This is a genomic window from Mesorhizobium sp. Cs1321R2N1 (genome assembly GCF_037179725.1).
Taxonomy (GTDB): Bacteria; Pseudomonadota; Alphaproteobacteria; order Rhizobiales; family Rhizobiaceae; genus Mesorhizobium; species Mesorhizobium salmacidum.
Genome location: NZ_JAPYKP010000026.1, coordinates 1 through 56733 on the forward strand (window position 1 = coordinate 1; position 56733 = coordinate 56733).

The 56733-nt window shown below is 62.5% G+C and carries 52 protein-coding genes and 2 pseudogenes (1 of these 54 only partly in view); 27 read left to right on the forward strand and 27 right to left on the reverse strand.

From position 1 onward, the window contains the following. Positions 1–159: 159 nt before the first annotated feature. Both O7A61_RS09770 and O7A61_RS09775 read left to right on the forward strand, forming a co-directional pair. Positions 160–372, forward strand: a pseudogene (locus O7A61_RS09770) (helix-turn-helix domain-containing protein); the annotation flags it as partial. Positions 373–494: 122 nt separating this feature from the next. Then, positions 495–914, forward strand: a complete 420-nt coding sequence (locus O7A61_RS09775; RefSeq protein WP_337129560.1) for a VOC family protein — start codon at positions 495–497, stop codon at positions 912–914. Positions 915–923: 9 nt separating this feature from the next. Here O7A61_RS09775 and O7A61_RS09780 read toward each other — a convergent pair whose 3' ends face one another. Together O7A61_RS09780 and O7A61_RS09785 are read right to left on the reverse strand one after the other, a co-directional pair. After that, on the reverse strand, positions 924–2399 hold the full coding sequence (locus O7A61_RS09780) for a cobyric acid synthase (protein ID WP_337129562.1): 1476 nt from the start codon (positions 2397–2399) through the stop codon (positions 924–926). After that, positions 2399–3016: a dimethylsulfonioproprionate lyase family protein gene (locus tag O7A61_RS09785; RefSeq protein ID WP_337129564.1), complete on the reverse strand. Its 618-nt coding sequence runs from the start codon at positions 3014–3016 to the stop codon at positions 2399–2401. Before O7A61_RS09785 ends, O7A61_RS09780 begins: the two co-directional genes overlap by 1 nt. A gap of 144 nt (positions 3017–3160) precedes the next feature. Between O7A61_RS09785 and O7A61_RS09790 the strand changes: the two genes are divergently transcribed. From O7A61_RS09790 to mmsB, 3 genes are all read left to right on the forward strand, one after another. Then, the gene (locus O7A61_RS09790; RefSeq protein ID WP_337129566.1) at positions 3161–4327 is read left to right on the forward strand and encodes an isobutyryl-CoA dehydrogenase; all 1167 of its coding nucleotides are present in this window, start codon (positions 3161–3163) and stop codon (positions 4325–4327) included. A gap of 34 nt (positions 4328–4361) precedes the next feature. After that, the gene (locus O7A61_RS09795; RefSeq protein WP_337129568.1) at positions 4362–4730 is read left to right on the forward strand and encodes a four helix bundle protein; all 369 of its coding nucleotides are present in this window, start codon (positions 4362–4364) and stop codon (positions 4728–4730) included. 66 nt (positions 4731–4796) lie between these two features. Then, positions 4797–5681 carry a 3-hydroxyisobutyrate dehydrogenase gene (gene mmsB, locus O7A61_RS09800; protein ID WP_337129570.1) on the forward strand — a complete coding sequence of 295 codons (885 nt, stop codon included), beginning with the start codon at positions 4797–4799 and terminating at the stop codon, positions 5679–5681. Between the two features lie 281 nt (positions 5682–5962). On the opposite strand, the gene O7A61_RS09805 is transcribed toward mmsB, so the two are convergent. The 4 genes from O7A61_RS09805 to O7A61_RS09820 form a co-directional block, all read right to left on the reverse strand. Then, on the reverse strand, positions 5963–6607 hold the full coding sequence (locus O7A61_RS09805) for a cytochrome c oxidase assembly factor Coa1 family protein (RefSeq protein ID WP_337129571.1): 645 nt from the start codon (positions 6605–6607) through the stop codon (positions 5963–5965). Between the two features lie 250 nt (positions 6608–6857). Beyond that, a complete protein-coding gene (locus O7A61_RS09810) occupies positions 6858–8237 on the reverse strand; it encodes an aspartate aminotransferase family protein (RefSeq protein WP_337129572.1) in 1380 nt (459 codons plus the stop codon). 245 nt (positions 8238–8482) lie between these two features. Further along, positions 8483–10552: a prolyl oligopeptidase family serine peptidase gene (locus O7A61_RS09815; protein ID WP_337129573.1), complete on the reverse strand. Its 2070-nt coding sequence runs from the start codon at positions 10550–10552 to the stop codon at positions 8483–8485. A gap of 100 nt (positions 10553–10652) precedes the next feature. Beyond that, positions 10653–11813, reverse strand: a complete 1161-nt coding sequence (locus tag O7A61_RS09820; protein WP_337129574.1) for an MFS transporter — start codon at positions 11811–11813, stop codon at positions 10653–10655. A gap of 408 nt (positions 11814–12221) precedes the next feature. On the opposite strand from O7A61_RS09820, the gene O7A61_RS09825 reads away from it, so the two are divergent. From O7A61_RS09825 to O7A61_RS09840, 4 genes are all read left to right on the forward strand, one after another. Further along, positions 12222–13799: a trimethylamine methyltransferase family protein gene (locus O7A61_RS09825; protein WP_337129575.1), complete on the forward strand. Its 1578-nt coding sequence runs from the start codon at positions 12222–12224 to the stop codon at positions 13797–13799. A 137-nt stretch (positions 13800–13936) separates the two neighbouring features. Beyond that, positions 13937–14422 carry an endonuclease domain-containing protein gene (locus O7A61_RS09830; RefSeq protein ID WP_337129576.1) on the forward strand — a complete coding sequence of 162 codons (486 nt, stop codon included), beginning with the start codon at positions 13937–13939 and terminating at the stop codon, positions 14420–14422. Continuing rightward, the gene (locus O7A61_RS09835; RefSeq protein ID WP_337129577.1) at positions 14419–16989 is read left to right on the forward strand and encodes a GcvT family protein; all 2571 of its coding nucleotides are present in this window, start codon (positions 14419–14421) and stop codon (positions 16987–16989) included. Before O7A61_RS09830 ends, O7A61_RS09835 begins: the two co-directional genes overlap by 4 nt. Before the next feature lie 9 nt (positions 16990–16998). After that, positions 16999–18354 (forward strand): M24 family metallopeptidase, encoded by a 1356-nt coding sequence (locus O7A61_RS09840; protein ID WP_337129579.1) that lies wholly within the window; start codon positions 16999–17001, stop codon positions 18352–18354. Here the strand turns inward: O7A61_RS09840 and O7A61_RS09845 are convergent. Continuing rightward, the gene (locus O7A61_RS09845; protein ID WP_337129581.1) at positions 18319–19146 is read right to left on the reverse strand and encodes a phosphate/phosphite/phosphonate ABC transporter substrate-binding protein; all 828 of its coding nucleotides are present in this window, start codon (positions 19144–19146) and stop codon (positions 18319–18321) included. The two genes, O7A61_RS09840 and O7A61_RS09845, sit on opposite strands and share 36 nt — an antisense overlap. A 94-nt stretch (positions 19147–19240) precedes the next feature. Then, the gene (locus O7A61_RS09850; RefSeq protein WP_337129583.1) at positions 19241–20251 is read right to left on the reverse strand and encodes a fatty acid desaturase; all 1011 of its coding nucleotides are present in this window, start codon (positions 20249–20251) and stop codon (positions 19241–19243) included. Between the two features lie 231 nt (positions 20252–20482). Between O7A61_RS09850 and O7A61_RS09855 the strand changes: the two genes are divergently transcribed. Both O7A61_RS09855 and bmt read left to right on the forward strand, forming a co-directional pair. Continuing rightward, positions 20483–21340, forward strand: coding sequence for a helix-turn-helix domain-containing protein (locus O7A61_RS09855; protein WP_337129585.1), 858 nt, complete (start codon positions 20483–20485; stop codon positions 21338–21340). A gap of 131 nt (positions 21341–21471) precedes the next feature. After that, a complete protein-coding gene (gene bmt / locus O7A61_RS09860; protein WP_337129631.1) occupies positions 21472–22494 on the forward strand; it encodes a betaine--homocysteine S-methyltransferase in 1023 nt (340 codons plus the stop codon). Between the two features lie 17 nt (positions 22495–22511). Here the strand turns inward: bmt and O7A61_RS09865 are convergent, their stop codons facing one another. The 7 genes from O7A61_RS09865 to O7A61_RS09895 form a co-directional block, all read right to left on the reverse strand. Continuing rightward, complete coding sequence (locus tag O7A61_RS09865; protein WP_337129587.1) at positions 22512–22781, reverse strand: hypothetical protein; 270 nt, start codon at positions 22779–22781, stop codon at positions 22512–22514. A gap of 351 nt (positions 22782–23132) precedes the next feature. After that, the gene (locus tag O7A61_RS09870; RefSeq protein WP_337129588.1) at positions 23133–25331 is read right to left on the reverse strand and encodes a YfbK domain-containing protein; all 2199 of its coding nucleotides are present in this window, start codon (positions 25329–25331) and stop codon (positions 23133–23135) included. Positions 25332–25333: 2 nt separating this feature from the next. Next, positions 25334–25894, reverse strand: coding sequence for an RNA polymerase sigma factor (locus O7A61_RS09875; RefSeq protein ID WP_337129590.1), 561 nt, complete (start codon positions 25892–25894; stop codon positions 25334–25336). Positions 25895–26016: 122 nt separating this feature from the next. Beyond that, the gene (locus tag O7A61_RS09880) at positions 26017–27195 is read right to left on the reverse strand and encodes an NAD(P)/FAD-dependent oxidoreductase (protein ID WP_337129592.1); all 1179 of its coding nucleotides are present in this window, start codon (positions 27193–27195) and stop codon (positions 26017–26019) included. Positions 27196–27300: 105 nt separating this feature from the next. Next, complete coding sequence (locus O7A61_RS09885) at positions 27301–28038, reverse strand: dienelactone hydrolase family protein (protein ID WP_337129594.1); 738 nt, start codon at positions 28036–28038, stop codon at positions 27301–27303. A gap of 105 nt (positions 28039–28143) precedes the next feature. Further along, a complete protein-coding gene (locus O7A61_RS09890) occupies positions 28144–28824 on the reverse strand; it encodes a 4Fe-4S dicluster domain-containing protein (protein WP_337129596.1) in 681 nt (226 codons plus the stop codon). 98 nt (positions 28825–28922) lie between these two features. Further along, positions 28923–30497: a trimethylamine methyltransferase family protein gene (locus tag O7A61_RS09895; RefSeq protein WP_140718107.1), complete on the reverse strand. Its 1575-nt coding sequence runs from the start codon at positions 30495–30497 to the stop codon at positions 28923–28925. Between the two features lie 288 nt (positions 30498–30785). Between O7A61_RS09895 and O7A61_RS09900 the strand changes: the two genes are divergently transcribed. Then, the gene (locus tag O7A61_RS09900; RefSeq protein WP_140502640.1) at positions 30786–31484 is read left to right on the forward strand and encodes a corrinoid protein; all 699 of its coding nucleotides are present in this window, start codon (positions 30786–30788) and stop codon (positions 31482–31484) included. A gap of 87 nt (positions 31485–31571) precedes the next feature. On the opposite strand, the gene O7A61_RS09905 is transcribed toward O7A61_RS09900, so the two are convergent. After that, entirely contained in the window at positions 31572–31712 is a 141-nt protein-coding gene (locus tag O7A61_RS09905; RefSeq protein WP_140502638.1) for an entericidin A/B family lipoprotein, read from the reverse strand. A 63-nt stretch (positions 31713–31775) separates the two neighbouring features. On the opposite strand from O7A61_RS09905, the gene O7A61_RS09910 reads away from it, so the two are divergent. Then, positions 31776–32405: a DUF1638 domain-containing protein gene (locus O7A61_RS09910; RefSeq protein WP_337129601.1), complete on the forward strand. Its 630-nt coding sequence runs from the start codon at positions 31776–31778 to the stop codon at positions 32403–32405. A gap of 4 nt (positions 32406–32409) precedes the next feature. On the opposite strand, the gene O7A61_RS09915 is transcribed toward O7A61_RS09910, so the two are convergent. Further along, positions 32410–33330, reverse strand: a complete 921-nt coding sequence (locus tag O7A61_RS09915) for an NAD-dependent epimerase/dehydratase family protein (protein WP_337129603.1) — start codon at positions 33328–33330, stop codon at positions 32410–32412. Positions 33331–33430: 100 nt separating this feature from the next. On the opposite strand from O7A61_RS09915, the gene O7A61_RS09920 reads away from it, so the two are divergent. The 6 genes from O7A61_RS09920 to O7A61_RS09945 all read left to right on the forward strand — a co-directional run bounded on the left by O7A61_RS09920 (position 33431) and on the right by O7A61_RS09945 (position 39533). Beyond that, positions 33431–34006, forward strand: a complete 576-nt coding sequence (locus tag O7A61_RS09920; protein WP_337129605.1) for a DUF4893 domain-containing protein — start codon at positions 33431–33433, stop codon at positions 34004–34006. A 410-nt stretch (positions 34007–34416) separates the two neighbouring features. Then, positions 34417–34719, forward strand: coding sequence for a virulence factor (locus O7A61_RS09925; protein WP_337129607.1), 303 nt, complete (start codon positions 34417–34419; stop codon positions 34717–34719). Next, positions 34712–35308, forward strand: coding sequence for a methylenetetrahydrofolate reductase C-terminal domain-containing protein (locus tag O7A61_RS09930; protein ID WP_140751864.1), 597 nt, complete (start codon positions 34712–34714; stop codon positions 35306–35308). Before O7A61_RS09925 ends, O7A61_RS09930 begins: the two co-directional genes overlap by 8 nt. After that, positions 35305–36396 carry a methylenetetrahydrofolate reductase gene (locus O7A61_RS09935; RefSeq protein WP_027145889.1) on the forward strand — a complete coding sequence of 364 codons (1092 nt, stop codon included), beginning with the start codon at positions 35305–35307 and terminating at the stop codon, positions 36394–36396. The genes O7A61_RS09930 and O7A61_RS09935 overlap by 4 nt, the downstream gene beginning before the upstream one ends. 82 nt (positions 36397–36478) lie before the next feature. Further along, a complete protein-coding gene (locus O7A61_RS09940; protein ID WP_027145888.1) occupies positions 36479–37453 on the forward strand; it encodes a methyltetrahydrofolate cobalamin methyltransferase in 975 nt (324 codons plus the stop codon). Then, positions 37404–39533 (forward strand): ASKHA domain-containing protein, encoded by a 2130-nt coding sequence (locus O7A61_RS09945; RefSeq protein ID WP_337129610.1) that lies wholly within the window; start codon positions 37404–37406, stop codon positions 39531–39533. The genes O7A61_RS09940 and O7A61_RS09945 overlap by 50 nt, the downstream gene beginning before the upstream one ends. A 29-nt stretch (positions 39534–39562) precedes the next feature. On the opposite strand, the gene O7A61_RS09950 is transcribed toward O7A61_RS09945, so the two are convergent. Beyond that, on the reverse strand, positions 39563–40624 hold the full coding sequence (locus O7A61_RS09950) for an acyltransferase family protein (RefSeq protein WP_337129612.1): 1062 nt from the start codon (positions 40622–40624) through the stop codon (positions 39563–39565). A 296-nt stretch (positions 40625–40920) separates the two neighbouring features. Between O7A61_RS09950 and O7A61_RS09955 the strand changes: the two genes are divergently transcribed. Both O7A61_RS09955 and O7A61_RS09960 read left to right on the forward strand, forming a co-directional pair. Beyond that, entirely contained in the window at positions 40921–41106 is a 186-nt protein-coding gene (locus tag O7A61_RS09955) for a hypothetical protein (protein ID WP_027145886.1), read from the forward strand. A 216-nt stretch (positions 41107–41322) separates the two neighbouring features. Continuing rightward, entirely contained in the window at positions 41323–42276 is a 954-nt protein-coding gene (locus tag O7A61_RS09960; protein WP_337129614.1) for an alpha/beta hydrolase, read from the forward strand. Here the strand turns inward: O7A61_RS09960 and O7A61_RS09965 are convergent, their stop codons facing one another. Continuing rightward, positions 42277–43176 (reverse strand): LysR substrate-binding domain-containing protein, encoded by a 900-nt coding sequence (locus tag O7A61_RS09965; protein ID WP_337129616.1) that lies wholly within the window; start codon positions 43174–43176, stop codon positions 42277–42279. Between the two features lie 209 nt (positions 43177–43385). On the opposite strand from O7A61_RS09965, the gene O7A61_RS09970 reads away from it, so the two are divergent. From O7A61_RS09970 to O7A61_RS09980, 3 genes are all read left to right on the forward strand, one after another. Next, positions 43386–43571, forward strand: a complete 186-nt coding sequence (locus O7A61_RS09970) for a hypothetical protein (protein ID WP_337106433.1) — start codon at positions 43386–43388, stop codon at positions 43569–43571. Positions 43572–43920: 349 nt separating this feature from the next. Continuing rightward, positions 43921–44055: a hypothetical protein gene (locus O7A61_RS09975; protein WP_013894968.1), complete on the forward strand. Its 135-nt coding sequence runs from the start codon at positions 43921–43923 to the stop codon at positions 44053–44055. A 264-nt stretch (positions 44056–44319) separates the two neighbouring features. After that, positions 44320–45333 (forward strand): GlxA family transcriptional regulator, encoded by a 1014-nt coding sequence (locus tag O7A61_RS09980; RefSeq protein ID WP_348625742.1) that lies wholly within the window; start codon positions 44320–44322, stop codon positions 45331–45333. Between the two features lie 38 nt (positions 45334–45371). Here O7A61_RS09980 and O7A61_RS09985 read toward each other — a convergent pair whose 3' ends face one another. From O7A61_RS09985 to O7A61_RS10020, 8 genes and pseudogenes are all read right to left on the reverse strand, one after another. Beyond that, complete coding sequence (locus O7A61_RS09985) at positions 45372–46157, reverse strand: ABC transporter ATP-binding protein (protein ID WP_337129620.1); 786 nt, start codon at positions 46155–46157, stop codon at positions 45372–45374. Beyond that, entirely contained in the window at positions 46154–46927 is a 774-nt protein-coding gene (locus tag O7A61_RS09990; RefSeq protein WP_140502780.1) for an ABC transporter permease, read from the reverse strand. The genes O7A61_RS09985 and O7A61_RS09990 overlap by 4 nt, the downstream gene beginning before the upstream one ends. A gap of 68 nt (positions 46928–46995) precedes the next feature. After that, positions 46996–47946: an ABC transporter substrate-binding protein gene (locus tag O7A61_RS09995; RefSeq protein ID WP_027145880.1), complete on the reverse strand. Its 951-nt coding sequence runs from the start codon at positions 47944–47946 to the stop codon at positions 46996–46998. 114 nt (positions 47947–48060) lie between these two features. Then, complete coding sequence (locus O7A61_RS10000) at positions 48061–48909, reverse strand: DUF1194 domain-containing protein (RefSeq protein WP_337129622.1); 849 nt, start codon at positions 48907–48909, stop codon at positions 48061–48063. A gap of 89 nt (positions 48910–48998) precedes the next feature. After that, complete coding sequence (locus O7A61_RS10005) at positions 48999–51560, reverse strand: GcvT family protein (RefSeq protein WP_337129624.1); 2562 nt, start codon at positions 51558–51560, stop codon at positions 48999–49001. A 151-nt stretch (positions 51561–51711) separates the two neighbouring features. Continuing rightward, positions 51712–51862, reverse strand: a pseudogene (locus O7A61_RS10010) (FkbM family methyltransferase); the annotation flags it as partial. Between the two features lie 104 nt (positions 51863–51966). Continuing rightward, positions 51967–52230: a hypothetical protein gene (locus O7A61_RS10015; RefSeq protein ID WP_027145877.1), complete on the reverse strand. Its 264-nt coding sequence runs from the start codon at positions 52228–52230 to the stop codon at positions 51967–51969. 153 nt (positions 52231–52383) lie between these two features. Further along, positions 52384–54873: a mechanosensitive ion channel family protein gene (locus O7A61_RS10020; RefSeq protein WP_337129626.1), complete on the reverse strand. Its 2490-nt coding sequence runs from the start codon at positions 54871–54873 to the stop codon at positions 52384–52386. 198 nt (positions 54874–55071) lie between these two features. On the opposite strand from O7A61_RS10020, the gene O7A61_RS10025 reads away from it, so the two are divergent. The 3 genes from O7A61_RS10025 to O7A61_RS10035 form a co-directional block, all read left to right on the forward strand. Further along, positions 55072–56331, forward strand: coding sequence for a sarcosine oxidase subunit beta (locus tag O7A61_RS10025; RefSeq protein WP_140718090.1), 1260 nt, complete (start codon positions 55072–55074; stop codon positions 56329–56331). Between the two features lie 9 nt (positions 56332–56340). After that, positions 56341–56637 carry a sarcosine oxidase subunit delta gene (locus O7A61_RS10030; protein ID WP_027145874.1) on the forward strand — a complete coding sequence of 99 codons (297 nt, stop codon included), beginning with the start codon at positions 56341–56343 and terminating at the stop codon, positions 56635–56637. Continuing rightward, the coding region annotated (locus O7A61_RS10035) for a 2Fe-2S iron-sulfur cluster-binding protein (RefSeq protein WP_337129629.1) crosses the window boundary (this coding region is incomplete at its 3' end): on the forward strand, positions 56634–56733 show 100 of its 1294 nt. The annotated region continues 1194 nt past the right edge of the window. The genes O7A61_RS10030 and O7A61_RS10035, both read left to right, overlap by 4 nt.

Below are 56733 nucleotides of genomic sequence, written 5' to 3' on the forward strand. Positions count from 1 at the left end.
AAGACGGCCTTCAATAATCGACAGCGCCATCTCCTCTCGACGCAGCGGCGTCAGACGGGCATTCTTGTGGATGTTCATTCGGACCCTCCGATCTGTACTGAAGCCTGGTAACTCCAGTCTCCTCGGTTCGGTCCGAATGGACAACCTCCCGAAAGCTCACACCTAGTCGACAAATTCTCCGACGCGACCGGCATTGGCCCCAAGACGCTGTCGCGAATCGTCCGCTTCAACCGGGCGCTCGGCCTCTCGAGGCAGCCGACCGCCGACTGGGCCGATATCGCCGCCGATTGCGGCTATGCCGACCAGGCGCATCTTGTGCGCGAATTTCGCGAGTTTGCAGGCGAGACGCCAACGGCACTTTCGGTCAGGTAACATTTCTTCAAGACGCTGGAACCGCCTTCGAACAGAGTGATGCATGTCGCCCAAATTTGCGCAGCAGTTTGGGACAACGACATGCACAAACAAGGATTTATCGATCAACGAAGGAGGTTCCCATGCCCGCCATCACTGAAGCACCCCGGCTCTATCCTGCTTTGCGCTACAAGAATGCGGCAAGGATGATCGACTGGCTGGGCGAAGCCTTCGGCTTCAGCGTCCGTGCCCGCTACGGCGAAGGCGATGTCGTGCATCATGCCGAACTGGTCTTCGGCTCTTCGATGATCATGCTGGGCACGGTGCGCGACGACGACTACGGCAAGATGGTCGGCGAACCCGGTTCAGGCGGCGGTAAGTCGATCTATATCGCCGTCGACGATGCCGACGCCGCTTACGCCAAGGCCAGGAAGGCCGGCGCGACGATCATCCAGGAACTGACGAACCGCGATTATGGCAGCCGCGAATTCATCTGCCGCGATCCCGAAGGCAATGTCTGGTCGTTCGGCACCTACTGGCCGAAAGCAGATGAAAAGGCCTGATTTGGACCTTCAACGTGCCAGCGCGAAAATCGCATCGCAGTCGAGATGGTTTTCCAGCTCGGCCGCGACGTCGTCCAGCGCCCGCTCGACCTCGGCGCGGTAGTCGATGCCGCCGCCCCTGATGCCGAGGCTTTCGAGGAATTTTCCCCGAAAGGCATCGGCGCCGAACAGGCCATGCATGTAAGTGCCGATCACCTTGCCGTCGGCGGAGATCGCACCATCCTCGATGCCGTTGATGATCGCCGACGGCCGCACGGTGTCCGGGCCGGTGGTGCGGCCGAGATGGATCTCGTAGCCCTCGAGCGGCAAGTCAAACGGCACAGAGCGGGCACTGACATTGCGCACCGTCTTTTCCGGCTCCATCACCGTTTCGATATCAAGCAAGCCCAGCCCTTCGGCATCGGTGACGCTGCCTTCGATGCCGTTGGGGTCGCGCACCGTGCGGCCTAGCATCTGGAAACCGCCGCAAATGCCGACGACATGGCCGCCGCGCTTGCGGTGCGCCGCCAAATCCCGGTCCCAGCCATTCTCGCGAAACTTCAGGAGATCGCCGATCGTCGACTTGGAGCCGGGAATGACCACCAGCCCGGCATCGGCCGGCAGCTTCTTCCCCGGCGGCACGAACACCACCTCGACCTGCGGTTCGGCCTTGAGCGGGTCGAGATCGTCGAAATTGGCGATGCGGCCAAGCATCGGCACCGCCACTTTCAACGCACGCGCCTCACCGGACGCCAGCCGCTCCAGCACCACGGAATCCTCCGATGGCAGCCGCGCCGCCGCCTTCAGCCACGGCACGACGCCAAAACAGCGCCACCCGGTGAATTTCTCGATCGCCTTCAGGCCATCATCGAACAGCGAAACATCGCCCCGGAACTTGTTGATGAGGTAGCCGACGATCATGCGCCTGTCCTCTTCCGACAGGATCAGATGCGTACCGGCGACCGAGGCGATGACGCCGCCGCGATCGATGTCTCCGACCAGCACCACCGGCACGTCGGCGCGCGTGGCAAAGCCCATATTGGCGATGTCGCGGCTTCTGAGGTTGATTTCGGCCGGCGAGCCGGCGCCCTCGACGATGACGAGGTCGGCGCCCACGCCGACCTTGCCCCAGGAATCCAGCACCGCATCCATCAGCCGGCCCTTCAGCGCCTGATAGTCGCGCGCCCGCGCTTCGCCGAACACCTTGCCCTGGACGATGACCTGGGTGCCGACATCGGTCTGCGGCTTGAGCAGCACCGGGTTCATATGGACCGACGGCGCAACCCCGCACGCGATCGCCTGCAGCCATTGCGCACGGCCGATCTCGCCGCCGCCATGGTTGTTGTCACCGGGAATATCGGCAACGGCAGCGTTGTTCGACATGTTCTGCGGCTTGAACGGCCGCACCTTCAGGCCGCGATTCCTGGCGACGCGGCACAGCCCGGCGACCAGCACCGTCTTGCCGACATCCGAGCCCGTACCTTGCAGCATGATCGCTTTGGCCATCAGCTCCGGCCCTGCGTTGCGGTTCCGGTGACCGTGGACTTCTGCGCCAGGGGCGGCCCGCCGCGCCAGATATAGAGCGCCAGCAGCGGTTCCTTGCCAGTCCGCATGGCGTGGTTGACATTGGAGGCGTGATGGACGACCTCGCCGGCTTCACGCGTGCGAAAAACGCCCTCGCCCATGCGCCATTCCGTACCGCCGGTCAACGGAATGTAGATCTCCTCGGCGACGTGATGATGGTCGGGATAGACGATCCCGGGCCCAAGGATCAGCAGCCCGGCCGCAACCTCGTCATTGGCGAAATGGCCGCGCGTGCCGAACATTTCCAGCCAGCCATAATTGTCGATGAAATCTTTCCCGAGATCCGCTTCGCCGTAAGTCTGCCCCCAATGGAGGTCGTTGCGCCGCCGTGCCAGCAATTGCACCAGGGGTTTCGCGGCCATCGGCGCCAGCTCAGCCGCGCGATCGAGATGGCGCAGGCAACCAAGCGCATACGGCTCCAGATCGCGGGCCGGCATGTCCCAGCCTATGCGCGCCACGGCCTCGCGCACCAGGGCGTCGTCGACGGAAGCAAGGTAGGCGTGGAACTGTTCCAGCAGTTCGTCGAATTTTGTCGTCACATCTTGCTCCGGCCATGCATTGGTGCACAGCCGCTCCGCGGCGGGTCGGGTTGCGCGGCGGCATCATTGGTCTAGATTGGTGCGCGCGCAAAGCCAAAAACGACAGGCCAGCGGGCTAGCTGGCCAACATATAGGGAGCACGCCATGGACGCCGCGGTCGATGCGAGCACCAGCCAGTTCGAACTCAACGAGGAACAGCGCGCCATCCAGGAGATGGCGCAGGCCTTCGCCGCCGATCGCGTTGCGCCGAATGCACTCGACTGGGACCGCAGGAAACACTTCCCCGCCGACGTGATCCGGGAAACCGGACCGCTCGGCCTCGGCGGCATCTATATCAAGGACGACGTCGGCGGTTCCGCACTCGGCCGACTCGACGCGGTGCTGATCTTCGAGGCGCTGTCACATGCCGATCCGGCCTTTTCGTCCTTCATCTCGATCCACAACATGGTGGCCTCGATGATCGACCGTTTCGGCAATGAAGAACAGCGCCGGCGTTTCCTGCCGAAGCTCACCTCCATGGAATGGCTGGCGAGCTATTGCCTGACCGAGCCGGGTTCCGGCTCCGATGCCGCTGCATTGAAGACCCGCGCGGTGAAGAGCGGCGGCGACTATGTTCTCAACGGCGCCAAGCAGTTCATTTCCGGCGCCGGCGACAGCGATGTCTACGCCGTCATGGTGCGCACCGGCGCCGACGGCCCGAAAGGCATCTCCACCATTGTCGTGCCCAAGGATGCGCCCGGCCTCTCCTTCGGCGCCAATGAGCACAAGATGGGCTGGCACATGCAATCGACCCGCCAGGTCATCTTCGAGGATTGCAAGGTGCCAGCGGAGAACCTCCTGTCGGGCGAAGGAGCAGGTTTCGGCATTGCCATGGCCGGGCTCGACGGCGGCCGGCTGAACATCGCCGCCTGTTCGCTGGGCGGCGCGCAGTCGGCGCTCGACAAGGCACTGGCCTACACGGCCGAACGCAAGGCCTTCGGCTCGAAGATCAACCAGTTCCAGGCGCTGCAGTTCAGGCTTGCCGACATGGAGACAGAGTTGCAGGCCGCGCGCATCTTTCTCTATGCGGCGGCCTCGAAGCTCGACCGCAAGGCGCCGGACGCCGGCAAATGGTCGGCGATGGCCAAGCGCTTCGTCACCGACACCGGCTTCGACGTCGCCAACGATGCGCTGCAATTGCTCGGCGGCTACGGATATCTGCACGACTACGGCATCGAGAAGCTGGTGCGCGATCTGCGCGTGCACCAGATTCTGGAAGGCACCAACGAGATCATGCGCGTGATCATCGCGCGCGCGCTGATCGGACAGTAAAGGCAGTAGGCAGTAGGCAGTAGGCAGTAGGCAGATGACCGGCACGATCAATTCGTACAAGGATCTTATCGTATGGCAGCAGGCGATGGATCTGGCCGTCGCGACATACGCCTTGACTAAAGCGTGGCCTAAAGAGGAATTGTATGGCCTGACCAGCCAAATCCGCCGCTCTGCAACCTCTATTCCTGCGAACATTGCAGAAGGCTATGGCCGGGACAATCGAGGCTCATATCAGCAATTTCTCAGGATCGCCCAAGGCTCGCTGAAGGAGTTGGAAACCCACCTCCAGATCGCTGAGCGCATCGGTCTTGCCACGCATGATCAAGCTGACCGCATGCTGTTAGCAACCGAGGGCATCGGAAAAATGCTTCGCCAACTCATCAGCAAACTTGCGCCGCAATAGTTTGCCTACTGCCTACTGCCTACTGCCTACCGCCTACTGCCGCTTATCCAATCACGGAGCGCCACTATGACCACCATCGCCTTCATCGGCCTCGGCAATATGGGCAATCCGATGGCCGCAAACCTGGTCAAGGCGGGCCATACGGTGCATGGCTTCGATCTGATGCCGGAAAACCTCACCATCGCGCGCGAGCATGGTGTCGTCGTCATGGCCAACGCGGCCGCAGCGACAAAGGATGCCGACGTGGTCATCACCATGCTGCCCGCCGGCAAGCATGTTTTGTCGGTCTATGAGGATATCGCTCCCAAGGCGAAGAAAAATGCCTTGTTCATCGATTCCTCGACCATCGACGTGGACTCGGCACGCAAGGCGCATGCGATTGCCGCGAAGCATGGCCTGCTGTCGATCGATGCGCCGGTTTCGGGGGGCACCGGTGGCGCCACGGCCGGTACATTGACCTTCATGGCCGGGGGATCCGATGGTGCCTTCGCCGCCGCCGAGCCGATCTTGAACCCGATGGCCGGGCGCATCGTCCATTGCGGCAGCGACGGCGCCGGCCAGGCCGCCAAGATCTGCAACAACATGATCCTCGGCATTTCGATGATCGGCGTCGCCGAGGCCTTCGTGCTGGCGGAGAAACTCGGCCTGTCGCATCAGGCGCTGTTCGACGTCGCCTCGACGTCGTCAGGCCAGTGCTGGTCGCTGACCACCTATTGCCCGGTGCCCGGCCCGGTTCCCACTTCGCCCGCCAACAAGGATTACAAGCCGGGATTTGCTGCGGCTCTTATGCTGAAGGACCTGAAATTGTCCCAGGAAGCAGCGCTTGGCGCCGGCGCGGTGACGCCGCTCGGCGCCGAAGCGGCGCAGCTCTATGCCTTGTTCAACGCCCAGGGACATGGCGGCGCGGATTTCTCCGGCATAATTAATTTTCTGCGCGGCAATTCAGCGTAAGTGGCGGATTCGATAGAGCTTTTTCGGATATTCCCAGGGAAAGAGCGGCAAATTTAGATTTGCTTAAGCTCTCGATAACTCCGCGGTAACGATGTCCCTATAAAACGGATTGCGAGGCGGATATATCGCATCCGCCCGGCGCTCCGGATCAGGTCTCGCGTACCGGAGCCCGTAAGTTTCGCAAGTGTCTTCGTAGCGAAACGCCATGCGTATCTGGCAAAGCCGCGTTCCCGATGGGGCGCGGTTTTTGCGTTTCCGACCCTTTATTATCGACGATCCGTTTATATTCCGATCGCCGCGCCCGGGATCGGCACGTGATCTTCATTGGTCAGGACGATCGGTGCATCGACCCCTTCGACCCTGACGACGAGCAGGCGCATGCTCCATTTGCCTGCCGTACGAACGGCATGCGAATATGCCGTGCCTCTTCCCTTGGTACCATGGACCGGAATGCTGAACTGGGCATCACCCGAGCCATTCGCATTGATGAAGACATTGCCGCCAATCCAGAAATTGTCGGCCAGATCCTCGCCAATCGCTGTCTTCACCCGATCATCGGCACGAATGGCATCCATGGTCATGTGATAGGCGTCGCCGCCTTTCAGGAGGTAAGGAATGGTAACGAACATGGCTGCAACGCCGCCCATCCCGACCACCCAGACGGCAAGGCCGGCAATCGCCCAATTGCGCTGCGTCTTGCGGAACTGCTCGGCGTCGCGCCAGGCACGGTTCCGCCAGGCCCAGCGGCTGCCGCGCGCGCCGAGCACGAAGATCATGATGAGGTTGACGACGGGGATCAGCGCCAGCAGCGCGATGAAAGTGCTGTTGCCGATGCCCCAAATCCAGTTGAGGAAGAAGGCGCCCCAGTTCCAGCGATCGAGTTCGGCTGGAATTTCAGCCGGCTGGTTGAGCGGTTGTCCGGCCATGTTGTCCCCCATCGATGCGTATGCCGATCGGTTCTAGCGCATGACTTCGACGATGCGCAAAGAAGTTCCGCGACGCCCGCTTCAACCCTTTGTCGAAAGCCGGCGAAAATTTGCCTTCACGGCGCGGCCGGCCGGCATCAGCGCGGCACTGATCGACCGTTCGGCCACGACGAAATTCGTTCCCTGCCATGACGCATATTTCCGGGGGATTGGGCGTTTCTTCGTGGAAACGCCCAATCGAGGTTTGCTCCTATCGCCTGCGCAGGTCGGCCTGCGCTAGGTCGAGCGCCTTGCCGATGCGCTCACAGGCCATGTCGATGGTGTCGCGGGTCCAGATCAGCGGCGGCGACAGGATCATCGTGTCGCCGGTGGCGCGCAGCATCATGCCATTGGCGATTGAATGATCGCGCACCGTCACCGTGGCACTTCCCGACGGCAGGAAGCGTTCCTTCGTCGCCTTGTCCTTGACGATCTCGATCGCACCCATCAGGCCGATCGAACGCACCTCCCCGACCAGATCATGCCCGGCGATACGCTCCTGCAAAGCCCTGGCGAAATACGGTCCGGTGTCGTTCCTGACGCGATCGACCAGGCCTTCCTGTTCGATAATCTCGAGGTTCTTCAGCGCCACGGCGCAGGCCACTGGGTGCCCCGAATAGGTGTAGCCGTGGTTGAACTCGCCGCCCTTCTCGACCAGCGTCGAGGCAATGCGATCGCCGACCAGCAGCGCCGAGAGCGGCTGATAGCCCGATGTCAGCGCCTTGGCCGTGGTGATGGTATCCGGTTCGATGCCGAAGGTCTGGGCCGCGAACCACTCACCTGTCCGGCCATAGCCGGTGATGACCTCGTCCAGCATCAAAAGCACGTCGTATTTGTGGCAGATGCGCTGCACTTCGGGCCAGTAGCTCGCCGGCGGGATCTTGACGCCACCCGCCCCCATCACCGGCTCGCCGATGAAAGCCGCGACCTTGTCGGCGCCAGCCTCGATGATGGCATCCTCGACGGACTTTGCCGCGCGCAGGCCGAAATCGTGATCGCTTTCGCCAGGCAGAGCCAGCTCATACGCGTAGGGCATCATCACATGGACGATATTGGGCACCGCGCCGTTGAGCTGCTTGTGCATGGCATCCATGCCGCCGAGCGAAGTGCCGGCGATGGTCGAACCGTGATAGGCCATCTTGCGCGAGATGACGCGGTTCTTCTCCGGCTTGCCTTCCAGCACCCAATAGTGGCGCACGAGGCGCAACGCGGTGTCGTTGGCCTCCGAACCGGACGAGCCGTAAAACACCTGGTTGACGTTGCGTGGCGCGATCTCGGCCAGCTTTTTCGACAACAGCACCGGCGTCGGCGTCGAACATTTGAAGAAGGAATTGTAGTAAGGCAATTCCTTCATCTGGGCATAGGCGGCCTCGGCCAGTTCGTCACGGCCGTAGCCGATATTGACGCACCACAGGCCGGCCATGCCGTCCAGCAGTTCCGTCCCTTCGGAATCGTAGATGAACGGGCCCTTGGCGTGGGTGATGACGCGCGCGCCGGCCTCACGCAGCTCCTTATGGTCGGTGAAAGGATGCAAGTGATGCGCGGCATCGATCTGCTGAAGCTGCTTCAGCGAATAATTCTGATAGGTCATTGATTTGATCTTTCCTCTGAAATCATTCCGGCGGTGCCGGGGCGAATTCGTCAGAGGACGGCAGGTGGCGAATAGCCGATACGGGCGCACAGCCGCAAAAGCTCGGCGCGCAGCGTGCGTGACGATGGCGTCACCGCGACCCGGAATGCGCGAGCTGATAATCTAGCGAGAGCCATGAAGGCACCTTAGAGCAAAGGGCGGTCGAGGTGAACCACCCTTTGCTCAAGTGGGGCCATGGCATGATGTCAGGCTTCGCCGCTCAGCGCCCGCTGCAGGAATACATACTTCATCGCCGTCTGCGCCGCCTGCGGCCGTCGGTCGCCGCGCCCGCCATGACCGCCTTCGGTCTCCTCGAAGAACAGCGTCTTGCCGTGTCCGGCTTCCTGCAGGCGGGCCGCCATCTTGCGCGCATGGCCCGGATGGACCCGGTCGTCCGCGGTCGAGGTGGTCAGCAGCACCGGGGGATAGGCGGCATCCGCCTTGACATGCTGGTAGGGTGAATAGGCGGAAAGCCATTTGGCGTCTTCAGGCTTCGACGGATCGCCATATTCGGCCATCCACGAAGCGCCCGGCGGCAGTTCGGTGTAGCGCAGCATGTCGAGCAGCGGCACCTCAATGATGACGGCGCCGAAAAGCTCGGGATGCTGCGTCAGGGAGGCGCCCGTCAGCAAGCCGCCATTGGAGCCGCCCTGGATGCCAAGCGAGGCAGGCGTTGCGATGCCACGCCTAACGACATCCTCAGCCACCGCGGCAAAGTCGTCGAAGCCGGTCTGGCGCTTGCCTTTCAGCGCCGCCTGGTGCCAAGCCGGGCCGAATTCGCCACCGCCCCGAATACACGCCTGCACATAGGCATTGCCCTTCTCCAGCCACAGCCTGCCGCGCACGCCGGCATAGCCGGGCAACAGCGGCACTTCGAAACCGCCATAACCGTAGAGCAGCGTCGGCACCGGCCCATTCTGGTCGCGCCGCCTGACCACGAAGTAAGGGATCATCGTGCCATCCTTCGAGCGCGCCTCGAACTGTTCCGAGACAAACGGCGAGGCATCGAAGCGCGCCGGCTGCGACTTCACGGTGGCGAGCGTCTCGCCATCGTCATCGGACCAGATGATCGAACTAGGCGTCAGGAAATCGGTGAAGGAGAAGGAGACGGTGGAGCCGAAATGCTCGGCATGGCTGATGCCGACAGTGCCGTTTTCGGGCAGCGCGACAGGTTTCAGCGACCAGGCGTCGTCCCTACGCTCGCAAACGAGAACCTTGCCACGCACATTGTCCATCAGGTTGATGAACAGGCGGTCCTGCGTGCGGCTGATACCGGCGATCGAGACGCGATATGCCGGCGCCAGCAACGTCTCGATCGGACCAAAACTGCCGGTTTCGATCCAATACGCGAAATCGATCGAATAAAGCCCGTCCGGCTGGCATGCGGTGCCGTCCGGCGCCATCCATGGCGTCCGCACTCCAAACACCAGTTGATCCCTAAAAAGCGCGGTGTCGGTGACGTCGTCGGGCAGCGGGATGCGGCGGTTCTCTCCCGAAGGGAGGCGCAGGAAACTGTGCGACGCGAAGAAGTTGAGTGTCCGCGCCAGAAACAGGTGACGCTTCTCGCCATCGAACTCGACCCCGGCGCCAACGGCAAGATCCTCGGTCTTTCCCTCGAAGATCGGCGTCGCCTCTTCCAGCCTCGTGCCGCGCTTCCAGAGCTTGACCACACGCGGATATCCGGACTCGGTCTTGTCGGCCTCTTCGAATGCGGCCGAGACGATCACCGTATCCTCGTCCAGCCAGCCGAAGCCCGATTTCGAGGCCGGCGCCTGAAAACCGCCTTCGACGAAGGATTTGGCCGCGATGTCGAACTCGCGCATCGCGCTGGCGTCACCGCCATCGGGCGACATCGAGACCAGGCAGCGATTGAAATCGGGGTAGAGCCTGACAGCGCCGCCGAACACCCACTTTATCCCCTCGTTCGCCGCCAGTTGATCGAAGTCGATGATCGTCTCCCAGTCGGGCTTGTCGGTTTTGTAGGAAGCGACCGTCGTGCGCCGCCACAGGCCGAGCGCATTGTTCTTGTCCTGCCAGAAATTGTAGACATGGCCAGCGATTGCCGCGCCAACCGCGATATTGTCCTCGGCCGTCATCAGGTCGAGTGCCGTCTGGAACGAAACCTGGTAGGATGGATCGCCCTGCAATTCCGCCACCGTGACCTCGTTCTGGCTATGCACCCAGTCGAGCGACTGTTTGCTGGTCCTGTCTTCCAGCCAGAGGAAGGGATCGCCGGCCTTCTGAGAGGGCTGGGCTTTGGTGGTCGAAAAGGTCATGCAGGTCTCCGGGGGATTCTGGGCGGCCTTGCCTACATTGCGTTGGCGGCGCTGACATTCAAGATGCGATATGGTCTTTTGCGGTCCTCATCACATTGCTTCACAGCACCCGCCGGCGGGTGATCGTCGCCAGCGCCAGCGTGGCGCAGATCGCACCAAGCGTAACCGGCAGGCCGACCGCGCCAAACACATCCATCACGCCGCCGGTAAGCGGCGGGACCAGAATGCCGCCGACGCCCCACATCAGGGAGAATGCCGCATTGCCGGCAACCAGCGCCGAGCCGCTAAAGCGCTCGCCAAGCTCGATGATCGACATCGTGTAGATGCCGTAGGACACCGCGCCCCAGACGAAGACGCAGGGCCAGATCAGCGGGGTATCGATCAGCACCGGCAGCAGCGCACAACCGAACAGCGTCAGCGAGACGCAGAGGAAGCGCACCAGGCGGGCCGTCAGCCGCTCGGCCAGCAGGCCAAGCGGCACCTGCATGGCAATGTTGCCGGCAATCATGACCGACAGCAGCGCGGACATGCGAGCCTCCGCGATGCCATGATACGTGCCATAGACAGGCAGCAGCGCCAGCACCGCCTGCTCGAAGCCGGCGGCCACGACCACCGCCGACAGAAGCAGCCAGGCGAGAGGCATGAAACCCATCACCGAAACCTGATGCCCCGCCTTGTCCACCCTGGGCAGCCGCGGCAGAACCGATGCCAGGCAGAAGCCGCAGAGCACGAAGGCGCCAATGCCGACAAGGAACGGCGGCCAGCCTTCCGTGCCGACGGCAAGCAGGCAAAGCGGGCCGGTCGCGAAGCCAGCAGAAATGATCGTCGAATAGAGACCCATGATGCGGCCGCGCCGGGCCGGCGGTGCGAGCGCGATCACCCAGATCTCACTGAGCACATAGAGTGGGTTGGTCACTACGCCGATCAGGAAGCGCAGCGGAAACCAGAGATAGACGTTCTGCGTCCAGCCGATCAGCGCCAGCACGACAGCCGAGAGTGCGGCACAGGTGAGCGCCGTGCGCCCTGCCCCGAACCGCCTTGCCAGGCCAGGTATCAGTGGCGATGACAGGATGAAGCCGACAGGCGTCATTGCGGCCGACAGGCCGATCATCGCCGGCGAGACACCCTGGCGCTGCAGGATGAAGCTCAACAGCGGGTAGGACAGGCCCTGCGCGATGGCGAACACGGACACGGTAGCGATCACACCGGTGATCGCCGCCCACTGCATCGTCTCGTCGCTTCTCGTGTCCACCAAGTCCATGATCCATAATGCTGTCGTGGTTGCAGACTTAGCGGTTTGGTCAGACGTCGGTAAGCCCCGCGGCCCGAACCGACCCTCGGCTCCAGCCAGACCCTGTCAGGAGCCTCTGCGGCTGGCCGATCTATAGAGCGCGAAGGCTACCAGCAAAGCGTCGAGGGCGACGATCGCGGTGCCGGCTAACCTCCCTGCCGACAGGCCTCATTAGCTACGGGTTCGATCGGCGGAAAGAAAGGGCCGGCAAGCAAGGTCCGCTTGCGCCAACGGATGGATGATCAAGGCGGATGTCGCGTCCACGCAACTGCCGTTCCGGCATGTCGCTTCCCTCGCCCTAGTGGTCGCCGCCTCCGCAATGGCCGGGCGGGCGCCGGTCCATTATGCCGCCCGTTATCGCATCCTACGAGGACCATCATGACCGCCGCCCTACAACCCTCAGAACCGGCTTTGGCGCCCGACCGTGCCCGCCGTGGCGGTCGCGCCGGCAAGCGCGCCGGTGGCTCGGCCGCGTTCGAACAGCCGGCTTTCCGCCAGCTGAAAAATCCGCTGACGCCGACCAAGCTGGTTTCCGAGGACGAGCTGGAATCGATCCACCTCGCTTCCTTGCGGGTGTTGCGCGAAATCGGTGTCGACGTTCTGCACGACGAAGCCCGCAGCATCATGAAGGCGCATGGCGCCGATGTGCGCGCGGGCTCGGAGCGCGTGCGCTTCGACAGCGACATGATCCTGGAGCTGGTGTCGAATTGCCCGTCCGAATTCACCATCCACGCCCGCAACCCTGCCCACAATGTGCGATTTGGCGGCGACAATCTGATCATCTCGATGATGGCCTCGGCGCCCAATTGCTCCGACATCGATCGTGGCCGCCGGCCGGGCAACCAGCAGGATTATCGCAATTTCCTGCGGCTGGCCCAGATGCACAACATCCTGAATTGCACGGGCGGCTATCCGGTCGAGCCGACCGACATCCACCCGTCGGTGCGCCACCTCGAATGCATCCGCGACCTCGCCACGCTGACCGACAAGGTGTTCCACATCTATTCGCTTGGCAAGGAGCGCAATGTCGACGGCATCGAGATCACCCGCATCGCGCGCGGCATCAGCCATGAGCAGTTGCTCGCGGAGCCATCCGTCTTCACCATCATCAACACCAATTCGCCGCTCAAGCTCGACGTGCCGATGATGGAAGGCATCATCCAGATGTCGAGCAAGGGCCAGGTTGTCATCGTCACGCCCTTCACCCTGTCGGGGGCGATGGCGCCCGTCACCATCGCCGGCGCGCTGGTGCAGCAGAATGCCGAAGCACTGTCCGGCATTGCCTTCGCCCAGATGGTCAGGAAGGGTGCACCGGTCGGCTATGGCGGCTTCACCTCCAATGTCGACATGAAGTCCGGTTCACCGGCCTTCGGCACGCCCGAATACATGAAGGCGCAACTGGTCGGTGGCCAGCTTGCCCGCCGCTACAACATTCCCTACCGCACCTCCAACACCTGCGCCGCCAACACGGTCGACGCGCAGGCCGCCTATGAAAGCGTGTTCTCGCTGTGGGGCGCGGTCCAGAGCGGCGGCAATCTGATGATGCATGCCGCCGGCTGGCTCGAGGGCGGCCTGCGCTGCTCCTACGAGAAGACCATTCTGGATATCGACCTCTTGCAGATGGTGGCCGAATTCCTGACCCCGCTAGACCTCTCCGAAGAGGCACTTGGCTTCGATGCCATCCAGTCGGTCGGCCCCGGTGGCCATTTCTTCGGCACCCAGCACACACAGGACCGCTACAAGACCGCCTTCTATTCGCCGATCCTCTCGGACTGGCGCAATTTCGAGACCTGGGCGGAAGCCGGTTCGCCGACGGCACTGGAAAAGGCCAACAAGGTCTGGAAGGAGCGGCTGGCGTCCTATGACGAGCCTTACATGGATCCCGCCATCCGCGAGGAGCTCAACGCCTTCGTCCAGAAGCGCACGGCCGAAGGCGGCGCGCCGACCGACTTTTGATCTGTATTGATTTGATGAATAGTCGACCCCCACTCCGTCGAGCTTCGCTCGCCACCTCTCCCCCGATCGACGGGGGAGAGGAAAGGCGCGAGCTTAGGCCGTCTGGCGCCCTTCCTCTCCCTCCGGAGGGGGGAAAGGTGGCGCTGCGAAGCAGCGACGGAGTGGGGGAAGGCGCTCCCCGAACGCGCAGCCGCCGCAAAGCTGGCACAACGCAGCGAGCGCGAAAGCTCCGCCAAGTGGGCAACCAAGCAGAGGCATTGCTTTGGCTTGAACTGAAAGCGCGCAAGCTTGGCGGTCATCGCTTTACCCGTCAGCTCTCCATCGGCCCCTTCTATGCAGACTTCGCCTGCCGCGAAAATCGGCTCGTCATCGAGGTCGATGGATCCCAGCACGCCGACAGTCCCTATGACCGCCGCCGCGACGATTTTATGCGCGCGCAGGGCTATTCGATCCTGCGTATCTGGAGCCACGACGTCCTGAAACATCGTACTTCCGTCTGTGAGACCATCCTTGCCGCGCTTGATGGCAGGCTCTCCGAAAACATTGCTGCATCCGACCTCAACTTTGTTTTCACGCCCCATCCATTCGATTCAATCTCTTCAAAAACGGACCTATCTTCATGAAATCCCATGTAAAAGCGGTTGTCATTGGCGGCGGCGTCGTCGGCTGCTCGGTGCTCTATCATCTGGCCAAGGCCGGCTGGACCGACATCATGCTGATCGAGCGCTCGGAGCTCACCTCGGGCTCATCCTGGCACGCCGCCGGCGGCTTCCATACGCTGAACGGCGACCCGAACGTCGCCAAGCTGCAGGCCTATACGGTCCAGCTCTACAAGGAGATCGAGGAGATCTCGGGCCAATCCTGCTCGCTGCACCTGACAGGCGGCGTGATGTTGGCCGATACGCCCGAGCGCATGGACTTCCTGCGCCTTGCCCACGCCAAGGGCCGCTATCTCGGCATGGACACCGAACTGATCACGCCATCCGAAGCCAAGGCGATGTTCCCGCTGATGGACGAGACCAATTTCGTCGGCGCCATGTGGGATCCGGTTGAAGGCCATCTCGACCCCTCCGGCACCACCATCGCCTATTCCAAGGCGGCGAAAAAACTCGGCGCCGAAATCGTGCTGCGCAACCGCGTGGTCGACCTGACGCAGCAGCCGGACGGCACTTGGAATGTCGTCACCGAACAGGGCACGGTTCACGCCGAGCATGTCGTCAACTGCGGTGGCCTGTGGGCGCGCGAGATCGGCCGCATGGTCGGCGTCGAGCTGCCGGTGCTGGCCATGGAGCACATGTATCTGCTTACCGAACCGATGCCGGAGGTTGAGGAGTTCAACAAGTCGACCGGCCGCGAAATGATCGGCGTGCTCGACTTCAAGGGTGAGATCTACACCCGCCAGGAGCGCAACGGCATCCTGCTCGGTACCTATGAAAAGGCCTGCAAGCCGTGGTCGCCGGTCAACACGCCGTGGGATTTCGGCCATGAACTGCTGCCGCCCGACCTCGACCGCATCGCACCGTCGCTGGAAATCGGCTTCAAGCATTTCCCCGGCATCGAGAAGGCCGGCATCAAGCAGATCATCAACGGCCCCTTCACCTTCGCGCTCGACGGCAACCCGCTGGTCGGCCCGGTTCAGGGACTGACCAATTTCTGGTGTGCCTGCGCCGTGATGGCCGGTTTCAGCCAGGGCGGCGGTGTTGGTCTCGCTCTGTCCAACTGGATGGTCCACGGCGACCCGGGCTTCGACGTCTGGGGCATGGATGTCGCCCGCTTCGGCGAATGGGCCGGCCTGCGCTATACCAACGCCAAGGTGCGCGAAAACTATTCGCGCCGCTTCTCGATCCGCTTCCCCAACGAAGAACTGCCGGCCGCCCGCCCGGCGCAGACGACGCCGCTCTACGACACCATGCTCGCCAACAACGCCGTCATGGGTGATTCGTGGGGCCTCGAAACCCCGTTGTGGTTCGCGCCCAAGGGCAAGGAGCCGAAGGACGTCGTCTCCTTCCACCGCTCCAACGATTTTGGACCGATCGGCGAGGAAGTGCGCGCCACGCGCGAGCGCGTCGGCGTCACCGAGATCGCCAACTTCGCCAAATACGACGTGTCGGGACCGGGTGCGGAAGAGTTCCTCAACCGGCTGATGACCAACCGCATGCCGAAGACCGGTCGCATCGTGCTGACGCCGATGATCAACGAGTTCGGCAAGCTGATCGGCGACTTCACCATCGCCAAGGCCGGCGCGGACCGCTTCATGATCTGGGGTTCGTCGGCGGCGCAGAAGTACCACATGCGCTGGTTCGAAAAGCACCTGCCCAAAGACGGGTCGGTGCGCATCCACCGTTTCGACCAGACACTGGTCGGCCTCTCCATCGCCGGTCCGAAATCCCGCGACCTCTTGCAGAAACTGGTCGATGTCGACATTTCGACCAAGGCCTTCCGCTTCATGGATTTCCGTGAGATGGCGGTCGGCGGCGCGCCCTGTCTGGTCAACCGCATCACCTACACCGGCGACCTCGGCTACGAGATCTGGATGGCGCCGGCCTATGAGCGCCTCGTCTATAAAGCAATCAAGGATGCCGGCGAAGAATTCGGCGTCGTTGATTTCGGCATGCGCGCCTTGCTGTCGATGCGTCTGGAAAAGAATTTTCCGACCTGGTTCCGCGAGTTGCGACCGATCTACGGGCCGTTCGAAGGCTCCATGGACCGCTTCATCAAGCTTGAGAAGAACGATTTCATCGGCCGGGAAGCCGCCGCCAAGGAACAGGCGCGAGGGCCAAAACTGCGCCGCGTCTCCTTCATCGTCGATGCAGCGGACGCCGACGTAATGGGCGACGAGCCGATCTGGGCCAAGGTCAGCAAGGATTATGGCACGGTGGAAAAGCCACATGGCTACGGTGCGCCGCGCTTCGACACATCAGGCCAGGAAATACGCGGTTCAAAGGCCGCCGAAGGCGCGTCCGCCGTGCGCGGCATCGTCGATGGCGACTGGCGTGTGGTCGGCTGGGTGACGTCGGGCGGCTATGCGCATTACGTGCAGAAGTCGATGGCACAAGGCTATGTGCCGGCAGCCCTCGCCGAGGATGAAAGTGCCGGACTGTTCGAGATCGAGATTCTTGGATCCCGCCGCCCGGCCCGCATCAATGTCGAAGCGCCTTTCGACCCCAGCGGCGAGAAGATGCGAACCTGAGGTTTCGTCATGGATAGCGGGGCGCCAAAGGGAAGCTTCGGCCGCCACCGCAAGATCATGCCCTTTGTATCAGGCTCGATCGAAGCGTTGCGCGAAGCCTCCCGGGAGAAGGCGGCTTCGCTCAACCAGCATGTGCTGGGCTATGGTGCACAAGCTGAAGCGGAATGGGCGGCGGCAGGTATTGCCGCGCCCGACCTGTCGGCGATGCGAAAATACCGGCTCGAGCGCATCCGTGCCGAGCTGAGGCGCCGCGGCTACGCCGGCGCCTTGCTCTATGACCCCGTCAACATCCGCTACGCGACCGACTCTACCAATATGCAGCTCTGGGTCGCGCACAACCCGACGCGGCATTGCTTCGTCGCCACCGACGGGCCGGTGGTGCTGTTCGACTACTTTTCCTGCGAGCACCTGTCAGACCATTCCGGCATCGTCGACGAAGTGCGGCCGGCGGTGTCGTGGATGTATCTCTACAGCGGCGAACTGACCGAGCAAAAAGTCCGCCGCTGGGCCACCGGTATCGCCGATCTGGTCAGGGAGCACGGCGGCGGCAACAGCCGCATCGCCGTCGACCACATCAACCCGGAAGGCGTCGAGGAACTGGCGCGCCTTGGTGTTTCAATCGGCAATGGCGAAGCGGTGATGGAGAACGCCCGCTTGTTAAAATCGCCGGACGAAATCCTCGCCATGCGCCGCGCAATCGTCGCTTGCGAGGCGGCCATGGGCGAGATGGAACATGCGCTCAAGCCCGGTATCTCCGAAAACGAATTGTGGGCCGAACTCCATCGCGGCAACATCGCGCGCGGCGGCGAATGGATCGAAACGCGGCTGCTGACGTCGGGACCACGCACCAATCCGTGGTTCCAGGAATGTTCGTCGCGGAACATCGAGACGGGCGACCTGGTCGCCTTCGACACCGACCTGATCGGCCCCTACGGCTTCTGCGCCGATCTCTCGCGCACCTGGCTGTGCGGCGATACAAAGCCGACCAACGAACAGCGCGACCTGTTCCGCATCGCAGCCGACCAGATCGAACACAACATCGCGTTGATGCAGCCCAGCGTCTCGTTCCGCGACCTTGTCGAACGCTCAGCCATCCCGCCGGGAGACTGCTTCCCGACTCGCTACGGCGTGCTCTACCACGGCGTTGGACTGGCCGACGAATATCCAACCTTGCCGCATGCCAGTGACTGGACGCCAGACACGCCCGATGGCGTGCTTGAACCAGGCATGGTGCTGTGCGTGGAAAGCTATATCGGCCGGCTGGGCGGCCGCGAAGGTGTCAAGATCGAGGAGCAGATCCTGATCACCGAGACCGGCAACGAGAAGCTTTCAACCTACCCGTTGGATGCGAGGCTGCTCGGCTAGTCCGGCAAGCGCTTCGCGCATCGAGTGCACGGTCTTTTCCGGCGTCGTCCTGGCGGTGATGTAAGGCAGGCCTTTGCGTCGTGCCGTCCAGCCGACGATCACGACCTTGCGCGCCGCCGGCTCGAAACGCTGCGCCAGCGCCCAGCTTTCGCAGTCGATCGCCGCGATATCCGCTCTGCCTTCGGCGACCGCCACGATCGAGTCGCGATGGCCGCCGCTTTCGCCGCTCGATGAAAATATGTCCAGGTTTTCGCCGGCCGCTTCAAGGTCGCGCGTCAGCGCGATGATGCCCGACATGGAATCGAGGCTGTTGAAGGTAAAGCGCCGGTCTCGGATGAGATCGAGCGGCAGCAAGGCCTTGCCGTCGGCGGGCGACCGAACCTCCGGTCCCTCGCCTGCCCGCATAACCAGCGCGCTCGAATAGAGTTCGCCCTGTCCGCCCTCATAAGCGTCATAACTTGGCTGGCCAACCACCTGCACATGCCGGGACAGGCCGAGTTCCATCGGCCCCCAGCAGGCCTGCGCGAACAACAGTGCCGGATGCAGCCAGAGCTTATGGGAATCGAGTTCATCCGGCGGCAGCGTCGCCGGATCGGGCGAGATGAGGTTGCCTTCGTCATCCCAAATGCCACCCGGAACGACCGGCAGGTCGCCATTGCGGCGCACGATGGATTGCGGCGCATCGATACCCTTCCGCCGGAAGGCATCGCGCAACGACGTCCACTGCGCATCGACTTCCCCACGCATTTCGGGCCAGTCGTACATTGGCAAAGCCGCAATCAATTCGCTCATGCCGATATCAAACCACGAAGTCCGGAGAAAGGATCGCAAAAACGCGGCGCCCAATCAGAATTGGCCGACACGGTATCCACGCTATCCGCGGATGCTATTCCTTGGGCGGTTCGGCCGGGACCGGCACCGTGCCAAGCCCATTGATGTTGCGCGCCCTGACGCGCGGCTTGAACGCCCTGCCCGGCTCGGGGGCGCGCCGCAGAACCGGGTGCACGATCGGCTCCTTGGCCTTGAAGGCATAGGCTTTGACCAGCGCGAAATAGTTCGGGTAGGCATAGCCATTGTTCATCCGCAGCCAATCCTCGCGCCGGTCACGGAACAGCTTCGGCAGCCGGTACCAGGCGATGGTCGGGCTCTTGTGATGGACAAAATGCAGATTGTTGTTGAGGAACAGGAGCGACAGCGGCGAGCGCTCGACAATCACCGTGCGGCCTTCCGGATGCTCCGACCACTGATGCTCGGCATAGGTGCGGATCGAGATCAGCGACTGGCCGAGCCAGACCGGCACCAGCACATAGAGCCAAACCGGCATGCCGAACCCGAACTGTACGACCGGCAGCACCACGACAAGGCCGATCGCATGCAGCAGCCAGGCCTTGCGGATCGCCTTGTCTCCGGCGATCGCTTGCTTGGCGTCATCGATGAGGAAGCCGATGCAGGACAGCCATGGTCCAAGCACGAGGCGACCGGCCATGGTGTTGTTGATCTTCAGTACGAATTTCATCAGCGGCGGCAATTCTTCGTGATGCCACAGAGCCTTATAGTAGCTCTCGGGATCGTCCAGCGGATCGGTCAGCCGCTCGTCCGCATGGTGACGCAGATGAATGGTCTTGAAGCGGCGGAACGGCCAGGCAAGGCCGATCGGCAGGAAGACGAAGGCTTCGTTGACGAGGGCGTTGCGGGTCGGGTGACCGTGCAGCACTTCATGCATGATCGAGGACTGCAGAGCCAGTGTAACGGCCATAACGATAAGAGCCAGGATGGGATAGGATGGCCAGAGGAAGAGACCGGCGGCGAACCATGTGCCGTAGCAAAAGAATGCGAGAACCACGGTCGGCCATTCGATGGCCGGTCTGCTGCTTCGCCGAATGCTCTTGCCAGTCATGCTATCGACCACTGTCCCTCAGTTGCCGGAACCCCAACTGGTTCCTGACAGCATTGTGTCAGGAGAAGTGATTCCACTCAACGCGACAAAGTGCACAAAATGTTGCGATTGCGCATTTTTGACCGCATATGTTGCACATTGTGAACAGACTTAGGGATTCGTTTACGCCTCAAGCGCCTATTCACTTGGCTCGAGCGCAAATTTTTTCCTCCAGAAGACAGGAGCAAAGGCATGGACAAGCGCGATCTGTCGACGATCTTCCGGGAGCGTCTGAAGCTCCTCCTGACAAGATCCGACCTCAACCAGTCGGCCTTCGCGTCAGCAGTCGGCATCGATCGATCGGCGCTGTCGCAACTGATGTCGGGCGCCTCGACGCGCCTGCCGCGCGCTGAAACGCTGCTCAACATCGCCGCCGAATTCAAGGTGTCACTGGATTGGCTGCTTGGCCTCAGCCAGGACGAAGGCGTGACCGGCGAAATCCGCGAAAGCCTCGAGATCGAGGAAGCGCCCGACGGCTTCGACCGCACGCTGCTGGCAAAATGGTTCGCTGAAGCGGCCGGCACCAAGATCCGTTATGTGCCGGCCGGCATTCCCGATCTCCTGCGCACTCGCGCGCTCGTCGACTACGAAGCCAACATCACCAACAGGAGCCGCCTGGCGCAGGCCAGCGAGACGCAATACCGCATCGAATACAACCGGCGTCCGGAAACCGACATGGAAGTCTGCATGCCGCGCCACACGCTGGAGATTTTCGCCCGCGGCCTCGGTGTGTGGGACCGTTTCCCGGCGGCCGACCGCCAGCAGCAACTTGCCCATATGGCGACGCTGCTCGACGACCTCTATCCGACCTTCCGCCTGTTCCTTTACGACGGCCGCATGCGCTATTCCATCCCGCTCACCATCTTCGGCCCCTATCGCGCCGCCATCTATGTCGGCGACATGTATGTGGTGCTGAACGCCACCCAGCCCGTCCAGGCCCTGACCCGACATTTCGACAATCTGATCCGCGCCGCCGACATCAACCCGCACGAAGCGGCCGCCTTCGCACGCAATCTGGCCAGCATGTCGTTCGCATCAGGCACTGTCTGAGCGCGCTTGGGATACTGCTGGATCGTCCGACCCGCCTCCATGCCTGCCATTCCGACGTCGCAATTTGATTGACTAGACATAAAGACTTCTTTATATCCTTATTCGAATTCCAGGACATGAAAGCCAATCCGATGACGACGACCAATCCGATCGATGCCCTGCTGGCTGAAAAGGGTGTGCTGCTGGCCGATGGCGCCACGGGCACCAATTTGTTCGCCATGGGTCTGGAGGCTGGCGAGGCGCCGGAACTGCTAAACGAAACCGCGCCCGACACCATCACCCGCCTGCACCAGAATTTCGTCGACGCCGGCGCCGACATCATCCTGACCAACTCCTTCGGCGGCACCCGCCACCGGCTCAAGCTGCACCATGCGCAGGATCGTGTGCATGCGCTGAACAAGCGCGCGGCCGAGATTGCGCGGGCCGTTGCCGACAAGGCCAGCCGCAAGGTGATCGTCGCCGGCTCGGTCGGCCCGACCGGCGAATTGCTGGTGCCGCTTGGCGCCATGACCTATGACGAGGCGGTCGACGCCTTCGCCGAGCAGATCGAGGGTCTCAAGGAAGGTGGCGCCGAAGTCGCCTGGATCGAGACGATGTCCGCTCCCGACGAGATCCGCGCCGCTGCCGAAGCCGCCATCCGCGCCGGCATGCCCTACACCTATACCGGCTCCTTCGACACCGCCGGCCGCACCATGATGGGCCTGCTGCCGAAGGATATCCACGGCGTCGCCGATGGCCTGTCGCAAGCCCCGCTCGGCGTTGGCGCCAATTGCGGTGTCGGTGCCTCCGACATTCTGGCCTCGCTGCTCGACATGACCGAGGCGAAGCCGGAGGCGACCGTCATCGTCAAGGGCAATTGCGGAATCCCGGAATTCCGTGGCACCGAGATCCACTATTCCGGCACGCCGGAATTGATGGCAGACTATGTCCGCCTCGCCGTGGATGGCGGCGCCAAGATCATCGGCGGCTGCTGCGGCACCTCGTTTCAGCATCTTGCCGCGATGCGCAAGGCACTCGACGCCCACACCAAAGCGGCTCGTCCGACGGTCGAAAAAATCGTCGAGCGCATCGGCCCGATGCGCAACAAGGTGGCGACGGCAAACACGGCCGAGACTAGCGAAGCCCGCCGCGAGCGGCGGCGCACCCGCGCCTGACGCGATTTCTTTTTCGGTTATTCGCTGCTGTCGGCGTAGCTCGACTGCGCCGACCTGAAATCGACGACATTGTCGCCGCGCATTGTTGCAAGCGCACCCGATGCGGCGGGATCAGAAATGTGCTCCAGCATGGCGCCGAAGCGGTCGTTGGTCAGTGCCGACATGGCGGTGTGACGGGCCTGCGCGACATCATCGCTGATGCGTCTGGATTCGGCTGACGGGGCTGACGAAACCGCCGAAGCATCCCGTGCCGGCGGAGTAGAGTTGGCGATGGTTCTGATCTGCAATTCGGGCTCCCTCAAGCCTTAGACATGACCGGTGTAGCGAGAGGAAATTGCGATCCGGTACCGGAAATGCAGCGCAATTTAATGATCCAGCGCGCTGCCCTAGGATCTGTTGAGATTCAGGTCAGGCCGAGCCGAAAACAGTGACTTTCGAGAACCGGAGCGGAGCGTACTCAAGTACGTGAGCACCGGAAGCGCAGGAAGACACTGTTTGCAGGCCGGCATCACCTGAATATCGACAGATCCGAAAAGAGGCCGGCAAGGGAAAGTATCCCTCGCCGGCCTGCCTCACCCGCCCGTGGGCCGGTTATCAGAACGATCCCATCATCTGAAAGAAACCGGCCGTCATCGCCACTACCGGTTGCCGCCCAGCGCCGAGGCAAGGCGCACAAGCGAAAGGAACTCGGACCTGTACCCAAACGGGTCGGCTCCTCGGGCCGCAGTGGCAATCTCCATGATCTTGTCGTAGCCGAACTTCGCGGTCGCATCCTCGTCGCGCAGCTTCTGGCCGAAGGCCGCCACCGCGACGGAGAAACGCTGGTCGGTGCTCGCCTGGTCGAAGGACGCCACCTCGTTGGCCGAGGTCACCGGCGTGGTGATCAGCTTCGAGACGTCCTCGTTCGGCAGCTTGTAGCGGATCTTGACGAAGGCATATTCGTCCGCATTGGCAACGCCGCCATTGTTCACCGTGGCCTGGCCATAGCGTAGCGGATCGATCTGCTCGCCACCACCGCCCTTGGGCGTGATCTCATAGATCGCGGTGACCGAATGCCCCGAGCCGATATCGCCGGCATCGACGCGGTCATTGTTGAAATCCTCGCGGTTGAGCGCCCGGCTCTCGTAGCCGATCAGTCGATATTCGGAGACCTTGTCCGGGTTGAACTCGACCTGGATCTTCACATCCTTGGCGATGGTAAACAACGTCGAAGAAGCGTCCTCGACCAGCACCTTCTCGGCCTCGGCCAGCGTGTCGATATAAGCGGCGGTGCCGTTGCCGTTCTGGGCAATGGTCTGCATCATCTCATCGTTCAGATTGCCGCGGCCGAAGCCGAACACCGACAGGAACACGCCGGTCTTGCGCTCGCTCTCGATCAGCCGCTTCAGGTCGTCGTCATCGGTCTGGCCGACATTGAAGTCGCCGTCGGTGGCAAGCATCACCCGGTTGACGCCGTCCTTGATGAAGGACTGCTGAGCAAGCTTATAGGCTTCCTTGATGCCGGCCTCACCTGCCGTCGAGCCACCGGGTTGCAGATTATCGATGGCATTGAGGATCTTGTCCTTCTCGGCAACCTTTGTCGGCATCAGCACGGTGCCGGCGTCACCCGCATAGGTGACGATCGAGATGGTGTCGTCGGTCTTCAGCTTGCTGACCAGCAGCCGGAATGCCGACTTGAGCAGCGGCAGCTTGTCCGGTTCGTCCATCGAGCCCGACACGTCGATCAGGAAGACCAAATTGGCCTTCGGCTGCTCGGTCGGCTTGATGTCGAAACCCTTGATGGCGACATGCATCAGCTTGGTGTGCGTGTTCCACGGCGTCGGCATGACGCTGACTGTCGAGTTGAACGGCGTCGATGCCGAGTCCGGCCCCTTCCAGTCATAGGGGAAGTAATTGATCATCTCCTCGACGCGGACCGTATCGGCCTGCGGCAGGTAGCCCTGCTTCAGCGAGCCGCGCACGAAGGAATAGGAAGCGGTGTCGACATCGATCGAGAAGGTCGAGACCGGGTCTTCCAATGCGGCGTGCACCGGATTGGTCTTGAAATCCTGGACGCGGTCGTGGTTTTCCTCCTGCGGCGCGATCTGGTCGGCCGGGATGGCCGCCAGCTGCTGCGGGGCCACAAGCCTGGACTCAGCTCCCTGGACGCGACTGGCCCGCGCCGCATCAGGCGCGCTTGGCATGAGACCGGCAATCTCACCGCTGGGTGCAGGGGCCGGCCTGGAAGCTGGCAAAGTCCCATACTCCATCTCCTTGCCGCTGTAGGTCTTCAGGTCAAACTTCGACGATACAGTGGGGCTCACCGGCGCGTTCGGTTGTGCTGCGCCACCGGCGGCAGTCGATTCGGATTTCGGCGTCGCGGCCGACGCAAGGGCGTCGCTGGCGTCGCGGCTTTCCACATCCGCGTTGGCCTTCTTGTCCTTGGCCGGCGCGGTGGTCACGGCCGGCTCGTTGACGGCCTGATCTCCCGGTGCCTGCTTGGCCAATGGCTTCAGTGTCGCCGGCTTGTCGGCCAGCGTCTCGGTGATCTTCTCGTCGCCGCCGAACGGCGATAGCTGTTCCCCCAGCATATGGAAGGTGGCGTATCCGGCGATCGGCAGGGCGACGAGCCCGGCAATGGCCGGCGTGGCAATGAGTTTCTTTTGCATGATCTCGCTCCAGAGCTTTTGTGCTCGCTCTGTGAGACGAAGGCCGCCGACCGATCCTTGGGTGACAGCGGAAATATTCTGCTGGTCATAAGCGCGTAGGGCGGCCTCGAAGGCTCGCGCCTTCGCGCTCTCGCCGGGTGCGGGTAGTGCTGCATCGCGCAGCTTTCTGAGTTCGTTGTCGTCGACCATGGTCACACTTCCCCGGCTGAACGCATCACCGTCTTCAGCCGTTTCTTCGCTTCATGGATGTGCCAGGAAACCGTCGTCTCCGAGATCGCCATCGCCTCGGCGGCGGCCGCGTGGCTCAAGCCTTCGCCATAGACAAGCATCACGGCATCGCGCTGCTTGTCGGGCAATTGCCGCACCGCCCCCCACAGCGCCTCGGCGGGGTCTTCGCTCTCGGCCGGGGCCTCGCCCGAAATCAGCGCATGGACGCCATAAGCCTCGGTCTTGACGGTCTCGCGCGCGGTCTTGCGCATCAGGTCGCGCGCGGCGTTCATCGTCATGGTATAGAGCCATGTCGTGAACGCGCCGCCGCCGCGATAATCGCGGATCGCCTTGCCGAGCCGGACGCAGACTTCTTGGGCGATGTCCTCGGCATCCGCCTTCCTGCCGCACCAGCGATAGGCGGCGCGATAGACGAAGTCGTAGTGACGCTCCAGCAACTTGCCGAAGGCCCCCCTGTCTCCGCCCTTCGCCCGCCCGATCAGCTCGGCGTCGGAGGCTTCGCTCTCATCCAGCATCATCGCCATCATTTGCCTGTTGGACGAAGGCTAATGGCTAATCCTTGGGGTGATGGAAAGATTTTTTCGAATTGGGACTTTTGCGGCTGGGGGCGGATTGAGATTCAGGTCAGGCCGGCCTCACCTGAATGTCAACATGCCTGGCCCGCCGCCCAGCCCGACGACCATGCCCATTGGAAATTATAACCGCCGAGCCAGCCGGTGACGTCGACGACTTCGCCGATGAAGAACAGACCAGGTATCGATTTCGCCTGCATCGTCTTCTGGTCGAGGCCGTGGGTGTCTACCCCGCCAAGCGTCACTTCGGCCGTCCGGTAGCCTTCCGAACCGGCTGGCTTGATGCGCCAGTCGTTGACCGCGGCCTCGACGGTTTTGATGTGGGCCTCGGAAAGACCGGCGAGGTTGCCGTCGAGCCCGGTTCGCTCGGCTATCGCCTGGGCCAGCCGTTTCGGCAAATGATTTGCAAGCACGGTCTGAACCGCTTGCCGGCCATTGTCACGCTTGGCGGCGCGGACGAGCTCAGCCACATCCACGCCCGGCAGCATGGCGATGCGGATTTCATCACCCTCGCGCCAATAGGAGGAGATTTGCAGGATGGAGGGCCCGCTGACACCGCGATGCGTGAACAGCATCGCCTCGGAAAACCGCATCTTGCCGCAGGCAATCTCGGCGTCGACGGCGTTTCCGGCCAGGGGCGAAAGTCGCTCGAGCGTCTTTGCATCGAAGGTCAGCGGCACCAGGGCAGGTCGTGTTTCGACGATGGCAAGGCCAAACCGTTCGGCAAGCTCGTAGCCGAAGCCCGTCGCGCCCATCTTGGGGATCGACTTGCCACCACAGGCCACGACCAGGGACTGGCAAGAGACCGCGCCGGTGGAGAGCGTGAGTTCGAACCCTTGCTCGGTTTTGCCGACCGTCTCAACGCGGGTCGACAATACCAGCTCGGCGCCCCTGCCCCGCATCTCCGAAACCAGCATGTCGATGATCTGGCGCGCGGAGCCGTCACAAAACAGCTGCCCCAGTGTCTTCTGGTGATAGGCAATGCCGTGGCGTTCGACGAGCACGATGAAGTCGCGCTGCGTATAGCGGCTGAGCGCCGAGATGCAGAAATGCGGATTCCTCGAGATAAAATTCTTCGGGCTCGCATGGATGTTGGTGAAATTGCACCGGCCGCCGCCTGAGATACGGATCTTTTCGCCAGGTGCCGCCGCATGATCGAGGATCAGCACCGAACGGCCGCGCTTGGCGGCCTCCAGGGCGCACATCATTCCGGCGGCGCCGGCGCCGATGATCACGACATCATAGGATTGCATCAGGCTGATCGTTCCCGCATGACCCCGCGCCGCACTAGCCGGGCGAGCCGCTCATTCGGCCCTGATACCTCCAATGTGCCGCGCGGCCAACAGGGTGGCGAAGGCTCAGACCAGCGTTTCTGCGAACAAGTCAGTCAATCGCTTCCAATGCCGCTCGGCGCCGGCTGCGTTGAAGACGCCATGGTCGGGCACGCACCAGCCATGCGCTATGCCGACATAATTCTCGATCGCGTGGTCGACTTCAGCATTCCGCAGTGCCTCTTCCAGCCGCGTCGACTGCTCCGGCGGAAAGCTCCGGTCGACGCCCGCCATGCCGACATAGACGCGCGCTTTGATGGAGGCCGCCTTGCGGTGGGGGCTGTCGGCGGCATCGCTGGCGAGATTGCCGCCATGGAAACTGGCGGCGGCCTTGATCGTGTCTGGATACGTCGCAGCGGCGTTGAGCGCCCGCGCTCCGCCCATGCAATAACCGACGGTGCCGATCGGCCCGGTGACGCCTTCGGCGGACATTGCCTCGAGAAACGCGCTGCTGTCGCTGATGGTCATCTCCTGCGTCGTGCCGGTGACCAGCGCCATCAGCGCCGCCTTGGTCTTTTCCTCGGCAAAGGCGGTCTTGGCATCGAACGGCCCGTAAGGCGCATTGCGATAGAAGAGGTCCGGCACCAGCACCGCATAGCCCTCGCCCGCCAGCCGTTCCGCCATTTGGTCAAGCGCCGGCCGTGGACCGAAAGCGTCCTGATAGAGGATGATGCCAGCTTTGGCTGGAGAGACCTTGGCCGAGCGGAACAGGCCAGCCTTCGCCACGCCGTCACGGGTCTTGATCTGAAGGTCCTGCTTCGCCATTGCCTGCTCCGTTGATCAGATGGGCGATACATATCCGCGCAAGCGGCCACGGCAAGGCAGTTGCCTGAGGCCGCCAGTCAACATTTCGTGGGATCGCGTGACGCGCTAAAGACCAGCGAATGCAGCCATATGGAAGGCCTGAACCTCTGCCGGATAGCGGTAGCTTGTGCCATAGGGGCAGGCATTGCGGTCAAGGCAACCGCCAGTACGGCACGACCCGCCATTCGCCCCGCGCACATGGGTCAGGCAGGGCTGGCAGGCGAATCCTTCCGTGGAATAGGCATCGACCGGACAGGATTTCAGACAGGGTTTGTCGACGCATGTGTCGCAGAGATGGATCGCCTCGCGAGGCTCCGGAAGCGCTACCTCCTCCTCGAACAGCAACGCCCCGCGATAGGCATGCCACAGTCCGTATTGTGGATGCATGAGGATGCCGAGCGGCGACGGCTTCAGCCCCTCCGCCCGAACAGCCCATTGCTGGAACGGCAGGTAAGGCTTCTCCGACGGCGAAACAGCGCGCGCGCCAAACTTTTCAGCCACAGCGCCAATCACCTGCCGCGACCAGGTGTCGAGCGGATTGGCGATCACCTTTGGCTGCTGCCGCCGCCAGCGCAGGAAATGCGGCCTGGGTGCCGCACCCGCCTGCCCTACCAGCAGGACGGACTTTGCCGGCGCGCCCGAGGCGCCATTAGGGGCACCGTCGTGAGGGGGAAAAAGAAAGCCGCCACGCAGGATGAGGCCGTTGGCGCCAAGCGCGGCCGTGATCTCCTCGATCATGCCGCGCACGCAAATCATCCCTTCTTGTCCGGATCGGAGAAGGCGCTCCGCCAGACTTCCTTGTGGATGATGTTGGCGACTTTAGCCCCGCCTGAGTCGGGCTCCTTTCAGGTGAAGGCGTCGGGCATCGACCCCTTCTTCTTGGCGATGAAGTCCTTCAGGGCTTCGTCGATGCCTTCATCAAGGTGCGGCGCCTCGTAAGTCTCCAGCCAGCGCCGCGCCAGATCGTTGGCGCGCTGCGGCGCGGTCTTCTGACCCTCGGCCAGCCACTGCTCATAGGAGTTGTTGTCGGCGATCGACGAGCGGTAGAAGGCGGTCTGGAAATTGGCCTGTGTGTGGTCGCAACCGAGATAATGGCTGCCCGGACCGACCTGGCGGATGGCGTCCATCGCCTGGCCGTTTTCCGAAAGATCGACGCCTTCGGAGAATTTTTGGGTCATGCCGAGCTGGTCGATATCCATCATGAATTTTTCGTAGCAGGACGCCAGGCCGCCTTCGAGCCAGCCAGCCGAATGCAGCACGAAGTTGGTGCCGGCGAGAATGGTCGAGTTCAGCGTGTTGGCGCTCTCATAGGCTGCCTGCGCGTCCGGGACTTTCGAGGCGCAGAGCGAGCCGCCGGTGCGGAACGGTAAGCCGAGACGGCGTGCGAGTTGTGCCGCGCCATAGGAGACCAGCGACGGCTCCGGAGTGCCGAAGGTCGGCGCGCCCGACTGCATGGAGATCGAAGAGGCGAAGGTGCCGAACAGCACCGGCGCGCCCGGACGGATCAGCTGTGTGAATGAGGCGCCGGCCAGCACTTCGGCCAGGACCTGCGTCAGCGTGCCGGCGACCGTCACCGGGCTCATCGCGCCGGCGAGGATGAACGGCGTGACGATGCAGGCCTGGTTATGACGCGAATAGACCTTCAGGGCGCCCAGCATGGTCTCGTCGAACACCATCGGCGAATTGGCGTTGATCAGGCTGGTCAGCACGGTGTTGTTCTCGACGAAGTCGTCGCCGAAGACGAGCTTGGCCATCGCCACCGTGTCCTCGGCGCGCTCCGGCGCGGTCACCGAACCCATGAACGGCTTGTCGGAATATTTGATGTGCGCGTAGACCATGTCGAGATGGCGCTTGTTGACCGGCACGTCGACCGGCTCGCACACCGTGCCGCCCGAATGGTGGATCGACGGCGCCATATAGGCGAGCTTCACGAAATTCTGGAAATCCTCGATCGTCGCATAGCGCCTGACGCCGTCGAGATCGCGCACGAAGGGCGGACCATAGACCGGCGCGAACACGGTCGCATTGCCGCCGATCTGCACCGAGCGTTCTGAATTGCGGGCATGCTGGGTGTAGACGGAGGGCGCGGTCTTCAAGAGCGAACGGCAGAGCCCCTTGGGAAAATGCACGCGCTCGCCCTTGACGTCGGCGCCGGCCTCTTTCCACAGCTGCAACGCTTCCGCGTCATCGCGGAAAATAATGCCGATCTCTTCCAGCACCGTGTCGGTGTTCTTCTCGATCAGCGCCAGGCCTTCCTCGTTCAGCACCTCGTAGACGTTGATCTTGCGCTTGATGTAGGTGAGCTGTGTGCCGGGGCCGCCGCCGGAACGCGCCGCGCGCCTTGCCGCCGCTCCGCCGCTGGCGCCGCGCCCACGCCGCGCGTTGGACGCTTCCTGGTCGACTGCCGCGTGTTCGCTCATGATCGCTCTTCCCTGAATATGGCCTGCCTGACGATGGCCGGTCCGTAACCGTTGCGGCCGCATGGCGCGGCTTTCGCCGGATCGTAGCCAAGCACCCTATTCGAAACGGCCCGTCCGCGCCAACGCCTGTCGCAAAATCGACAAGAAATCCGATAGATTTTCCAGTCGCTTTCCTTTTGCGGGAAGTCGCAAATCAGCTATGGATACCCGCCCGTTGCGGGTTAGGTATGAACGCCATTATTTTGTGCCTTGCGACACAGTCGCGATGCCGTGAGGAGCTGGATTAAAATGTCCGACGACGAGATCATCCTTTCCGAACTTTCCGACGACGAGTTGGTGCAGCAGATGCACGACGATCTCTATGACGGTCTGAAGGAAGAAATCGAGGAAGGCACGCGCATCCTGCTCGATCGCGGCTGGGTGCCCTACAAGGTGCTGACCGAGGCGCTGGTCGAAGGCATGCGTATCGTCGGCGAGGATTTTCGCGACGGCATCCTGTTCGTTCCCGAAGTGCTGTTGTCGGCCAATGCGATGAAGGCCGGTATGTTCATCCTGCGCCCGCTGCTCGCCGCCACCGGCGCGCCGAAACAGGGCAAGATGGTGATCGGCACCGTCAAGGGCGACATCCACGACATCGGCAAGAACCTCGTCGGCATGATGATGGAGGGTGCTGGCTTCGACGTCATCGACCTCGGCATCAACAACGCGGTCGAGAAGTATCTCGATGCGATCGAGCAGCACCAGCCCGACATCATCGGCATGTCGGCGCTGCTCACCACCACCATGCCCTACATGAAGGTCGTCATCGACACGATGAAGGAAAAAGGCATTCGCGACGACTATGTCGTGCTGGTCGGCGGCGCGCCGCTCAACGAGGAATTCGGCAAGGCCGTCGGCGCCGACGCCTATTGCCGCGACGCCGCGGTGGCGGTCGAGACCGCCAAGGACTTCATGAAACGCAAGCACAACGTCCGTGCTTCGGCCTGATTGGACAATCCGGCATGGACAATAGAAAAAGCCGCGCCTTGCAGCGCGGCTTTTTTGTTCCCAGATGATGGGAAGGCCGCTCGCGGATCAGGGCTTGGTGACGGTGTCCTTGACCGCCCTGGCCGTCGATTTGACGTCCTTGCCGACGCCGCGGACGGTGTTCGCGCAAGCCGTAAGGGCCAGGACGCTGGCAAGAATGGCAATCGGTGCGATGCGTAGCAGTTTCATGGACCGTGTCTCCCTCAATAGATAAATTAGCTTACAGCAACGAAGCTCGGCTTGACTGATCCCATGGCCAAAACACAGAAAACGAAGCCGAATCAAAGCGACAGGCTGCTCGTCATCGCCTGCGGGATGATTGCGCGCGAGGTGTTGGCCGTCAAGGAACGGCTCGGGCTGGATCACCTCGAATTGACGTGTTTGCCGGCGGAATTTCATTTCTATCCCGACCGCATCGCGCCGGCCATGGACAAGGCGATCGAAAAGGCCAAGGCGGAGGGTTACGAGCACATCTTCGTCGGCTATGCCGATTGCGGCACTGGCGGCGTGCTTGACCGCGTGTTGGAGAAGCATGGCGTCGAGCGCATGGCCGGCCCGCATTGCTTCGCCTTCTATCAAGGCATGGAGGCCTATGCGAAGGTCGGCGACGACGACATGATGTCGTTCTACATGACGGACTTCCTGTGCCGTCAATTCGATGCCTTCTTCATGAAGCCGCTCGGCCTGGACAAGCACCCGGAGCTGATCAAGGACTATTTCGGCAACTACCAGAAGCTGATCTATCTGGCGCAGACCGATGATCCGGAGCTCGACAAGGTCGCGGAAAAGGCCGCGGCCCTGCTTGGCCTTGCCTATGAGCGCCGCTCCACCGGTTTTGGCGACCTGACGCCAGGCCTGGCGCGGGCGGCCGCGAACGCCTGACGGCTCAGGTCCCGTCTTCGGCCGCCAGCGCCGCCAGCACGTCGGCAAAACTTTTCCTGCAGGCAAAGCCCAGCCTGTCCCTCGCCCGTGACGCGTCATAGACCCGGTCGATCGAGGAAAACATCGTCCAGCCTTTGCGCGCATAAAGTGCCGGAAATTCGGGAAAATAACGCGCCACGACCGATGGAGCGTCCGCGATCAAATCCGCGCAATCTCCGGGCTGGAACGGCGTTGGCGCACAGACGATGAAGATGTCGAAGCCGAGCTCCGGTGCCTTCTCCAATGCCGCGACATGCGCCTGCGCCGCGTCGTCCACCGTCATCCGCCGAAACAGCAGTTCGTTCGCCTTGGTGTTGGCGTCCGACTGCTCGATCGCATGCGCCATGTCGTCGGGCTCGGGGAAGAAACGTGCCGTGCGCAGCACCACCACCGGCAGCCCGTGCCGGAGGTGGTAGAGACGGCAGAGATGCTCGGCGGAGAGCTTGGTCACCCCATAGATGTTGCGCGGCTCGGGCGACATCGCCTCCGTCAGCCATGCCGCCTTGCGTGCACCACCCTTGAAGCCGTCGCGTATCGCCTGCGAGATCATCAGCGAGGTCGTTGACGTGAAGACGAAGCGTTGCACATTGGCCGCCACCGCCGCGTCGAGCAGGTTTAGCGTGCCTTGCACATTGGCCGCGATGAAATCGCTGTTGGCGTGGCTTTCTATGTTGGGCTTGTGTAGCGCACCGCTGTGAATGATGGCCTCTATCCGGTTTTCCCCGACGGCACGCATGACGAGATCGCGGTCGGCAATCGAACCGACGATCCGCGTTTCGGCCGATGGAACGGGATCGATCCCGATCACCTCATGTCCAATCCCGCGCAGGAGCGGCGCCAACGCGCTTCCCAGCCAACCCGACGACCCCGTGAGCAAGATTCGCATTCGTCACACCATGAATTTCGACCGTGACGCTGTTAAGCACGGATGACAGGCGCCAGCGACCCGGTAAGTTATGCCCCAGACAAAAACAGGGAATCCTTTGATGAACCTCCCCCCCTTGCTTGCCGTTGTCGGCCTGCTCTGCTGCACTTTGCCCGCCCTTGCCGACGGTCAGGTGCAGAAACTGATCACCGCCGCCGACAAGGCGCGGCTCGACAAATATGGCGATACCCGCAAGGCGGCGCTCGCCGAGGCAAAGGCGGGCAAACCCGCCGAGCTCAAGCAACTCGACACGCTGCTGGGCAAGCCGCTGGTCGCCTTCTCCGACAAGGATCTCACTGGCAATTGGCGGTGCCGCACGATCAAGGTCGGCGGACCGAGCCCGCTCGTCATCTATGGCTGGTTCAAATGCAGGGTCACCGATGATGGCTCCGGTTGGCGGCTGGAAAAGATCAGCGGTTCGCAACGCACCCAGGGCCGCTTCTTCGACGACGGCGACAAGCGCTCGATCTATCTTGGCTCCGGCTCCGTCAACGACGACCGGGCAAAGCCCTATGGCAGCGGTCTGCAAACCGACCAGGTCGGTTACGCCTTCCGCAACAGCGCCAAGGAATGGCGCATCGAATTCCCCGCCCCCTACTACGAATCGAAGCTCGACATCATGGAGTTCAAGCGCTGACCGGCGTCTTCATGCCCTGGCAAGGCTTCCGGCATACCAAGGATTAACCCGCCTACCCTAAGGTCCGGCCACGTCAGCCGGTCCTTGGAGTATGGCAAGATCAATGGCAGCGTCGCGACGTTCGATCCCGGGCTGCCGTCGAAACAATGGTACCACCCAACGATCTGGCTCTACGTCTGGACAGGGGCTGAGAACCGGCATCTGATAACGCATCCAGCGTCGGGAACAGCGCAAACTTCGCCGCCATTCCTGCTGCATCGCCCCCGTCGCGACATGGGTCGCAACGAATAAACCCGCCTTTCATTTTACGACATCCAAATGCGTCGCTTTTGAATGCGCGCGCGTCGTCCCATAACAAGCAGCCTTACGACGCTTGCGGCAATGCTCGGAATATCGAGGAGCGAGAATTCATGGCCGATCTTATCGTCGTCTACTGGCGCGACATCCCTGCCCAGGTCATCGTTAGGAAAGGCCGGCAGAACGCCAAGCGCGAATTGCCGTTGCGCTTCACCGAAGCGATCGACATGTGTGCCATGCGCACCGGCGCCGGTGGCACCGACAACTATCTCGCCGAATGGCGCAAGGCCGAACCGGTTCCGGTCGGTGACGATCTCGAAGCCGAGGTCGAAAAAGCATTCCACGAGCTCGACACGAAATACGACCGCGAGCGGCTGGTCGCTCTGGTCAAGGCGGGCGGAAAAGAAAATGTCTGACGAGAACCCGGCGGTTACCCAGGCCACGCTGGTCAAGAAGGCCGCGCCGAAATCCGACTACAAGCCGGCCGACGTGTCGCCGCAGCGCCGCGTGCAGCGCTCGTTCGCGGTGAGACTATGGTCTGTTCGGCACTCGCGATTGCTCGAATGGTTTTATGCGCGTTTTGCCGACACGTTCCTGCTGCTGCATCCCTTGTGGAAGGGCATCGGTTATGGCCGTGTCGAGGCTCCAATCAAATTCGTTGAAAAGCGCGTCAAGGGCTTCATGTTCGACTGCCGCATGTGCGGCCAGTGCATCCTGTCCTCGACCGGCATGTCGTGCCCGATGAATTGCCCCAAGCAGTTGCGCAACGGCCCCTGCGGCGGCGTGCGCGCCAACGGCAATTGCGAGGTCGAGCCCGATATGCCCTGCGTCTGGGTCAAGGCCTGGGAAGGTTCGCAGAACATGGTCAACTCCGACAGGATTCTCACCGTGCAGAAGCCGGTAGACCAGTCGTTGCGCGAAACTTCGGCCTGGCTGCGGGTGACTGCGCAGGCCGCGGCAGCCCGTGAAGCCGCCGCTGCCGCGAAGACCGGAGCCTCCGCATGATCGGCCGCCAGCTCGATGAAAATCCGGCCGGCATCCATTTGCCGCTCGATCCCCTGCCCGGCCACACCTCGCGCGGCCGGCTGGAGCGCGTGCTCAGGCGCGGCGAATTCGCGGTGACCACCGAGCTCAACCCACCCGACAGCGCCGACCCCGAGGATGTCTACAACAGGGCGAAGATATTCGACGGCTGGGTCGATGCCATCAACGCGGTCGATGCGTCCGGCGCCAATTGCCATATGTCCTCGGTCGGTATTTGTGCACTGCTGACTCGCATGGGCTACGCCCCAATCATGCAGATCGCCTGCCGCGACAAGAACCGTATCGCCATCCAGGGCGATGTGCTGGGCGGTGCCGCAATGGGCGTCGCCAACATGCTGTGCCTGACCGGCGACGGCGTGCAGGCCGGCGACCAGCCGGGCGCCAAGCCGGTGTTCGATCTCGATTCCATGTCGCTGCTGGAGACCTGCCGCATCATGCGTGACAACGGCAAGTTTCTGTCCGGCCGCAAGCTGACGACGCCCCCGCAGCTGTTCCTGGGCGCTGCCGTCAATCCGTTCGCGCCGCCCTTCGACTTTCGCCCGATCCATCTCGGCAAGAAGATCGCCGCCGGCGCGCAGTTCGTGCAGACGCAGTACTGCTTCGACGTGCCGATGTTCAAGACCTTCATGCAGAAGGCCCGCGATCTCGGCCATACCGAAAAGGTGTTCATCCTGTGCGGGGTCGGCCCCTTGGCCTCGGCCAAGACGGCAAAATGGATCCGCTCCAACGTGCCCGGTATCCATATCCCTGACGCCATCATCAAGCGGCTGGAAGGCGCCCAGGACCAGAAGAAGGAAGGCAAGCAGCTCTGCACCGACATCATCAACGAGGTGAAGGAAATTCCCGGCGTCTCTGGCATCCACGTGATGGCCTATCGCCAGGAGGAATATGTCGCCGAGATCGTCGATGAATCGGGTGTGCTGAAGGGCCGCCAGCCATGGAAGCGTGAGATCCGCCGCGACGACCAGATGGTCGCCGACCGGCTGGACCACATCCTGCACGACGAGATTACCGAAACCCAGGTGGATATGGTGAAGACCGCGCATTGACCCGCGCGGAACGACCACCATTCGCTTGATCGACAAGAGATAACGATATAAAGAACTCTTTATATCACGACGGAGAGATTTCATGACCCGGACCATCGTTGCCTCGGCGACACGAGAAATCATCATCGGCTTCGACCAGCCCTTCTGCGTGATCGGCGAACGCATCAACCCGACCGGCCGCAAGAAGCTCGCCGCCGAGATGGTGGTTGGCAATTTCGAGACCGTCATCAAGGACGCGCTGGAGCAGGCCGCCTGCGGCGCCACCATGCTCGACGTCAATGCCGGCGTCACTTCGGTCAACCCGAACGAAACCGAACCTGGTCTTTTGGTGCAGACGCTGGAAATCGTCCAGGGCCTGGTCGACCTGCCGCTGTCGATCGACAGTTCCGTCAGCGCCGCGATCGAAGCCGCGCTGAAGGTCGCCAAGGGCCGGCCGCTGGTCAACTCCGTCACCGGCGAGGAGGAAAAACTCGAAGCCATCCTGCCGCTGGTCAAAAAATACAACGTGCCCGTCGTCGCCATCTCCAACGACGAAACCGGCATTTCGATGGACCCGGACGTGCGCTTCGCCGTCGCCAAGAAGATCGTGCAGCGCTGCGCCGATTTCGGCATCCCGGCGCACGACGTCGTCGTCGACCCGCTGGTCATGCCGATCGGGGCGCTTGGCGATGCCGGCCGCCAGGTGTTCGCGCTGCTGCGCCGCCTGCGCGAAGAGCTCAAGGTCAACACCACGTGCGGCCTGTCGAATATCTCGTTCGGCCTGCCGCACCGCCACGGCATCAACGCCGCCTTCATCCCGATGGTGATCGGCGCCGGCATGACTTCGGCGATCATGAACCCGGTGCGGCCGCAGGAAATGGAAGCCGTGCGCGGCGCCAACGTGCTGAACGGCACCGACGAGAACTGCACCAAATGGATCAAGACCTACAAGGATTACAAGCCGGCCGAAGGCGGCCACGCGGTGGCGGCGCCGACAGCGGTCAATGCACCGGGCGAAGGCGGCGGCAATGGCAGCCGCCGGCGCGGCGGTCGTGAAGCCCGGATGGGCCGGGGATAAGCGCGCAATCGTGAATTCACCTGCAAACATTACCGATCCACTCGTGCTGTTCATGCCGTCAGGCAAGCGCGGGCGGTTCCCTGTCGGCACGCCGGTGCTCGACGCCGCGCGCCAGCTCGGCGTCTATGTCGAGAGCGTGTGCGGCGGACGCGCCACTTGCGGGCGCTGCCAGATCGAGGTGCAGGAAGGCAATTTCGCCAAGCACAAGATCACCTCCTCAAACGACCACATCTCGCCCAAAGGTCCCAAGGAAGAGCGCTACGAACGCGTGCGCGGCCTGCCCGAAAGGCGCCGCCTCTCCTGCTCGGCGCAGATCCTCGGCGATCTCGTCATCGACGTGCCGCAGGACACCGTCATCAACGCGCAGACCATCCGCAAGGATGCCGACACCAGGGTGATCGCCCGCGATACGGCGATCCGCATGTGCTATGTCGAGATTGAAGAGCCCGACATGCACAACCCATCAGGCGACCTCGACCGGCTCAAGATCGCGCTGATGAAGGACTGGGGCTTTAAAAACCTCGAATTCGACTTTTATCTGCTGCCGCAGGTGCAAGGCATATTGCGCAAGGGCAACTGGACCGCCACCGCTGCCATCCACAAGGATGCCGACAGTGACATCGCGCGCGTCATCGCGCTGTGGCCGGGCCTCAAGAACGAGGCTTATGGGCTGGCCTGCGACATCGGCTCGACCACCATCGCCATGCATCTGGTATCGCTGCTGTCGGGCCGCGTCGCCGCCTCGTCCGGAACATCGAACCCGCAGATCCGCTTTGGCGAGGATCTGATGAGCCGCGTCTCCTATGTGATGATGAACCCGGATGGCCGCGAAGGCATGACAGTTGCTGTCCGCGAGGCGATCTCCGGCCTCGTCGACAAGGTCTGCGCGGAAGGCAATGTCCAGCGCAACGACATCCTGGATTCCGTCTTCGTCGGCAATCCGATCATGCATCACCTGTTCCTCGGCATCGATCCCACCGAACTCGGCGGAGCCCCCTTCGCGCTTGCCGTCTCGGGCGCCGTGCGCATCAAGGCATCCGATATCGGGCTGAAGCTCAACCAGGGTGCGCGCCTCTATATGCTGCCTTGCATTGCCGGCCATGTCGGCGCCGATGCAGCGGCGGTGACGCTGTCGGAAGGTCCGCATCGCCAGGACGAGATGATGTTGATCGTCGATGTCGGCACCAATGCCGAGATCGTACTCGGCAATCGCGCGCGTGTCGTGGCTGCCTCCTCGCCCACCGGCCCGGCCTTCGAAGGTGCCGAAATCTCCGGTGGCCAGCGGGCCGCGCCCGGCGCCATCGAGCGCGTGCGCATCGATCCCGACACACTGGAGCCGAAATACCGCGTCATCGGCTCGGAATTGTGGTCCGACGAACCGGGCTTCCTCGACAGCGTGCAGGCGACCGGTGTCACCGGCATCTGCGGCTCCGGCATTATCGAGATCGTCGCCGAAATGTATCTCGCCGGCATCATCTCGGAAGATGGTGTCGTCGACGGATCGCTTGCCGCGCGCTCGCCGCGCGTCGTCGCCAACGGCCGCACCTTCTCCTACGTGCTGAAGGAAGGCGAACCCAAGATCACCATCACCCAGACCGACGTCCGCGCCATCCAGCTTGCCAAGGCGGCGCTCTATGCCGGCACCAAGCTGTTGATGGAAAAGCAGAACACCGAGCATGTCGACCGCATCCATTTCGCCGGTGCCTTTGGCTCCTTCATCGATCCGAAATACGCCATGGTGCTCGGCCTTATCCCCGATTGCGATCTCGACAAGGTCTCGGCCGTCGGCAACGCCGCCGGCGCCGGTGCCCGTATGGCGCTGCTCAATCGCGGCTACCGTCGCGAGATCGAGGAGACGGTGAGCCAGATCGAGAAGATCGAGACCGCGCTGGAGCCGAAATTCCAGGAGCATTTCGTCTATGCCATGGCGCTGCCCAACAAGGTCGATCCGTTCCCGAAACTGTCGGCGGCGGTGAAACTGCCGCCACGCAAGACGGTGAGCGAGGATGGCATCGCCGGAGATGCGGCACCGCGAAGGCGCTCGCGCGAAGGCCACGCCGCACGGCGCAGCCGCGACTGACAAACCGCTTCAGGCCGTTGCGATCGGATTCATATGTCTGCAGCCTGGGTAAGCGGGGTCTCTTTTCCGCGCTTGACGCCTTTGGGGCGTGAGGGGTGCAGCGCCCGGATGAGCGGCTTTTCAACGACCAGATAAAGCATCGCCGAGAACACCAGGCTGAGAACGACGATCAGCGCCGGCTGCAATGCCGGCAGCACGCCGAGCCGCAAGGTGATGCCCGTCACCGCGACGGCCACCAGGGCGTGCCAAAGATAGATCGAATAGGAGGCTTCGCCGAGGAAGCTGAACAAGGCCACGGGCCTGAACGGCCGAGCGCGTTCGGCAAAGACCGCGCCCGCCACGATCAGCATGGCCGGGATGCCCCAGCGCAATACGCGCGGCATATCGGCGTCGACCAACGGGATGACGGCGAGCAGAAGAAACCCACCACCAAGCAGCGTCAGGGCCAGCCCAAACGAGAGCCGAACGTCCTGGAGCCACAGGCGTCCCAGAATAACGCCGGCAGCGAATTCGAGCACGATTGGGCTGGTGAAGGAACGCGCATATCCGTCGGGCAAGACAAAATGCAGCGCGACGATGATGGTGAGACTGCCGACGAGCACGCCCAGACGCCATCGTTCGCCCAGAAAAAGAGGCAAGGCGAAAACGAGATAGAACATCATCTCGTAGCTCAGCGTCCAACCCTGGAGGACGACGGGATGCAATGCGCCGTCTTGCAGAAGCGGCAAGAAGAACAGCGAGCGGCCGAGGCTCAGCGGGCTGAGCAACTGATCGTAAAAAAACTGTGGCTTGATCAGCATGGCTGCGGCAGTCATGAAGGTGACGATCCAGTAGAGCGGCACGATGCGGGTGATCCGGCGGCCGATGAAGCCCACTGGATCCGCCGGGCGGCTCGCCGTCGTCACCCACATGATGAAACCGCTGATCACAAAGAAGACGTCGACCCCGGCGGCACCGACAGAGAACGGGCCGTCGAACTGCTCGCTGACGTGGAAGCAGACCACAGCACTCGCAGCTAGCGCCCGCAGATACTGAATGCTGTGGATACTCGGCACGATGACCCCAGTCATGGTTTCCGCGTTGTGCTGCAACGCACACTTCTGCTGCTGCGCTGCACAATTACAGGCAGTTGCGGGGCGACTTGTCAACTATTTTCTATTCGAGTCGCAGCGCACCACCGCCCGAGGACGTCCGATTTATCGGGACCTGAAAACGACTTCGGCGCCTCGAAAACTCATTTGTATCCAATGTTTCCAGATTAGGCCGATCTGGAAACGAACGCGCTATTTTCGCGAAATCCATCCGATACATGGCAGGCGCATTTACCCCGCATCGAACGGCGGCCAAAGAAGTCCTTGGCCACCGCCGTTCTTCAAGGGAGATGAAAATGTCGATGTTCGAAAATCTCGGCCGCTTCGGTGTGACCATCAGGCAAGCTCATGCCAGGAATAAGGCGATCCGCGCGCTGAACAGCTTGCCGGCGCATGTCCGGAAGGACATCGGATGGCCGGCATCGCCGCCGAATGATCCGCAGGCCACGCTCGCCTCGCTGCTTCTGGGTAGGACGCGCTGATGACCTTCACCGACAAATGCAAATTGCTCGGCTTCCGCCGGGGACCGCGTACGTCCCCGACGGCCAACAACCAGCTGCGCGCGGCACTTCTGCCGCGCCACTGATCACACCAGCGTGTGGACAAGGCGCTGATCTTGACATCTTTGGCCAGGGCACGATCTGCAAGAATGAAGGGGAATTCTCTTAGTCGGCTGCCGCCGAAGTCCGTGTATCCGCATGCCAAGTTTGAAAAGCCACGTCGTGTCCTTCGTGCTTAGGCACAGCCGCAAGCAGGCCTTTTCCAGCCCGGAAAACCTGCAGCGCTGGATAGCGGCCGCGCGCAAGACCGAGGATCACCGTCCGCCGGCCTTGCTGCAGCAGCGTTACGATATCCAGACGCGCAGCGTGGACGGGTTTCCGGTCTACGAAATCGCGCCCAGGGCCGAAGAGCACAAGCAGATACTCTACCTGCATGGCGGCGCCTATGTCTTTGAGATCACGCCTTATCACTGGTATCTGATCGCCGACATGGCCGACCGGCTGGGCTACGGCATCACCGTGCCGATCTATCCCATCGCGCCCGAGCACAACTTCCACGCCATGTTCGGCATGGTCGGCGCTGTCTATCGCCGGATGCTCGAGGAGACAGAGGCGGAAGACATCATCTTCATGGGCGATTCCGCCGGCGGCAACATGGCCGTGGTGCTGACCATGATGGCGGCGGAAGAGGGTTTGCCCGTACCCTCGCGTCATGTGCTGATTTCACCCGGGCTCGACGTCTCGCTCGCAAACCCCGAAGTATTCGAGGCGGAGCGGAACGATCCATGGTTGGGCATTGCCGGTGGGCGCGAGGCAATCCGGCTCTATAGTGCCGGTATGGATCCGACCGACTGGCGCATCAGCCCGGTCTATGGCGATCTGTCGGTGTTGCCGAAGACATTGCTCCTGACGGGCTCCCGCGATCTTCTCACGCCCGACAATCTGATCTTTGCACAAAAAGCCCGCACCGCCGGTGTCGAGGTGGAGGTGGTTTACGAGGAAGGCATGTTCCACGTCTGGCCGCTGATTGACATGCCGGAAGCGCGGCGCGCGCGCCAACACATCGTTGCTTTCCTGAGCCAGAGCCCTTCGCCGATCGCCGCCTCCACAGAGGCGGCGGAGCAGCGCCTTCGGTCCGAGTATCCCGGATGATCAGAACTTGCCGGTTTCCCTGAACACTTCGAAAGTCGCGCGGATGTGGTCGGCGACGGCCTTGACCGGCGCACTGGCGTCCGGCGCCACCACCATGGCAAGATTGTAAGTGCCGATATCGGGCATACCGTCCTTCGGGCAGAGTTCGACCATGTCGTTGCCGAGGAACGATCGCGGCAGCGGCGCGACCGCAAGGTCTGCCATGATCGCGGCTCGCTGGCCTGCGGTATGGGCGCTCATGTAAGCGACGCGATAGTTGCGGCCCTCGCGCCCCAATGCCTCGAGCGCACCGGCCCGCCAGGCACAGCCTTCTTCCCACAATGAGACCGGCAGCGGTTCGCGTAGATGCGCGCAGCCGCCCTTGGCGCCGGCCCACACGATCGGCTCGGTCAAAAGCACCTCGGCGCCAAGCGCGCTGGTCTTGTAGGAGTTCGTCAACAGCGTGATGTCGAGCGCGCGGTCGTCCATGCGCCGGCGCAGATTGCTGCTCTGGTCGATGGTGACGTCGACGGCGATCGAGGGATGCGACTGCGCGAAACGCTTCAGCACATGCGGCAGCACGCGCTCGCCATAATCATCCGGGGAGCCGAGCCGCACCACGCCGACAATATCGGGGATAATGAACTTCGACACCACCTCGCGGTTGATCGACAACAGCCGCCGGGCATAGCCGAGCAGCACTTCGCCGTCCGTGGTCAGCGTCACCGAACGTGCATCGCGCGCGAACACCGAGCGGCCGAGAATGTCCTCCAGCTTCTTGATCTGCATGGATACGGCCGACGGCGTGCGGAAAACGGCATTGGCCGCGGTGGTGAAGCTGCCTGTCTCGGCAATCGCCACGAAAGTGCGCAAAACGTCGAGGTCGAGCAGCGGCAGCGGGTGATTGAGTGGGGCGTTCATGACGATCTGCCTTCAATTTTTCTGATACAAAGCATCATTCCATTTCGTTTGATTGAACATCAGATCAGGAGCACAGTCAACTCCATCGAAGCAGCATGCCGCCAAAAGCAGCACGAAACGACCACGACGCAGACCTGCATTCGACATGTGAAACAGACCTGACGTAATGCATTGCCGGCGCCTCCCGCGCCGCAGCAAAGGAGATCGAAATGTCTATCCTGTCATCCCTCGGCCGCATCGCGACCGAATTCAACGCCGCCCGCGCCCGCTACCAGACCGAACGCGCCATCCGTTCCCTGCCGATCGAGTTGCAGAAGGATATCGGCTGGCCGGAAGCTTCCGACACCAAGACCGGTATTCGCAATGGCGTCGGAACCTGGGCTGGAGCAAAGTAGATCGTGTGTACCCCGTGCTGAAGGCCTGCCGCGCAACCCGCCCGGCAGGCCTTCTCTATTTTATTTGTATTCAAACGAATTCAGCAGCCATGCTGCCGCTGCATGGCGCATATGAGCAAGCCGCATAGCAGCTCGTTTTTGAGCCAACCAACTGTAAATATTCGTAAATATTGGGCACAACACCTGCAACCTGCCCAAATCTGTCGCAATCGGTGTCGCTTTTCATATCAAGCGCTTCGCTTTTGCGATTCAGTTTCTGCTTACACAAGCCTATATCCCCGTCAGCAAACGAGCTGCCCCACTCCATCAAGCGAAGGCGACCCGTCTGAGCAACCGATTGGAGATGATCATGAAGCTTTTTGCCCGCCTCTTCGCCCGCCGCGAAATGAACCTGACCACCGCTCTCGAGCGTCAGCGCCTCGCCAACACCATGCCTGGCCAGACCGGGGCCATGGCTGCGGCGCGTCTCGGCTTCGTCGCCTGATACCTCCACAGCCGCGCTCCCTGCCACGGCTTCAGAGTTGACAGCCGCCGCTTCGGTTCCGCCGAGGCGGCGTTTATCTGTTGCGCTTCCATCACCTTTTCACAACCTGACGGTGGCCTGGTTTGAGCAGCACCGCGCTGTGAATGCCCATTTGCGACCCATGTCGCAAATTTAATCTTGCCAAAGCCGCCTAGCCGATTGACAGGAATGGTTTTTCCTGATGACGCTATGCTATTCGCGACATCCTGTTCGCGTCATGGCCAGATGAGGTTCCCCGTGAACGCCGTCAAGCATCCGATCAAGCGGTCGTTTGTGTTCTTCCTTGTTCCCGATTTCACCATGATCGCTTTTGCGACCGCGCTGGACCCGTTGCGCTCCGCCAATCGGATGCTCGGCTACGAGGCCTATCGCTGGCGCCTTGCCAGCATTGACGGCAAGCCGGTGCGCGCCTCCAACGGCGTGGAGTGTGCGGTCAACACCTCGCTGGAGGAGGAACGCAAGAAGATGGCCGGGCCGGACCGCCCGAACATGGCCATCGTCTGCAGCGGCACCAATGTCGAGCGCTATCAGAACAAGTCGGCTTTTGCCTGGCTGCGCGAGGAATATAACCGCGGCGTCGCCGTCGGCGGTCTGTGCACCGGTGCGCATATTCTGGCCGCCGCCGGGCTGTTGTCGAACAAGCGCTGCGCCATCCATTGGGAAAACCTGCCGGGCTTTTCCGAGGCCTTCCCGAAGGCCAATGTCTTTGCCGACCTGTTCGAGATCGACCAGAACATCTACACCTGCGCCGGCGGCACCGCCGCGCTCGACATGATGCTGAAGCTGATCGGTGACGATTTCGACGAGAACCTCGTCAACCGCGTGTGCGAGCAGGTGCTGACCGACCGTGTGCGCAGCCCGACCGACCGCCAGCGCCTGCCGCTGCGCGCCCGCCTTGGCGTGCAGAACTCGAAAGTGCTGACCATCATCGAACTGATGGAGGCCAATTTGTCCGAGCCGCTGTCGCTGATCGAGATCGCCGACCATGTCGACCTGTCGCGCCGCCAGATCGAGCGCCTGTTCCGCACCGAGATGGGCCGCTCCCCAGCCCGCTACTATCTCGAAATCCGCCTCGACCGCGCCCGGCATCTCTTGATTCAGTCGTCGCTCCCGGTGGTCGAGGTGGCGGTCGCCTGCGGCTTCGTCTCGGCGTCGCATTTCTCGAAATGCTACCGCGAGCTCTACGCCCGCTCGCCGCAGCAGGAGCGCGTAGACCGCAAGCAGTTGCTGGCGGCCTGACCCCAAACCATACACGCAGACGACCAAGCCGTGAGCGGTTAGTGCACCTCTGCGGTCCGCATCGCCTCGACGCGGATGTCCTCGGTCAGCCGTGCCTTCAACGCCGAGAATTCCGGGCTGGTCTTCAGCGTGTAGTGGCGCGGATGCGGCAGGTCGATGGCGACATCCGACTTGATGCGGCCGGGCCGCGCCGTCATCACGATAACCCGCGAGGCCATGAAGATCGCCTCCTCGATGTCGTGGGTGACGAACAGCACCGTTTTCTTGCGCCGTTCCCATATGCCGAGCAGCAATTCCTGCATCAGCCCGCGCGTCTGGTTGTCGAGGGCTCCGAACGGCTCGTCCAGCAGCAGGATTTCCGGATCGTTGGCCAGTGCCCGCGCTATCGCCGTGCGCTGCTGCATGCCGCCGGAAAGCTGCTTCGGCCAATGATTCTCGAACCCCTTCAGCCCGACGAGATCGACATAGGAGGCAACGATCCCGTCCCTCTCCTCCTCGGCCATGCCGCGTTCGCGCAGGCCGAAAGCGATGTTTTCGGCGACCGTCAGCCATGGGAAAAGCGTGTAGGACTGGAAGACCATGCCGCGGTCCGGCCCGGGTCTCGTCACCGCCCTGCCGTCGAGCAGAACGCGACCTTCGCTTGGCGCTTCCAGGCCGGCGACGATCCTCAACAGCGTCGACTTTCCGCAACCGGACGGCCCCAGTATGGTGATGAAATCATTTGCCGCGACCGCGAGATCCACCGGCATCAGCGCCCTGACCGGCTCTCCGCCGCGCACGCCGGCAAAGGTGCGCGCAACGCCCTCGATGAGAAGCTTGCTCACGCCAGGCTCCATGGAAAGAGCCAGCGGTTGAACGCCTTGAAAGCGAAATCGGACAACAGCCCGATCAGGCCGATGACGATGATGCCGAAGATGATCTGCCCGGTCGCCAGCCGCGACTGGCTGTTGATGATCATATAGCCGATGCCCGACGACGAGCCGATCAGTTCGGCAACGATGACATAGGTCCAGGCCCAGCCGAGCACCAGCCGCAGCGTCTCGGCGATCTCGGGCGCGTTGGCCGGCATGATCACCCGCCTGACGATGCCATTGTTGGTCGAGCCCAGCGTATAGGCGGCCTCGACCAGATCGCGCCGTGTGGAACCGACCTTGACCGCAATGATCAGGATGACCTGGAACACCGAGCCGACGAAGATGACGAGCAGCTTTTCCAGCTCGCCAATGCCGGCCCACAGGATGAGCAGCGGAATGAAAGCCGAGGCCGGCAGGTAGCGGGCGAAGGAGACGAAGGGTTCCAGAAAAGCTTCCACCGGTTTCCAGGCGCCCATGGCGATGCCGAGCGGCACGGCGACGACCGAGGCCAGCACAAAACCGCCGAAGACCCGCCAGATGGTGATCAGTATGTCGAGCCAGAAACGGTCCTCGACCAGCAGCCGCCAGCCGTCCCGCAGCATCGACAGCGGGTCGGCGAGGAAGATGCGGTTGACGTGGCCGCCAAGTGTGATCCAGGCCCAGAAGGCCACGAACAGCACGAAGAAGGAAATACCGAGCACTGTTCGCAGGCTCGGTGAGACAGGATGCAAGGGGCGCATCTTCATCCTTTGTCAGCGGGAAAGTGGCGGCGCACTGCCCCGCCGCACGGTATCCAAGGGTTGAACCGTCAATTCGCCACGGCGCTGGTGTCGGCCAGCGTGGCGACGTCGGGCGCCTCCTTGATCAGCCCCATCTGCAGCAGCAGGTCGCCGGCGGTCTTGGAAAAGTCCTGGAATTCCTTGGTGAAGAACTGCTTGTTCGCGGCCTTGTCGGCCCATTTCAGGTACTTCGCCGAATCCTCGAATTCCTTGGCAGACTGTTTCACGTCGGCGCCCATGATCTCGTAGGATTTCTGCGGATCCTTCTTGATCATGTCGAGAGCGTCGAAATAGCTGTCGGCAAGCGCCTTGGCGGCGTCGGGATTGGCCTTGAGGAATTCGGGCGTGCAGCCGACCGTGTCGAGAACCATCGGATAGTCGAGCGTGGTCGCCAGGATATGACCCTGGTCGGCCTTATCGCGCACGGCCGAGATGAAGGGCTCGTAGGTGACGGCCGCATCGTTCTGGCCGGCGAGGAAGGCTTGCGCCGCTGCGTCAGGCTCGAGATTGACGACGGTCACGTCCTTGGTCGACATGCCGTTCTTGTTCAGCACCCAGGCCAGCATGAAATAGGGCGACGTTCCCGGCGCGGAGGACGCTACATTCTTGCCCTTGAGGTCGGCGACGGTCTTGATATCGTTGCGCACGACGATGCCGTCGGCGCCATAGGATTTGTCGAGCTGGAAGATTTGCTTGGTGGTCACCCCGCTGGCGTTCCAGACCAGCCAGGTCTCGACCGTGGTGGCGGCGCATTGCAGGTCGCCGCTGGCGATGGCGAGCGGCCGGCTGGCCTGCGGCACCTTCTTCAAGGTCACGTCGAGGCCATGTTTCTCGAACAGCCCTGCCTGCTTGGCGAGTGTCAGCGGCGCGAATCCGGTCCAGCCGCTGATGCCGATGGTGAGTGACGTGGCGGCCAGCGCCGGCGCGGTCAACCCCGCGGCAAGCGTCAATGTCGCGGCAAAGACGGTTATCCTGTTCATGTCAGTTCCCCTTTTGTCTTTCTGAGGGAAATTGTTCACAGAGGCCGACGGGCTTGTCAATCAACAGGAACGTGTTTGCGCACAAAGCAGCCGGCAACCCGGTTTGGAATTGCTCTACCTGCTGCCGGGCATCCAGTTGCGGTTGCGCCACATTTTCTCGCCGACCTGGCAGTCGGCGGCGGGCTTGTCCTGCGCCAGCTCCACTGGCGGATGGTCCGCCTCCTCCGCCACCCAATAGGGTGACGCCGGACCGGCAAGTTCAAGCACAAGCTTGCGGCGGATGGCTTCGGGAAATTGTGTCCAGTCATTGACCGGGATCATGAAGGCACCGGCGCCGCCGATGACGCAGTCGCTGTAGTAGCGGTCGAGATCGTTGACGTCGTAGACGCCGGAAAAGCCGCCCCGGGTCATCAGCGGCAGGCCATTGATGACGATGCCTTGGCTGACCACCCCGTCGCGGACGAGATTGACCGGCGCGCCCTGGTTGTTCGGCCCGTCGCCCGAAATGTCGATGACGTGCTTGGTTCCCTGGTAGCCGCTTTCGGCGAAAAGGTCGCTGCCGAACTCCAATGCACCGGAGATCGAGGTGCGCCGTGCGCTGTTGGGCGGCTGGGCCGACAATTGCGCCACCACCCGCTCGGCGTCGGCGCGGCTTGCGATCACCGTCCACGGTACGATGACGTGTTGCCAGCCGGTGCCGGCCCATTCGACATAGGTGACGGCGATCTTGCCATAGGCGCCATCGGCGATCGCCTGCAGCACATTGTCATGCGTCAGCGCCGCCGCATAGCCATGGCGCTGGATCTCCAGCTCCTCCGCCGACATCGACAGCGAAACGTCCACCGCCAGCACCAGCTCGACATCGACCGGCTCGTCGGCGTAGGATCTCGGCGCCAGCCAGAGCGTCAGCGCCAGTGCGGCAGTGGCCGAAAGCAGATGTCTCGCGCAGGGCAAACCAGACATTGCGCAAGGTTAAGCCAGAATCGCCCACCGAAAAAGAGAAAAGCCCGGCCATGGCCGCGCTGATCCAATAGCGAGCCCGGCCGCGGCGATCAGCTCCGCGGCTTGAGATTCTCCGGGTCGTAAAGCGGCTTGTAGCCAACGCTGGCGACTTCAACCGGATAAGTCTCGCCGAAATACTCGACCTTGAGCTTGCGGCCCTCCTGGGCATAGGCCCAGGGCAGATAGGCGAGCGCGATGTTCTTGCCGATGGTCGGGCCATAGGCGACCGATGTTGTGAAGGAGCGGCGGCCGAGTTCGTCGACCAGTGTATCCCCGCTCTCGGGGTCCATCACCGGCATGATGCCGACGGGATAACGGGCAACACCCTTGGAGTCTGTATTCTCGGTCATCACCAGAGTGCACAGCATGGCGGGCTGGTGCGCGCGTTCGCGATACTTCACATGCTTGGCCTTGCCGCAGAAATCGTTTTCCTTGACCTTCGGTCGAGCAAGATCGGCCTCAAGCAGATTATACTCGGTCAAGAGGTCGGCGTTCTGCAACCGCAGGCTCTTCTCCATGCGGCGGGTGTTGGCATAGGTCTCGACGCCGAACGGCATGACGCCTGTCGAGCGGAGCGCGTCCCAGACGGCCAGACCGTCCTCATAGCGCATATGCAGTTCCCAGCCCTGCTCGCCGACATAGGAAATGCGGAACGCAGTGACGTCCTTGCCGCCGATCCTGACCGGCTTGATCGCCGCGAATGGAAAATTCTCCGGCGAAAGCCCATCCGGGTTCTCGACCACCTTTTGCAAGGTCGCACGCGCGTTCGGCCCCCAGATGCCGATGGTGACGTACTTCTCGGTCACATCGGTGATGGTGACGTCGAACCCTTTGTCCTGCGCCGTGCGGCGCATGTACTGGAAGTCGCGCGGCCCCGCGTCGGCGCCGTCGATCAGCCGGCAGCGGTCGGCCATGCGGATCACGGTGAAGTCGGCGCGCACCATGCCTTCCTCGTCGAGGAAGTGGGTGTAGATGCCCTTGCCGATGTTGTTGTCGCCGCCGATCTTGGCCGCGCACAGCCATTCCAGCAGCGCGACATGGTCGGGTCCTTCGATATCATACATGGAGAAATGCGAGAGGTTGACGATGCCGCAATCCTCGCTCATCGCCAGATGCTCGGCGTTGGAGACGCGCCAGAAGTGGCGGTTGTCCCATTCGTTCTCGCGCACCGGCACCCGGTTTCCATACTTTTCAAGCAGATGCTCGTTGGCGGCGTAGCCGTGGGCGCGCTCCCAGCCGCCGAGTTCCATGAAATAGCCGCCGAGTTCCTTCTCGCGCTCCCAGAACGGCGAGCGCCTGACGTCGCGGGCCTTGGAGAAGGGTTCGCGCGGATGCACCGCCGGATTGTAGACCTTCATCGCCGTCTCGGTGCAGCGATCCCAGATGAACTGTTCCTTGGTCTGGTGCGGATAGAAGCGCGCATAGTCGATCGCGTGGTGGTCGATCTCGGTGCGGCCGTCGGTCATCCAGTCGGCGATCAGCTTGCCCATGCCCGGGCCGTCCTTGACCCAGATGGCGACGGCATACCAAAGCCCCCTCACCTTCTGGCTTTCGCCCATGGATGGGCCCCCATCGGCCGTCACCTGCAGCAGGCCATTGAACGAATGGCTTTCGTTATAGCCGAGTTCACCCAGGATCGGCGTCAGTTCCATGGCGCGTTCGAGCGGCGCCAGGATCTGCTCCATGTCGAGATCGCGCTGCGACGGCGATAGCCGCGCCTGGTCCTTCTCCAGCAGATCGCGTGGGTGGCAGAGGCGCGGATTGGTCTCTTCGTAATAGCCCCATTCGATCTGGCCGCCCTCGGCGGTCTTCGGATCGCCAGTGTCACGCATATAGGCCGAGTTGCCCTGGTCGCGCAGCAGCGGCCAGCCGATCTCCTTGCCGGTGCCCGCGAACTCGGTGTACGGGCCAAAGAAGGTCAGCGGATGGTCGATCGGCATGACAGGCAGGTCCTCGCCGACCATCTCGGCGATCAGCCGGCCCCAGATGCCGGCGCAGACGATGACGTAGTCGGCCTCGATCGTACCGCGGTCCGTCACCACGGCACTGATGCGGCCATCCTTGACGACAAGCGACTTCGCCGGCGTGTTGGCGAACGATTTGAGCTTGCCGGACGCTTCGGCCTGGTCGACCAGCTTGCCGGCAACGGTCTGCGAGCGCGGAATGACGAGACCGGCGTCCGGATCCCACAGGCCGCCCTGCACCAGGTCCTGTTCGATCAGCGGGAATTTTTCCTTGATCTCGGCGGGCTCGATCAAACGGGCGCGCGTGCCGAAAGCCTTGGCCGAAGCGATCTTGCGCTTGATCTCGTCCATGCGGCCGTCGTCGCCGACACGGGCGACCTCAAGGCCGCCGACGCGCGCGTAGTGGCCCATCTTCTCGTAGAAATTGATGGAATAGAGCGTCGTCCAGCAGGACAGAAAATCATGGCTGGTGGTGTAACAGAAGTCCGACGCATGCGCGGTCGAGCCGATATCGGTCGGGATGCCCGACTTGTCGATGCCGACAATGTCGTCCCAGCCGCGTTCGATCAGATGATGGGCGATCGATGCGCCGACAATGCCGCCGAGGCCAATAATGACGACCTTCGCCTTTTTCGGAAACTCTGCCATTGCCCGCGACTCCAGAATGCTGTTGCGGGCGGCGTCGGCGCCCGTTTGATCGGCGCACAATATGCAGGCGACGGGCACGGCGCTACCGCCTGTTTGCGACACGCCAAAGATGCGGCGCGACCCTTCCCAAATCAGGGAAAACAGCTACCCATCAGGCAAACGCCCACACGTCCTGGGCCTGGAAGCCAGGCTGGCAGCCCGCCGTTTTCAGCTTGACCACGACCTGGCCGATCTCCAGGGCCGACCTCGACCTTGATCATGCCGGGACGATAGCGCTTGAGGTCGAGCTGCTCGAACACGATGCAAACGGCCGGCGCGGCGGGATTTTCAGCGTCATTGTTAGACAGCTACCGGAAATGATAAAAGGCCGAGCAAACGCCCGGCCTTTCCAATCATGCCACCGAGATTACTTGATGCGGGCGACACCGCCGGAAATCTCGACGGTTTCCGAACCGGTCAGGGCTTCGAGGTCACCATTGGGCAAGGTGACGAAGCAACCGTTCTGGCAGAACTCGACGGTTTCGCCGCCGGCCAGCGCAAGCTCGGTCTTGCTGCCGCCCTCGGTCACGACCAGCGTGCGCGTCTCGGCGTCCTTGTTGACCGCGCTTGCGGCATGGGCCGAGCCGCTCACGGCGAGCAAAGCCACGGCGGCGACGAGAGACTTCCACATTTGCAATATCGGTGTTCCCACCGCCTCTGTTGCATTTCACAAGGCATTTTCGCCTTTGCATGGAGCTTATATGAGATGGAAGCTGAACCGCAACTGAATGCCGCATTCATGCCGCAATTGGTCTTGGCGACGTGCAACCTTGAAATTCCAAATCTAATCCGGATCGGGCTTGCGTGTCTTGCGGCCTGATTTGGCCTGACGCTTCGCCTCGGCCTCGGCTTGCGCCTTGGCCTCTTGCTGTTCGGCGAAATCGGCCTCGATCTTGTCGTCATCGGTCGGCCATGCCACGTGCTTCTTGGCCTCGACGACCGCGCGAGGCGTTGAAGGGATTTCGATGTGCTGGTCGTCGAATTTCTCCAGCACGGTGAAGCGGACGTCGTTCTGCACGATGTTGCCGTTCATCACATCGGCCAGGAACAGACGAATCTCGAATTCGAGCGCGGCGGGTCCGAAATTGGAAAACAGCACGAACGGCTCGGGGTTCTTGAGCACCAGCGGATGGCTGCGCGCGATCTCCAGCAGGACGGCGTGGACATGCTTGACGTCGCTGCCATAGGCGACGCCGACCTTGATGTCGATGCGGCCGAGCTTGTTGCGGTGCGTCCAGTTGCCGACGGCATTGTTGATCAGGTTCGAATTGGGCAGGATCACCGACTGCCGCTGGAAAGTCTCGATCTCGGTGGCGCGCACGCTGATCTTCTTGACCGTGCCGCTGACGTCGCCGGCCACGATCCAGTCGCCGACCTTGAACGGCCGCTCGGCCAAGAGGATCAGGCCGGAGACGAAATTGGACACCACATTCTGCAGGCCAAAGCCGATACCGAGGGAGAGAGCTCCGGCGACCAGTGCCAGGCTGGAGAGATCGATGCCGGCCGCCGAAATACCGACCAGCGCCGCAAGAGCAACGCCGGCATAGCCGACCGCCAGCCGGATCGAGTTGCGCACCCCTGTATCGACCTTGCCACGCGCCATGACCGAGCCGTCGAGCCAGCCCTGGAACCAGCGCGTCAGGAAATAGCCGATGACGAAGACGACGATGCCCGACAGGATGCCGGTGACCGAAATCGTGACCGAACCGATATTGATCCCGGTTGCGAGCTTGTATGCCCACGCTTCGATATCGCCAGGCTGGAAGCCCCACATCAAAAGGATCAGCGGCAGGAACACCAGCACGATCATCACGTTGATGGCGATGCTGACGACAAGGCCGAGCTGGTCAAGCGCGGTGTCCTCGTAGCTGGAATTGGCCGACAGCCAGCGCCCGACCGACGTGTTGGCGAAAGCGTCCTCCTCGCCGATCGCCTGTGCCGACAGGAAGCCGATATAGGCTGTTATCAGCGCCGTGCCGGTGACCACGACCTGTTGTGAGACGAACAGCGCAAGACCGATATAACCGAGCAGCGCCGCGACGATGGTGAACAGGCCAAGGGCGAGCGACGTATAGCGCAGCCATGCCGGCCATGGTCGCCAGCTTCCGTCACGCGCCCTGAACGGCCTCAGCATCGCCATCAGCATCAGGATGACGCCGACGGTTATGGCGGCTCCGAAGCTGCGGGCGATGGTCAGCGACAGCGGCGAGCCCATCTTGTCGTTGACGATCGACAGGAAATAGTTTGCGCCGATGACCACGGCCATGGCTGTCGCTAGCCGCACTAGCCAGCGCGCCGGGCCGGTTTCGACGGGAATGAGCCGCCAGTTCGGTAGGCGCGGCTCGAGCGCAGCATTGGTCAGCCGATTGACGCAAAACACCACGCCGATGACGGCCGCCAGCGCATTGAGGAAGAGCCCGATATCGCCGCGCAAAACATTATAATAGTTGAAGAAGAAGATCGTCGAGCCGAGAAAGGCGGCAACCGCCAGCGTCGGCAGCAAGGTCGACCAGAACGCCACTGAAAGGCGGCTGAGATAGGACGGGGCCTCATTGCTGGATTCGGCCTCGAACACCCGCCCGAACAGGCGCCGCCCGCCGACCAGCAGCACCAGCGCAAGGCCGAGCGCCACGAAGGTTGCCGCCAGGATGGCCTGGAACTTGAACCTGATGGCGAAGCTCAGCCAGGACGACACCGCCCTGTAGAAATTGCCGAATTCGTCCCGCGCATCGGAAAACACCTGCGGGCTCAAGGCGTCCGAAAGTACGTAGCGCTTGGTCAACAGATTCCGGAACAGCGCGCTGCGCATGTTGCCGATCTTGTCGATCAGCCCGCTGATGCGGATCGACAAGGTCTGAGCTTGCGCGATGACCGCGTTGATCTCCGCCTTTTCGGACGTTAGCGCCTGGCGTTCGCCGCTGACGATGTCGGGCTCCGCCGGTTGGCCGGCGGCAGGCGGTGGCCCGAGCTGTTCGAGCCGGCTGTTGATTTCGCCCAGGCGCGTGCGGAACGCCAGCGCGCTGGTCAGCGATTGCCGCGACAATTCCTCGAGCTGCAGGCGGATATCGACGAGGTTGCTGTCGTCCTCGCCATCCTGCTGGATCTGCTTCTCGAAATTGTCGGCCTTGGTCGTCAGGCCCTGGATGATCTTTTGCTGGTCGGCGACCAGTCCGGCGGGCGCCTGGCCAACGCCTTGCGCCGCCGCCTCGAACGACAGCGGCGCCGCAACGACAAGCGCCAGGACCAATATGAGGCGAAGCAATCGAAAAAACATGATGGATCGGCGACTCGCGGGCGGCAAAGGCATTCAAAATGCCTGTCCTTGATAAAGGCGGCCATATCATGGGGCAAGTCACCGCGACGATCGCACTCATCAAGCGTCGGTCAGTCGAAAGGCGATGGCGCAATATTGGCTTTCTATCAGCCCCCTGCTCTATAGTCTGCCGCATCGCCCGCAACGGACACCTTACACATGGCAGAGTACTCAGCCCTTTCGCTGCTCGCGAACGCGTTCAAGGGAAACAAGGACTGGAAGCCGGCCTGGCGCAAGCCGGATCCGAAGGCATCCTACGACGTCATCATCATCGGCGGCGGCGGTCACGGCCTGGCGACCGCCTACTATCTAGCCAAGGAACACGGCATCACCAATGTCGCGGTGCTGGAGAAAGGCTGGCTGGGCTCCGGCAATGTCGGCCGCAACACGACGGCCGTTCGCTCGAACTATCTCCTGCCCGCCAATACCCGCTTCTACGAACATTCGATGAAGCTGTGGGAGAACCTGTCGCACGAACTCAATTACAACGTTATGTTCTCGCAGCGCGGCTGCCTGAACCTGGCGCACACGCCGGCTCAGTTCGACGACTACGCAAGACGCGGCAACGCCATGCGCCATCTCGGCGTCGATGCGGAACTGATGACACCAGCCGAGATCAAGCGCCTGATCCCGGCGCTCGATATCTCCAATGATGCACGCTTTCCGGTGGTTGGCGGCCTGATGCAGCGGCGCGCCGGCACCGCCCGGCACGATGCGGTCGCCTGGGGCTATGCACGCGGCGCCGACCGGCGCGGCGTCGACATCGTCGAGAATTGCGAGGTCACCGGCTTCCTGCGCGACGGCGACCGCATCACCGGCGTTACCACATCGCGCGGCGATGTCAGGGCCAAGAAGGTCGCGGTCGCGGTGGCCGGCAGCACCGGCCGCGTCATGCAACTGGCCGGCGTCGAGACAATGCCGATCGAGAGCCATGTGCTGCAGGCCTTCGTCACCGAATCGCTGAAACCCTTCATCGACACGGTCGTGACGTTCGGCATGGGCCATTTCTACATGTCGCAGTCCGACAAGGGCGGCCTTGTCTATGGCGGCGACATCGACGGCTACAACAGCTACGCCCAGCGCGGCAACCTGCCCATCGTCGACGAAGTGATGAGCGAGATGCTGGCGCTTTTCCCGGGCCTAGCGCGTGTGCGCATGCTGCGCTCCTGGGGCGGCGTCTGCGACATGTCGATGGACGGTTCGCCGATCATCACCATCGGGCCCCTGCCCGGCATGTATCTCAATTGCGGCTGGTGCTATGGCGGCTTCAAGGCGACGCCCGCTTCCGGGTGGTGCTTTGCCTGGACCATCGCCAAGGACCAGCCGCACGATTTCAACGCCCCTTTCACGCTGGACCGATTTCATCGCGGCCTGGTGATCGACGACAAGGGCCAGGGCGCGAACCCGCGGCTTCATTAGGAACATTCAGTGCTGATCACTTGCCCCTATTGCGGCCCGCGCGACGTCATCGAGTTCACCTATCAGGGTGACGGCAACCGCGAACGTCCCGACCCTGCCTCACAGAATTTCGAGGCCTGGAACGCGTACGTCTACGACCGGCTGAACCCGGCCGGCGACCACAACGAGATCTGGCAGCATTCCGGCGGCTGCCGGGCTCACCTGAGGGTCGTGCGCAACACGCTGACGCATGAGATTTCCAGTGTCGCCTTCGTGCGTGGCGATCACAGCTCGGCCGCGCGCCGCAAGGCGGAGGACAAGCCATGAGCCCGCGCCGCACCGTCACCGGCGGCCGTATAGACCGGTTGAAGACGATCCGTTTCACGTTCGACGGCGTTGCCTATACCGGGCATGGCGGCGACA

What these genes read in the sequence shown, in the direction of transcription:
- O7A61_RS09775 (WP_337129560.1), top strand. Translation starts at nt 495, where the DNA reads ATGCCCGCCATCACTGAAGCACCCCGGCTCTATCCTGCTTTGCGCTAC.
- O7A61_RS09780 (WP_337129562.1), bottom strand. Translation starts at nt 2,399, where the DNA reads ATGGCCAAAGCGATCATGCTGCAAGGTACGGGCTCGGATGTCGGCAAG.
- O7A61_RS09790 (WP_337129566.1), top strand. Translation starts at nt 3,161, where the DNA reads ATGGACGCCGCGGTCGATGCGAGCACCAGCCAGTTCGAACTCAACGAG.
- O7A61_RS09795 (WP_337129568.1), top strand. Translation starts at nt 4,362, where the DNA reads ATGACCGGCACGATCAATTCGTACAAGGATCTTATCGTATGGCAGCAG.
- mmsB (WP_337129570.1), top strand. Translation starts at nt 4,797, where the DNA reads ATGACCACCATCGCCTTCATCGGCCTCGGCAATATGGGCAATCCGATG.
- O7A61_RS09805 (WP_337129571.1), bottom strand. Translation starts at nt 6,607, where the DNA reads ATGGCCGGACAACCGCTCAACCAGCCGGCTGAAATTCCAGCCGAACTC.
- O7A61_RS09810 (WP_337129572.1), bottom strand. Translation starts at nt 8,237, where the DNA reads ATGACCTATCAGAATTATTCGCTGAAGCAGCTTCAGCAGATCGATGCC.
- O7A61_RS09815 (WP_337129573.1), bottom strand. Translation starts at nt 10,552, where the DNA reads ATGACCTTTTCGACCACCAAAGCCCAGCCCTCTCAGAAGGCCGGCGAT.
- O7A61_RS09820 (WP_337129574.1), bottom strand. Translation starts at nt 11,813, where the DNA reads ATGGACTTGGTGGACACGAGAAGCGACGAGACGATGCAGTGGGCGGCG.
- O7A61_RS09825 (WP_337129575.1), top strand. Translation starts at nt 12,222, where the DNA reads ATGACCGCCGCCCTACAACCCTCAGAACCGGCTTTGGCGCCCGACCGT.
- O7A61_RS09835 (WP_337129577.1), top strand. Translation starts at nt 14,419, where the DNA reads ATGAAATCCCATGTAAAAGCGGTTGTCATTGGCGGCGGCGTCGTCGGC.
- O7A61_RS09840 (WP_337129579.1), top strand. Translation starts at nt 16,999, where the DNA reads ATGGATAGCGGGGCGCCAAAGGGAAGCTTCGGCCGCCACCGCAAGATC.
- O7A61_RS09845 (WP_337129581.1), bottom strand. Translation starts at nt 19,146, where the DNA reads ATGAGCGAATTGATTGCGGCTTTGCCAATGTACGACTGGCCCGAAATG.
- O7A61_RS09850 (WP_337129583.1), bottom strand. Translation starts at nt 20,251, where the DNA reads ATGACTGGCAAGAGCATTCGGCGAAGCAGCAGACCGGCCATCGAATGG.
- O7A61_RS09855 (WP_337129585.1), top strand. Translation starts at nt 20,483, where the DNA reads ATGGACAAGCGCGATCTGTCGACGATCTTCCGGGAGCGTCTGAAGCTC.
- bmt (WP_337129631.1), top strand. Translation starts at nt 21,472, where the DNA reads ATGACGACGACCAATCCGATCGATGCCCTGCTGGCTGAAAAGGGTGTG.
- O7A61_RS09870 (WP_337129588.1), bottom strand. Translation starts at nt 25,331, where the DNA reads ATGGTCGACGACAACGAACTCAGAAAGCTGCGCGATGCAGCACTACCC.
- O7A61_RS09875 (WP_337129590.1), bottom strand. Translation starts at nt 25,894, where the DNA reads ATGGCGATGATGCTGGATGAGAGCGAAGCCTCCGACGCCGAGCTGATC.
- O7A61_RS09880 (WP_337129592.1), bottom strand. Translation starts at nt 27,195, where the DNA reads ATGCAATCCTATGATGTCGTGATCATCGGCGCCGGCGCCGCCGGAATG.
- O7A61_RS09885 (WP_337129594.1), bottom strand. Translation starts at nt 28,038, where the DNA reads ATGGCGAAGCAGGACCTTCAGATCAAGACCCGTGACGGCGTGGCGAAG.
- O7A61_RS09895 (WP_140718107.1), bottom strand. Translation starts at nt 30,497, where the DNA reads ATGAGCGAACACGCGGCAGTCGACCAGGAAGCGTCCAACGCGCGGCGT.
- O7A61_RS09900 (WP_140502640.1), top strand. Translation starts at nt 30,786, where the DNA reads ATGTCCGACGACGAGATCATCCTTTCCGAACTTTCCGACGACGAGTTG.
- O7A61_RS09905 (WP_140502638.1), bottom strand. Translation starts at nt 31,712, where the DNA reads ATGAAACTGCTACGCATCGCACCGATTGCCATTCTTGCCAGCGTCCTG.
- O7A61_RS09910 (WP_337129601.1), top strand. Translation starts at nt 31,776, where the DNA reads ATGGCCAAAACACAGAAAACGAAGCCGAATCAAAGCGACAGGCTGCTC.
- O7A61_RS09915 (WP_337129603.1), bottom strand. Translation starts at nt 33,330, where the DNA reads ATGCGAATCTTGCTCACGGGGTCGTCGGGTTGGCTGGGAAGCGCGTTG.
- O7A61_RS09920 (WP_337129605.1), top strand. Translation starts at nt 33,431, where the DNA reads ATGAACCTCCCCCCCTTGCTTGCCGTTGTCGGCCTGCTCTGCTGCACT.
- O7A61_RS09925 (WP_337129607.1), top strand. Translation starts at nt 34,417, where the DNA reads ATGGCCGATCTTATCGTCGTCTACTGGCGCGACATCCCTGCCCAGGTC.
- O7A61_RS09930 (WP_140751864.1), top strand. Translation starts at nt 34,712, where the DNA reads ATGTCTGACGAGAACCCGGCGGTTACCCAGGCCACGCTGGTCAAGAAG.
- O7A61_RS09935 (WP_027145889.1), top strand. Translation starts at nt 35,305, where the DNA reads ATGATCGGCCGCCAGCTCGATGAAAATCCGGCCGGCATCCATTTGCCG.
- O7A61_RS09940 (WP_027145888.1), top strand. Translation starts at nt 36,479, where the DNA reads ATGACCCGGACCATCGTTGCCTCGGCGACACGAGAAATCATCATCGGC.
- O7A61_RS09945 (WP_337129610.1), top strand. Translation starts at nt 37,404, where the DNA reads ATGGCAGCCGCCGGCGCGGCGGTCGTGAAGCCCGGATGGGCCGGGGAT.
- O7A61_RS09955 (WP_027145886.1), top strand. Translation starts at nt 40,921, where the DNA reads ATGTCGATGTTCGAAAATCTCGGCCGCTTCGGTGTGACCATCAGGCAA.
- O7A61_RS09960 (WP_337129614.1), top strand. Translation starts at nt 41,323, where the DNA reads ATGCCAAGTTTGAAAAGCCACGTCGTGTCCTTCGTGCTTAGGCACAGC.
- O7A61_RS09965 (WP_337129616.1), bottom strand. Translation starts at nt 43,176, where the DNA reads ATGAACGCCCCACTCAATCACCCGCTGCCGCTGCTCGACCTCGACGTT.
- O7A61_RS09970 (WP_337106433.1), top strand. Translation starts at nt 43,386, where the DNA reads ATGTCTATCCTGTCATCCCTCGGCCGCATCGCGACCGAATTCAACGCC.
- O7A61_RS09975 (WP_013894968.1), top strand. Translation starts at nt 43,921, where the DNA reads ATGAAGCTTTTTGCCCGCCTCTTCGCCCGCCGCGAAATGAACCTGACC.
- O7A61_RS09980 (WP_348625742.1), top strand. Translation starts at nt 44,320, where the DNA reads ATGAGGTTCCCCGTGAACGCCGTCAAGCATCCGATCAAGCGGTCGTTT.
- O7A61_RS09990 (WP_140502780.1), bottom strand. Translation starts at nt 46,927, where the DNA reads ATGCGCCCCTTGCATCCTGTCTCACCGAGCCTGCGAACAGTGCTCGGT.
- O7A61_RS09995 (WP_027145880.1), bottom strand. Translation starts at nt 47,946, where the DNA reads ATGAACAGGATAACCGTCTTTGCCGCGACATTGACGCTTGCCGCGGGG.
- O7A61_RS10000 (WP_337129622.1), bottom strand. Translation starts at nt 48,909, where the DNA reads ATGTCTGGTTTGCCCTGCGCGAGACATCTGCTTTCGGCCACTGCCGCA.
- O7A61_RS10005 (WP_337129624.1), bottom strand. Translation starts at nt 51,560, where the DNA reads ATGGCAGAGTTTCCGAAAAAGGCGAAGGTCGTCATTATTGGCCTCGGC.
- O7A61_RS10015 (WP_027145877.1), bottom strand. Translation starts at nt 52,230, where the DNA reads ATGTGGAAGTCTCTCGTCGCCGCCGTGGCTTTGCTCGCCGTGAGCGGC.
- O7A61_RS10020 (WP_337129626.1), bottom strand. Translation starts at nt 54,873, where the DNA reads ATGTTTTTTCGATTGCTTCGCCTCATATTGGTCCTGGCGCTTGTCGTT.
- O7A61_RS10025 (WP_140718090.1), top strand. Translation starts at nt 55,072, where the DNA reads ATGGCAGAGTACTCAGCCCTTTCGCTGCTCGCGAACGCGTTCAAGGGA.